The organism is Salinivibrio proteolyticus (assembly GCF_001996165.1).
Lineage (GTDB): Bacteria > Pseudomonadota > Gammaproteobacteria > Enterobacterales > Vibrionaceae > Salinivibrio > Salinivibrio proteolyticus.
Genome location: NZ_MUFP01000012.1, coordinates 1 through 57,671 on the forward strand (window position 1 = coordinate 1; position 57,671 = coordinate 57,671).

Sequence of the window (57,671 nt, forward strand, 5' to 3'; positions counted from 1 at the left end):
GCTTTGGACCCACCTGATTCCATGCCGAACTCAGTAGTGAAACGAAGCAGCGCCGATGGTAGTGTGGGGTCTCCCCATGTGAGAGTAGGACATCGCCAGGCTCTCATTGCTTATCTTGTTGATAGCTCGATGCTGTTGATATCTGCGATGCTCATGTATTGGCATACACTGCGCGTCTCGATTCAACATCCTCATCGCATCAAACAAGATAATCTAATTAGAGCTTAATCTTGGGCTTTAGTTAGCAAAAATTTAAGCATCAAAGCGGATACATGTAAGACTTTGATGAGACAGAATTGGTGCGGAGTGGTAGTTCAGTTGGTTAGAATACCGGCCTGTCACGCCGGGGGTCGCGGGTTCGAGTCCCGTCCACTCCGCCACTATTTATAGGGGTGTAGCTCCAATTGGCAGAGCAGCGGATTCCAAATCCGCGTGTTGGGGGTTCGAATCCCTCCACCCCTGCCATCTAAAAAGCACCGACAAATGTCGGTGCTTTTTTTTGATCTCAATACTACTGATAGACTAACTGATGGATAGTTTTGGGTGTGTCATCGAAACCGCGTGTTGGGCGCTGGAACGCCAGCCCGGTCGAATCCCTCTACCCCTGCCACTCGAAAAGCACTGACATCCGTCAGTGCTTTTTTTATTTCAATCTTATCGGCCAACTCCCTCTATCCCTATCTCTGCTACTCAAAAAGCACTGACGCTTGTCGGTGCTTTTGACTGTCTGACAGCGCTAATAGTTTTTAGCGACAAATTGGCTTGGGCCCGCTTCTTCTGGCTGATGGCTGAAGCAGAGCTCATAGGTGAAGGCGGTCGTGGTCTGTACCATGTCCATATTCGGTTGATAACGAATCTCTACAATAACGCGTTGATAGCCCGCCCCTTCGAATTCATCTAATTGGGGGATGGTCGCCGTAAGGTCTTTCGCTTTTAGCAACCAACCGTGCACGATATCGTCGGGATTGTCACTGAGTTCAATTCCTGGATAGCCTTTTGCCGATCCCCATCCACGATCCGTGCGTACTGCTTGCAATGTAGCGGGATACCAGTCTCCTTGAATATCAGCAAGTAAATAATGATTCCGTTCCCCCGGACACAGGGTGCCATACACAAATAGGTTATTGAGCATGTGGCGTCGCTCCTTGAATGTATATTGTTATTATTGCTTTCTCATCCTATCTCTGGGGCTCGATTATCGGCAAGTCATAAAGTGAGATCTTTGCTTGTATTTTAACCGCAAGACGCGCAAAATCGGCGCCCGAACTGATGGCAGGTTATACTCACAGAGGCTGAGTAATCAAAAGTGGTAGACGTGATGAAACGGCGAATTGGTAAAGCGATGGCGTGGGGCACAGCGATTCTAGTGCCGGCCGCTGTGATGGGTGTAAATGGCTATTTTACCGTACCAGATAGTACCCAGTTGCATACCGTCTCAGGTATTCATCGGCAATGTATTGATTATATTCATGCTTCTCCATTGGATGAAGACGGGCATTTTTCATTACTGGTGTGGAATATTTATAAACAGCAACGTCCTCATTGGGAGACGGCGCTGAGTCAATACCGTGACCCTCACCGGTTAATGTTATTGCAAGAAGCCAGTTTTGGTCCTCAGCTTGCTCGCTGGATCAATCAAGCGTCACTTCACTACGATCAGGCTTATGCGTTTGCTATGCAAGATGTCGTGGCTGGGGTGATGAATTTGTCGCAGGTTAATCCAAAGCATAGCTGTGCATATACCGCCATCGAACCTTATCTAAGACTGCCGAAAAGTGCTTTGTACAGTGAATATCAACTGTCTAATGGTCAGCGACTGGCGGTGGTGAATATTCATAGCATTAACTTTACGTACGCCATGTCAGCGTATAAGAAACAGCTGGCGGCGTTGGAAAAAGTGCTCGCACAGGTTGAAGGGCCGATTATTCTCGCTGGAGACTTCAATACTTGGTCCCAGCGTCGTTTAGAGGCGGTAAGGGCAATGGTTTCTAGATTATCGCTTCAGGAAATGGCGTTTAGCCCTGATGAGCGCATCACGAAATTTGGCTTGCCTTTGGATCATGTTTTTTATCGAGGGTTGGTGGTGGAAGGCGCGAAAGCGTTGGATAACGGCGCCTCCGATCATACTCCGATGGAGGCTCAGTTGAAGGTGATTAGCTAACGGCAATCATCAGGGCCCATCCCCCAAAGACGGCAAACCAAGGAAGGGTGGCAACCACAATTACTTTGCCTTGTTCAAGTGGCGTCCAGAGAGCCAAGACGGTAATGCTGAGCACCCAATACCAAGGAAGAAGAATAGGTAGGCTCGCCGCCCAAGCACTCCAATCTGACGTCATCGGCAATTTTAACAACCCGTTAAGGCTGTTGAGATCTGCGTGGGCGGGCAGAATGAAACTCTGTGACAACATCATATAAGTGTAGCTAGCCAGATCACCCACTACAGCCGGCAGTAGGATAAAGCTGGTTGCTGCAAGCCAATGTCGGTAGCCAAAAGTCGGCGCTTCTTGTTTGGTGGCAAGACGGAACCAAAGTGCCAGCGCGAAGATGACCGCTGCGCGTCCAAACCAGTCTCCTAGCACTTCTGACGCCAATAGGGTCTCACGCTCCAACCACTGCTGGGCATCGCCTTCGGACATAGAGAGTGTTTGAGTTAACACGCGCTGAAGGGTAGCCAGATCAGTGTGGTCGAAGTAGGCGTTCCAAAACGCCATTGAGCTAAAGCACAGTAATAAGTACGCCAGCCATGCCCATGCCGGACGCTGGCTCAATGCGGCAAAGCAGGCACTCGGCCGGATTACAATATCACGCAAGGCGAACAAAGGGTTGGAGGACGCTACCATCATGAGCCGCTACTCCGAGAGATATCAATATGCAGGGTAAGACGCTGACCCGGCTGAATATAGGCGTTCTTGCGCAGCTGGTTCCATTTGACCAGATCAGACACGGACACATTGTAACGCTGCGCAATGCTGCTTAGAGAGTCGCCTTGGCGAATCTGATAAGTGATGGTACGAACACGTTTTGCGTTATTGTTTTTATCCCAAACGACCAGCTTTTGCCCAATACTTAAGGTATCTCTGGGGCTCATGCCATTCCACTTTGCCAGTTGCTGGTAGTCAACGTCATAACGGCGAGCAATTGTCCAGAAGCTATCCCCTTTGCGCACAGTATGGGTACGCTTGTAACCGTCGCGTTCAGCGGCTTGTAACGCGGCAAGGCGCTGTGGGGCGCTTAAGGTGTACTGAGATTCGTCTTTCAATGAGACTGGGATCATCAGAGGCTGACCGACGCGGATACGCGTGGTATTCAGTTGGTTAGCGCGCTGTAGTACCTTGACCGTCGTATTGTAGTGGGCGGCAATTTCACTCAGGCTATCGCCCGATTGGACGTAATAACGCTCCACACGTAGCCCTTGGTTATTATTCTTCGCCAGTTCGGTGTTGAAACGATCGACCTTATTGATGGGAAGTAGCAAATGGGTAGGACCGGAAGGCGCGGTTGCCCAGTGGTTGTAAGCCGGGTTAAGGCTTTGTAACTCTGACACGCTCAGGCCAGCATAGTTGGCTGCCAGAGCTAAATCCATTTGGATGTTGGGTTCAACTAATGCCAATGCGGGTTTGTTCGCGATGGCGGGAACCTCAAGGCCATATTTGTCTTTGTGACGAATGACGTCGCCCAGTGCAATCAGTTTGGGGACGTAGCTGCTGGTTTCTTTGGGTAAATCGAGATGCCAAAAGTCGGTTGGCTTGCCCCGTTTTTCATTATTACGAATCGCACGAGCAACGCGGCCTTCACCGGAATTGTAGGCGGCAATAGCATGAAGCCAATTACCTTCAAACATACCGTTGAGGTATTCCAAGTAGTCCAAGGCAGCATCGGTGGCTTTTGCCACATCACGACGACCGTCATACCACCAATTTTGCTCCAGTCCGAAGCGTTCACCGGTTGCTGGTACAAACTGCCATAAGCCAGCGGCACGACCGTGAGAGTAAGCAAATTGATCAAACGAGCTTTCGACGATAGGTAGCAATGCGATCTCAAGCGGCATATTGCGCGCTTCCACTTTCTCAACAATTAAGTGCAAGAAAGGAGTGGCGCGTTCCGCGACGGTGGCAATGTGGTTTGGATATTTCAGGTACCAATTGCGGTACTGGCGGATAGCGCTGTTATTAGGGACAGGCAGTGACAGCTGCATGCTGATTCGTTGCCACACATCCTCCTGCATTTGCGGGGAAAGTACCGTTGGTGTCGCTGGGGTCGGTTGTTTCTTGGTCGCGGAAACGGTCGGTGTTGCTTTAACCGGGGTAGCCGCGACTGGGGTCTTTTTTGTTGCGATATCCGTATTCTGAGCATCACCTGTCAGCTGACAGCCACTCAGCAACAGGGTGCTCAAGATAACAAAACGGTACTTCATTGCATAAAACCTTCGTCCAAAATAGCCGATGATAATAGGGGCTGGCTCTATTGATGACAAGAGACTCAGCTCAAAATTCGTCCTTCCACTGCCGCAGAGCCCTGAATACTTCTAGTTCACTGTCATCAGTGGCACGGCCACTCACCGCTTGAATTACAGTCGGTTCGCTCGTTCGTAAAAATGGGTTTATGCGCCGTTCGCGCTCAATGGTACTCGGTAGAGTCTGTTTTTGCTGCGCGCGCAACCTATTTACTTCTTCTCTATACAAATGTAGCGCATCATTTTCTGGTTCAACGGTTAATGCAAAAGCGACGTTAGCCGCGGTGTATTCATGCGCACAGAAAACCTGAGTTTCGATGGGTAAGGATGCAAGCTTTTTCAATGAGTTAACAGCCTGTTCTGCGGTGCCACCGAGTAAGCGGCCGCACCCTGCTGAAAATAAAGCATCGCCGCAGAATAGCTTACCATCACCGACAAACGCGATATGATCCTCGGTATGGCCTTCTACGCCCACCACCAGAAAACGGTGATCAAACACATCAATCTGGTCACCGTCTTTCACTGCCATCGTAAGTCGAGGGATAGGCTTTACATCGGGACCGATCACCGCAGCACTTGGCGCAAAGCGTACTAAATCTTCAATGCCATTGGTGTGATCCCAGTGATGGTGTGTGATTAAAATGCAGGATAAGGTCAACTCATGTGCCTGAATGTAGTCGATAACTTGATGTGCTTCACCCGGATCGACCACCGCACAACGGTTATCTTCACTAATAATGAGCCATATGTAATTATCGTTAAATGCAGGTATGCTTTTGACACTGAGCATTGGGTTCTCCAGCAATAGAGTGAGCCTTGACCATGAAACCAGCGCGCATCGATTATCACTATGATTACCCCTATACGTGGGACCAAGTTGCGTATGGGGATTGGACACGAGCGCAGTTACAAACGCGTTTAGATGAATGCTTGCCTAACCTGTTTGGCTACCATTTACTGAAGCTCGGCGGGCTAAGCTGCGAACTGGTCAGCCAACAGTGTAACATTCAACACCAAGTCTGTGTGGATAAACGTAATCCAATGCGCAACTTAACCGCAGAGCATTATGCGCTTCCTTTCATCGAAAAATCGTTTGATGCGTGCTTACTGGCTCATCAACTCGACTATAGCGATGACCCTCACCGGTTGCTGCGTGAAGTGGATCGCGTGATGATTGACGATGGGTATCTTATTTTATCCGGCGTCAACCCGACCAGCGTGATGGGAATCAAGCGTGTATTGCGGGGACGCGGACAGCGACTACCATGGAGTGGACGTATGTTTTCTCCACTGAGGATCCGCGATTGGCTAAGTGTGATGAACTATGAGGYGACCACTGCAACGCACTTTGGTTTGTGGCCAACGAAACAGCCCAAAGCGAGACACGCTTGGGTAGAAAGCAGCTTTGCTGAATTCACGCCCTTGGTCGGCTGCGTCTACTTTATTATCGCTCGTAAACGCAGCTACCCGTTAAAACCCATCAAACCACGCTGGAAACTGAAAAAAGCCGTTGCGCCTTTAGGTGGGGTGGTGCCAAACGGTGGATAAAAACCTGCTTATTGAGGCTGATACCCTTCATCAACCAGAGTAGGGTGATTGGCCGCCTCTCGGGCTAATTCATCACAGCGTTCGTTTTCTGGGTGGCCAGCGTGGCCTTTTACCCAGTTCCACGTCACCGTATGCTTGGCAGCCGCTACATCGAGTTGCTGCCATAAATCAGCGTTTTTCACAGGCTTTTTATCCGCCGTTTTCCACTGACGTTTTTTCCAGTTATGGATCCATTGTGTGATCCCTTGGCGTACGTATTGGCTGTCTGTGGTAAGCACGACCTCGCATGACGAGGTAAGAGCGTTCAGTCCGACGATAGCCGCCATGAGCTCCATACGATTATTCGTTGTGAGGGTATAACCGGCGCTCAAGGTTTTTTCGTGCTGTTTATAACGCATCACCACACCGTAACCACCGGGACCTGGGTTACCGAGGCATGAACCGTCTGTGAAAATTTCTACCTGCTTGGTCATCTTTGGTACTATCGGGAATTAGAATCTGCCAAGTTTGACATAAGTATTGCCATGAAAGCGAATTACGATCGCCTTGTTGTTCTTGATACCGAAACCACAGGTATGAACCGCGAAGGTGGCCCTCATTACCAGGGACACAACATTATAGAAATCGGCGCGGTTGAAATTATCAATCGTAAGCTAACCGGTCGGCACTTTCATGCCTACATTAAACCGACACGTGCGATTGATCCTGAAGCTATTGAAGTACACGGTATCACGGATGCTTTTCTCGCCGACAAACCGACATACGCCGATGTGCATGAGGCATTTGTATCCTTTGTAGAAGGGGCAGAGCTAATTGCCCACAATGCACCCTTTGACGTCGGTTTCATGGACTACGAGTTTAAAAACCTGGGGGTGGCGTTAAAGACGAGCGAGATCTGTTCGATTACCGATACCCTTGCCATGGCGAAGAAAATCTTCCCGGGTAAGCGCAATAACTTGGATATTTTATGTGAGCGCTATGGTATTGATAATTCTCGCCGCACGTTGCACGGGGCATTACTTGATGCCGAGATCTTAGCCGACGTTTACTTACTGATGACGGGCGGGCAAACCAGCTTGTCTTTTAACGCAGGAACTGACACGGACAATGCGAGCCCGATGGCGCCGCGTTCGGTCAAACGTCAGAAACCGCTAAAGATTATCCCCGCGTCCGCCGATGAACTAAGTGCACACGAAGCGCGTTTAGATTTTATTGAGCAAAATGGTAGCTGTCTTTGGCGACAGTAGGAGAGCACATGAAAAAGCGGTGGTGGACTGCCTGTCTTTGTATCCCATTATTGGCGCAAGCCAATGAGCAAGAAATACGTCTGCTGGAAAACCGCTTTCGGGTTGATCCTACCATCGAGCGTGCCGCGTTCGTGATTTACCGAGAAGACCCCAGTGTCCCTGTGGTGCTTGTGCGCCCCGACGGCACTAAGTACTACGCTTGGCGACATCCGGATAAAGTTTCTTGGCACCAAGAATCGGACATGGACATCGTTTCCATTACTGATCCCATGCCCGGTCCGTGGCAAGCGATTGGCCGAGTTAGCCCTGATAACAAAGTAAAAGTGCTGAGCGATCTGCGTATGCAGGTTGATGATCTTCCTCCGCGTTTGTATCAGGGGGAAACGGTGAAATTCACGGCGCGATTAAAACTTGGCGATAAGCCACTCATCCTGCGCGATTTCATCGAGCGCGTTGATTTGAATGTCACCTTTACCGAATACGTCGAAGATCCTGAATCGCTCAACCCTGATCAGCGCCCTCAGCCGCGCTCACTCGGGCATTTTAGTGACGATGGGACGGGCTTAGACGAAAAGCCCAACGATGGTATTTTCACCGTCGCGCTGCCGGTGAATGTGATGCCCGGTAAATACCGAGCGCGTGTGACGTCAGGCAATGGCATTTTTTTCCGCACCTTAGAGCAAGAAGTGCTGGTGTACCCGACGCCATTGATGGCGACGTTTAAACAAAGCCAAATTGATGATGAGCCACACAAGCTGGTTATTCAGGCCGAGGAAGCCAGTATTGAGCCGGGTAGCATATCGGTGCATGCCAAATTTATCGACACGGAAGGGAAGACTACGGTTTACCAAACATCGAACGATGATAAATCCATGACGATGACATTGGACATCCCGTATGCATCCACGCCGGGCCAGTACAAATGGAGCAGTATGCTTTATGCGACGGATATACTGTCAGGTCGGCCGCTGGTTTTTAGTTTACCTGAGCAGACGTTTGCGGTGACCGATTATGAAGCGCTTGAACAAGCAGAAGCCGAGCGGTTGGCGCGTGAGCGTGAATTGCAAGCGGCAGCAGAAGAGCGGCGCCGTGAGCGAGAGAAAGAAAAGGCTCGCACGACATCTTTGCTGATTATCGGTGTAGGGAATCTATTGATTGTTCTGCTCGTGGCGGCGGTTTGGTTTGTGCTGAAAAAGCGCAAAGCCCGTAAGCTCGCTGAAGCAGCTCAAGAATTGGAAGCGCCGCCACCCGATGAAGACACGCGCGAAGAAATGGGCGATGAGTTGGACATGGATAAACCGGATAAAGAATAAAAAAGGGAAGTAAAGAATAAAAAAAGAGAAGGCAATTGCCCTCTCTTTTTATTTGGGCAGCTTAACGAGAATCATTAAGCTGCATCATGCATCTTTCCCACTTTGGTCGATGCAGCAGGAAGCTCTGCAGGGTCAAAGTCGTCAACATTGATGGTTTCTAGTCGACCCACTTCGGCGTCACGGAGCAGCTGTGCTTCTTGTTCGCTGATCACGCCCGCATCCAGACCTTTCTGTGCCACTTGGTCTAAGAACATAAATGGCAGTTTCTCGCCAATACCGTCACAAACTTTTTTGTGGATCGGCTCTGCAGTGAGAATGTCGTGAAGCGCTTTTTCGATATTCCCAATGGCGTTACCAGGCTCGAAGAATTGTCCACGGCCAATGCGATCACGCGTTGCACTTGGCGATTGCAAAATTACCGCAAGCTTACCGTCTAAGCGATCACTTGGTTTGCGGCGACCTTTACCCAATGGGAACACCAGAGTACGTACCAATCCTGCAATCATACGATTTGGGAAGTTGGCAAGGAACTCATCCAGCGCTTGCTCAGTTTGGTACATGGCATCTTGCATGCCCCAATGAACCAATGGAAGATCGTCTTTCTGATAGCCCTCATCGGCGTAACGTTTCATGGTTGCAGAGGCAAGATAAAGCTGGCTAAGCACATCACCCAGACGCGCTGACAAACGCTCTTTACGCTTCAAATTACCCCCGAGAACCGCCATTGAAACGTCAGCTAGCAGTGCTAATGCTGCACTGTAGCGGTTCATTTGCTGGTAGTAACGGCGAGTTTCGTCTTTACGTGGTGTTTTCGAGAAGCGGCCATCGGTCAGACCTAGCCACAATGTGCGAGCAAGGTTACTCATCACAAAGCCGACATGACCAAACAGTGCGCGATCAAAGGCACTTAATGCACGTTGTGAATCGGTATCTTCGCTGGCACGAATTTCATCCAAGACAAACGGATGACAGCGGATCGCCCCCTGACCGAAGATGATCATCGAACGCGTCAAAATGTTCGCACCTTCAACGGTTATTGCGATGGGTGAGCCCTGATAGTTGCGTCCCAAGAAGTTTTTAGGACCAAGGCAGATACCTTTACCGCCCACAACATCCATCGCATCAATCACACCTTGTTGACTTCGATGCGTACAGTGATATTTGACGATGGCGGAGATCACCGACGGTTTTTCTCCCAAGTCAATCCCGGTCACGGTCAGGGCACTGGCGGCATCCATCACGTAAGCATTGCCTGCGATACGCGCTAGAGGCTCTTCAATCCCTTCCATTTTACCGATCGGTAATTTGAACTGACGACGAATACGCGCATAAGCACCGGTTGCCAAGGCTGCTGACTTCAGGCCGCCTGTGGTGTTCGATGGCAGGGTGATGCCGCGACCAATCGACAGACATTCCATCAGCATACGCCAACCTTGGCCCGCCATTTTCTGCCCACCAATGATAAAGTCCATTGGAACGAAGACGTCATTACCCTGTGTCGGTCCATTTTGGAATGGAACGTTCAGAGGGAAGTGACGACGGCCGATATCGACACCTTCTAAATCGGTCGGGATCAGTGCACAGGTAATACCGAGCTCATCTTGATCACCAAGTAGATGGTCAGGATCGCGAAGTTTAAACGCGAGACCGAGTACGGTAGCGACAGGGGCTAGGGTGATGTAGCGTTTGTTCCAGGTGATTTTCATCCCCAGCACTTCTTTGCCTTCCCACATCCCTTTTGTGACTACTCCGTAGTCAGGGATCGAGCCCGCATCGGAGCCTGCCTCTGGGCTGGTTAAGGCAAAGCATGGAATTTCTTTACCCTCAGCAAGGCGCGGTAAGTAGTGGTCTTTTTGCTCTTCGGTACCATAGTGCTGCAATAGCTCACCCGGACCGAGGGAGTTAGGGACCCCGACCGTAGATGACAGTACGCCTGACACGCCAGACAGTTTTTGTAACACCAAAGACTGGGCGTAAGCGGAGAACTCGAGGCCACCATATTGTTTTTTGATGATCATGGAGAAGAACTTGTTGTCCTTCAGGTATTGCCATACCTCAGGTGGTAAATCTGCCAGCTCGTGGGTGACTTGATAGTCATCAACCATACGGCAGACTTCATTCACAGGGCCATCTAGGAACGCCTGCTCCTCGGCACTTAAACGTGGTGCTGGGATATCATGCAATTTGTTCCAGTCAGGCGTGCCACGGAAAAGATCGGCTTCCCACCATACTGTGCCTGCGTCGATAGCTTCTTTTTCTGTGGCTGACATTTCTGGCATCACAGACTTAAACGCTTTAAACGCTGGCTTACTGATCCAGTTGCGACGGAATGTCGCGATATTAAGTGGCAGTGCGATTACGGCAAAGATCAGCCAAGTGATCTGTCCGACACTACCCAGTAAAGTCCCTACTACTAGTCCCGCAGCCAATACAGCTGTTGAAACCAGCAAATTGGCACGATGGTATGCGAGTACGCCTGCCACAATTAGCATGGCAGCGATAAATAACCCTGTCGCCATCACGTCATCTCCTTCGGTTTAGTTAGCCTCCCCTCAAGTGAGGTAAGAGGTCGTACCACTTAATGTAAGCAAAAATTTAAATATTTGTAAATTGATACGGTGTGATGTGGCTTGCAAGGTGAGAAAATCATCAATCATTCTTCGCCAAAGTTGGAAAGATAGGTTGCCATTTGAACAAACGTGACCTAGCTCGAGACCAACACGCAAGCGGCAGTCGACAGGCACAAAACGATACGGTTACACTGACCTTAAATCCGCTCTCACCCCCCCGGTGCACAGAGTGAGAGCCTGGCCTTTTTCAACGATGGGAACATGCCATGTACCAAGATATTATTCGCGGTGAGCTGTCGGAAGCCGCTACTGTTCTGAATGCCTTTTTAAGTGACGACAAAAACATTCAACAAATTGAAGAAGCTGCCAAGCTATTGGCCGATAGCTTCAAAGCGGGTGGCAAGGTGCTTTCGTGTGGGAACGGTGGCTCGCACTGTGATGCCATGCATTTTGCCGAGGAGTTAACGGGCCGTTATCGTGAAAACCGTCCGGGATATCCTGCGATTGCGATTTCTGATCCAAGCCACCTTTCTTGTGTTTCCAACGACTTTGGCTATGAGTTTGTTTTTTCACGCTATGTTGAAGCCGTCGGCATGAAAGGCGACGTCCTCTTTGGTCTGTCTACCTCTGGAAACTCAGGCAACATTCTTAACGCGATCGATGCGGCGAAAGCGAAAGGCATGAAGTCCATCATGCTGACTGGGAAAGACGGCGGCAAAATGGCTGGTCTTGCGGATATCGAAATTCGTGTCCCTCATTTTGGCTATGCGGATCGTATCCAAGAAGTCCATATTAAGATTATCCATATCCTTATCCAGCTGGTGGAAAAGGAAATGGCGGCATAATGCTCGGAGGTAGATGAAAGAATGTGTGAACTGCTTGGCATGAGTGCCAATGTGCCGACGGATATCTGTTTTAGCTTTACTGGGCTTATTCAGCGCGGCGGAAAAACAGGACCGCATCGAGATGGCTGGGGCATTACCTTTTACGAAGGGAAAGGTTTTCGCACTTTTAAAGATCCCGCCCCAAGCTGCCAATCTAAAGTGGCTGAGCTGGTAACCAGTTATCCGATCAAAAGCTGTGCGGTAGTCAGTCATATTCGTCAGGCTAATCGAGGTGGCGTCAGCCTTGAAAACACGCATCCTTTTACTCGCGAAATTTGGGGACGTTATTGGACGTTTGCCCATAATGGTCAGCTATCTGGGTTTGAAAGCTTAGAAACGGGCCACTTTAAGCCTGTGGGAGAAACCGACAGCGAAAAAGCCTTCTGTTGGCTGCTTAATGAGCTGTACAAGCACTACCCACAGCAACCCGATAACATGTGTGAGGTGTTCGACTTTATCGCCTCGCGTTGCGATCGGTTACGTGCACTTGGAGTGTACAACATGCTGTTTAGCGATGGTGACTATGTGATGGCGTATTGCAGTAATAATTTGCACTGGATTACGCGGCGGGCCCCGTTTGGTAAGGCGAGCTTGATCGATCAGGAAATGACGGTTGATTTTCACGAGGAGACCACACCCAATGACGTCGTCACTGTGATCGCGACCCAGCCGCTAACCAATAATGAAAACTGGCACAAAATGGCAGAAGGGGAGTACTGCGTCTTCCATTTTGGTGAAGTGTATTGCACCAATCAAGATCAGTATGCAACGACCTGATTGCGGTCTTGCCAGCATAGAAAAGGCGCCATCAGGCGCCTTTTTTGATCAGGGCGAATCACACTAGGCTTTTAGGTCGTCATCGTCATCAGCTGCATAGCCAGCAGGGCCCAACGGCGCGCCGTCTAGCCAAGCTTGGCCAGCTTCCATGCGTAAGCGCTCTTCGACAAACCAGCGAACAACCAAAGGATAAATCTGGTGCTCTTGTTGTTGCACTCGGGCGGCAACGGTATTGGCGTCGTCTTCTGCAAAGATGGGGACACGTGCTTGTAAAATCACCGGGCCACCATCCAGTTCTTCTGTGACAAAATGCACTGAGGTGCCATGCTCGGTATCACCCGCCTCAATCGCGCGCTGGTGGGTATGTAACCCCGTGTATTTAGGGAGCAACGACGGATGAATATTCAGCATTCGTCCTTGGTAGTGCTCGACAAAGGCTGGGGTGAGTATACGCATAAAGCCGGCGAGAACGACCAAGTCAGGAGCGAACGCGTCAATGGCGGTTGCCAACGCATGATCGTAAGCGTCGCGAGTGTCATAGCGCGAGTTTTCGAGCACGCGAGTCTCGATCCCAGCATTATCCGCGCGGGTTAGGCCGTAGGCATCTGGCTTGTTTGCAATCACGCCAACAATTTTTGCGTTTTGCGGGCACTTATCGATTAAGGCCTGAAGATTACTGCCACTTCCCGAGATCAACACCACGATACGTTTTGTCATTACACCAACTCCACTTGCGCTTCGCCGTCAGCACTTGTTGCAATATGGCCCAACTGCCAAGCGGTTTCCCCAGACTCATTAAGCAGTGCAATCGCTTGCTCGGCATGTGCTTGCGGTAGCACGATGACTAAGCCGACGCCACAGTTAAAGGTGCGCAGCATTTCATAGTCACTGACATTGCCTTGTGCCTGCAACCAGTTAAAAATGGCTGGCCATTGCCAGCTATTTCCATCAATAACGGCTTTTGTACCTTGAGGCAATACGCGGGGAATGTTTTCCCAGAAGCCGCCACCGGTAATATGAGAAATGGCGTGGGCAGGGTATTGCTCAAGTAAAGTGAGTACTGACTTCACGTAGATGCGGGTCGGTGCCAGCAAGTGTTCAACCAAAGGTTTGTCTTCAAGTGGCATGGTTAAATCAGCCTCGCTAACTTCCAAGATCTTACGGATCAGAGAGTAGCCGTTTGAGTGAGGCCCGCTAGAAGCCAGACCAATCAGAGCATCGCCTTCACCGACCTTGCTGCCATCAATTAATGCGGACTTTTCCGCCACCCCGACACAAAACCCAGCGACATCATAATCATCTCCTGAGTACATGCCCGGCATTTCAGCGGTTTCGCCACCGATCAGGGCACAACCGGCTTGTTGGCATCCATGCGCAATCCCTGTGACCACATCGGCCGCTGTCTCAACATCTAATTTTCCGGTCGCGTAGTAGTCGAGGAAAAAGAGTGGTTCAGCTCCTTGAACAATCAGATCGTTCACACACATAGCGACCAAATCAATGCCGATCGTATTGTGCTTATTGGCGTCAAGCGCTAAACGTAATTTGGTTCCTACCCCATCAGTGCCGGAAACCAGCACGGGTTCTTTATACTTGGTCGGTAACTGACACAGGGCACCAAACCCGCCCAAGCCGCCCATTACTTCAGGACGGTGAGTTTGTTTGACGACGCCTTTGATACGGTCGACTAGGGCGTTACCCGCATCAATATCGACACCTGCATCCTTGTAGCTAAGAGATGATTGTTTACCGCTCACTGCAATTCCTCGCCGGAGTTGGAAGTCAAAAGTCGGCGCTATTCTATCAGTAGATAATTAGAAAGGAAAACGTTTGCGTAAGCTGTTTGATGAGGAAATAAGCGAGATGTCAAGCCTTTGATCTACGCTAGCAAAACCCTTTCGTGTATACTACCGAGAATTTGTTTTTTGTAAGGAGTCTAAGATGAAGGTCGTGGAAGTCGGGCACCCGTTAGTGAAGCATAAAATTGGATTGATGCGTGAGCGGGATATTAGCACTAAGCGATTTCGTGAGCTTGCCACTGAAGTGGGTAGCCTACTGACATACGAAGCCACTTCAGACTTCGAAACAGAAAAAGTGACCATCGAAGGTTGGGACGGCCCAGTCAGCGTTGATCAAATCAAAGGTAAAAAAGTCACCGTGGTGCCTATTTTGCGTGCAGGGCTTGGTATGATGGACGGTGTGCTAGAGCATGTACCAAGTGCCCGTATCAGTGTGGTCGGCATTTACCGTGATGAAGAAACGCTAGAGCCTGTACCGTATTTCCACAAGTTGGCGAGTAATATCGACGAGCGCATGGCGCTGGTGGTCGATCCTATGCTGGCAACTGGCGGTTCGATGATTGCCACTATCGATTTGCTCAAAGAGCAAGGTTGTCAGCACATCAAAGTGTTGGTGTTAGTGTCTGCTCCTGAGGGTATTGAAGCTTTGAAAAAAGCGCATCCGGATGTCGAGCTCTATACTGCTGCTATCGATGAAAAGCTGAATGACAAAGGCTACATCGTCCCTGGCCTAGGTGATGCCGGCGATAAAATCTTCGGTACCAAGTAATCGTCTTCATCGCCAGATTATGGCGTAATAACGGATCAAAAAGCCCGCTTAGTATCGCGGGCTTTTTTAGTCTAAATGTTCCGTCTTATAAAGACAGGCCTATTTTATCGAGGTAAGCACGTACTTGCGCTTCGATCCCCTCACCATCTAATTGCAGCTCAGCATGCAATTCTTGTTGAGTGCCTTGTGGAATAAAGCGATCGGGCAAGCCAATTTGCAATACCGGCTTGATGACACCTTGCGTCATTAAGCTTTCAATCACACCGGTTCCCGCTCCGCCAGCGGTGGCGTTTTCTTCAATAGTGACGAGGCAATCATGCGTTTTCGCCATTTCTGCCACTAAATCGGTATCCAGAGGTTTGGCAAAGCGCATATCTACCACGGTTGCATCAAGCGCTTCTGCTGCCGCGAGGGCGCCGGGCAGCAGAGTACCAAAGTTAAGTAGCGCAACGCGCTTACCTTGGCGTTTTTGCACGCCTTTACCGATAGGGAGTGCATGCATATCGCGTTCAATATCAACGCCCATGCCTCCCCCGCGCGGGTAGCGAACCGCGGCCGGGCCCTGATGAATATGACCGGTATAGAGCATTTGCCGGCATTCGTTCTCGTCGCTTGGCGTCATCACCAATAGATTCGGGATGCATCTTAGGTAGCTTAAATCAAATGCCCCTTGGTGCGTTTGGCCGTCGGCGCCCACGATGCCACCGCGGTCGATCGCGAATAATACCGGCAAGTTCATAATGGCGACATCATGGATCAGCTGATCGTACGCACGCTGTAAGAAGGTGGAGTAGATAGCCACCACAGGGTTGTACTCACCAATTGCCATACCTGCCGCTAGAGTGACGGCATGTTGTTCGGCTATCGCAACATCGAAGTATTTGTCAGGATGCGCCTTGGAAAAGCGCACCATACCAGAGCCTTCGCGCATCGCCGGGGTAATGGCTAGCAGTTTGTCGTCTTGCTCGGCCATATCACACAACCAGTCACCAAAGACATTGGAAAATGTCGGGCTGGCCGGTTTTGATTTCGGTAGGGTATGTACGCTTGGATCGAATTTAGGAACGGCGTGATAACCAATCGGATCTTTCTCCGCAGGCGCGTAGCCTTTGCCTTTTTTTGTCATCACGTGCAAGAACTGCGGCCCTTTCAGATTACGCATGTTCTTTAGCGTTTTAACCAGCTCTTCCACGTCATGACCATCGATTGGGCCTATATAGTTAAAGCCGAGCTCCTCAAACATGGTCCCCGGAACAACCATCCCCTTGAGGTGCTCTTCAGCGCGACGGACCAGCTCTTTAATTGGCGGTGCGCCCGACAGAACTTTTTTGCCCCCTTCTCGGATGGTGGTATACAAATTACCAGAAAGAAGCTGCGCCAGATGATTGTTGAGGGCACCAACATTCTCTGAAATCGACATTTCGTTGTCGTTGAGGATCACCAGCATGTCGGGTTTCACGTCCCCAGCATGGTTCATCGCCTCAAATGCCATCCCCGCGGTGATGGCTCCGTCTCCAATCACACTAACGACTTTGCGGTTTTTCCCTTCTTTTTCGGCACAAATAGCCATTCCCAATGCGGCGCTAATTGATGTGGAGGAGTGGCCTACCGACAACACATCGTAGGGGCTTTCATCGCGCCACGGGAAGGGATGCAATCCGCCCTTTTTGCGAATCGTCGGCATTTTTTCGCGCCGACCCGTCAAAATTTTATGTGGGTAGGCTTGGTGACCGACATCCCAAACAAGGTGATCAAAAGGGGTGTTATAGACATAGTGGAGTGCGACAGTCAGCTCGACAGTGCCAAGTCCAGACGCAAAATGACCACTTGAGTGGCTGACCGTATTAAGTAAGTAGGTACGCAGCTCATCACACAGTTCAGGAAGGTGATCACGCGGAATGGTGCGTAACTCTTCCGGCGTATCAGCCAACGCGAGTGTAGGGTACTTTGATATATCCAGTGTCATAGTGGTTCGGCGCTTTTATTGGTAATGCTAGTTGTTGCGCTCGATGATATATCGGGCAAAAACTTCCAGTTGTTCGGTATTGTAGGGGATCGCATGCAGCGCGTGTAGCGCTTCTTGGTAAAGTTGCTGTGCTTTTTCTTGCGCGCCCTGTAAACCGAGTAGCGCAGGGTAGGTACTTTTATCCGCGCTCATGTCCGATCCCTGCGGTTTCCCCAATGTTTGGGTATCGCTTGTGATATCTAAAATGTCATCTTGCACTTGAAACGCGAGGCCAATGGCGTTGGCAAAGGTATCTAGCTCGTCAAGGTGCATTACTCCTTTCTCGCCGGCGGCATAAGCCCCCAGTCTTACCGCGCCTCGAATTAATGCCCCTGTTTTGTTACGGTGGATTTGTTTTAACGCCTCTAACCCGACGTGTTGGCCTTCAGCAGCGAGATCGAGCGCTTGACCCAGACACATTCCACTGGCGCCACTGGCGTTTGCAAGCGTTCTGATCATGTCGATACGGTAAGACTCAGCGTTTGGATTGAGTGACCCTTCGGATAACACCGTAAACGCCAAAGTTTGCAAGGCATCCCCGGCGAGAATGGCGGTCGCTTCATCAAACTCGATATGGCAGGTAGGTTGACCTCGTCGCAGACTATCATCATCCATGGCGGGCAAATCATCGTGGATCAGAGAGTACGCGTGAATGCACTCTACCGCCACAGCGGGCGTGTCCAAGTCAGTGATAGGTACGCCAAACAATTGTCCGGTAGCATAGGTCAAGAAAGGACGAACGCGTTTGCCACCGAGTAGTAAGCCGTGGCGCATTGCTTTAATAAGCGGTAAATCTTGGTGAGAGAGTGTGTCTAGCCAACGCGATAGCTGTTGGTTGCTGCGGTGTTGAGTCTCCCGCAGCGCGAGCTGTACAACGGAATCAGTCATTGTCGTCGTGCGAAAATTCAGTCAGTGGCGCGTCATCATCTTGAGAAAGCAGAATCTCAACGCGCTGTTCGGCATCTGCTAAGGTTTTTTGTCCTTGGCGCGCAAGCGCAATACCACGCTCAAAGCGCTTCATTGCCGTATCAAGGGCGAGATCGCCAGTCTCTAAAGCACCGACGATCGCATCCAACTCTTTGAGGGTGTCCTCAAAGGTCATATTTTCTGGTTTCTTCACAGCCATGATGCAATAAAATTAGAGAAGGAGGGGCAGACGTTAACCCAGCGCTGACAGGGGGTCAAATTCATCAGACGATTTTTGTGTCCCAAACGCCGCTTTGCAAATCACGCATTCTGCTTGTTGGTATTTGCGGATTTGCGCTAAACCTATAGGATTGGTTGCCGATACAACCAAAGACAACAAAAACAAATAATAACGAACCGATGTAATCTAAGGGAGACTGACGTGGATATAGCGACGCTCATCGGCATTATAGGCTCGTTCGCATTCGTCATTATGGCCATGCTGTTGGGCGGCACCATGAACATGTATTTCGACGTGCCGTCCGTACTGATTGTTATCGGGGGCAGTCTTTTCGTGGTGTTGACCAAATACACCATGGGGCAGTTTTTTGCTTGCTTTAAGATTGCAGGCAAGGCGTTCATGTTTAAGTCGGATGACCCGGAAGACTTGATTGCAAAGATTATTGAAATGGCAGATGCCGCCCGTAAAGGCGGCTTTTTGGCGTTGGAAGAGATGGAAGTCAGTAACTCGTTTATGCAAAAAGGGGTTGATTTGCTGGTGGATGGGCATGATGCGGATGTGGTGCGGGCCACTTTGCAAAAAGACATCAACCTAACCGAAGAGCGGCACGACCACGGGATCAGTTTTTACGCGGCGTTAGCCGATGTTGCTCCGGCAATGGGGATGATCGGGACCTTGATTGGTCTGGTGGCGATGCTCTCTAATATGGATGACCCGAAAGCCATAGGTCCCGCGATGGCCGTGGCCTTGTTGACCACTATGTACGGCGCCATGCTCGCCAACATGGTCGCAACACCTATCGCTAACAAGCTCGCGTTGCGTAAAGGGCAAGAAAAACTGAATCGGCGCTTAATTATGGATGGCTTATTGGCCATTCAGGATGGGCAAAACCCACGTGTTATCGACGGATTTTTGAAAAACTACCTCAACGAGAGCAAACGTGAAGTGGATGTTGATAATTAAGCATTGGCCGCTCACGCCAGTGATCCGTGGGTAAGGAGTCTAGATGGCACAACAAGAAGAAGAGGAATGCAAATGTCCACCGCCTGGCTTGCCGCCGTGGATGGGGACGTTCGCTGACCTGATGTCACTGCTGATGTGCTTTTTCGTACTTTTGCTGTCCTTTTCTGAGATGGACGTTTTGAAGTTTAAGCAGATAGCAGGGTCGATGAAGTTTGCCTTCGGGGTACAAAATGTTTTGGAAGTCAAAGACATTCCGAAAGGCACCAGTGTGATTGCGCAAGAGTTCCGTCCGGGGCGACCAGAGCCGACCCCTATTGAAGTGATCATGCAGCAAACCATCGACATGACCCAACGAACACTCAATTTCCAAGAAGGGGAGTCGGACCGCTCAGGAGGCTCACAACGCACTGCGTCGGATATGGAGGGAGGCACCAGTGCACAGGTTGCTTCTCAACTGGAGCAGCAACAAAGTCAGCAGCAAATGGAACAGTTGCAAAAAATGATTGTGCAGGCGTTAGAACGTGAAATCGAAGAAGGGGCCGTTGAAGTTGAAAACTTGGGTCAACAACTGGTGATCCGTATTCGTGAGAAAGGCGCGTTTCCGCAGAATTCAGCCTTTTTGCAACCTAAATTCCGCCCCATGGTACGTCAAATTGCGGAACTGGTGAAAGATGTGCCCGGTGAAATCAAAGTGTCAGGCCACACGGACAGCACACCTTTGGAATCGGAGCTATACCGCTCCAACTGGGATTTATCCGCGCAGCGTGCGGTATCGGTGGCACAAGAAATGGAAGAGGTGCCCGGCTTCAACCACTTGCGTATGAAAGTGGAAGGGCTGGCGGATACTCAGCCGCGAGCGCCGAATAACTCGCCAGATAACCGTGCTGCCAATCGCCGTGTGGAAATTGCTGTGATCCAAGGAAAACCCAGTTTTTCGGATGAAATATMGGCCGACAACGCGGCTGCACCTACCCCATAAGCTAGATTCAGCTAGATTCTGACCGTAATGGACTGATTAAAAACGTTTATTACGGTCAGATTTTTCACTTTTGCTCAGACACAACAATGCCCGGTTTCAGCTAGGGCGTGGTTATTGTATAATCCGCGACCTTGTTTCCAGCTGTATCGAACCGGTTATGAAGTTTATCGTTAAAATTCACCCTGAGGTGATCATAAAAAGTGAGTCTGTCAGAAAGCGTTTTACTAAAATCCTCGAATGCAATATTCGTAATATTTTAAAGCGTCGGACAGATAATACGGCAGTATATAACCGTAGGGATCACATTGAGGTGACGTTAAAACAACCAAACGAACGTCAGCTTGTACTGGATGTGTTAACCAACACACCTGGCGTGCAGACGGTGCTTGAGGTTGAGCAAACATTATTTAACGATTTACACCATATCTATGAGCTCACCCTTGCGGGCGTTCGTCATCAAATCGAAGGCAAAACCTTTTGCGTACGCGCTAAACGCCGTGGAAAGCATGACTTTACCTCGATTGATGTGGAACGCTACGTGGGGGGAGGATTAAACCAAGCCGTTCCTACCGCCAGCGTACAGCYGAAAAAGCCTGATGTCACCGTAATGATGGAAGTGGACCACGATAAGCTGAACTTGGTGAAGCACCGTCACACCGGCTTGGGTGGCTTCCCACTCGGCACGCAAGAAGATGTGCTGAGCCTGATCTCCGGAGGATTCGACTCAGGGGTGTCTAGCTACCTGCATATTAAGCGCGGTAGCAAGGTTCATTATTGCTTCTTCAACTTAGGCGGCAAAACCCATGAAACGGGTGTGCAGCAGGTATCGCACTTCTTGTGGAACAAGTTTGGCTCGTCGGCGAAAGTGAAATTTATTTCTATCGACTTTGAGCCGGTTGTCGCTAGTATCCTCGAAAACATCGATGATGGTCAGATGGGAGTCGTGCTAAAGCGGATGTTTATGCGTGCGGCGAGCATGGTTGCCGAGCGTTTCGGTATTCAAGCTCTGGTCACCGGCGAAGCATTGGGACAAGTCTCGAGCCAAACCCTGACCAATTTACGTATGATTGATAACGTGACGGACACGTTAATCTTGCGTCCGCTGATCAACTGGGATAAAGAAGACATAATCCAGACAGCCCGTAAAATCGGCACTGAAGACTTCGCTAAAACCATGCCTGAATTCTGTGGTGTGATTTCGAAAAGCCCGACGATCAAAGCCGAGAAAGCCAAACTTGAGTCCGAGGAAGCGAAATTTGACTTTGCGTTACTGGAGCAAGTGGTTAACAATGCCTCGGTGATGGATATTCGCGATATCGAGAAACTCAGCCAGGAAAAGGCCCCCGAGGTTGAACTGGTTAACGAGGCCGAGCAAGGCGCGATTGTCATTGATATTCGCAGCAGTGATGAAGAAGAGGAAAAGCCACTGAACATCGACGGCACTGACGTTGTTCATATTCCTTTCTTTAAATTAGCGACCCGCTTTGGCGACCTAGACCAAAGCAAAACCTACTTGCTGTACTGTGAGCGTGGTGTGATGAGCCGCCTTCAAGCGCTGTATCTAAAAGACATGGGCTTTGAAAATGTCAAAGTCTATCGCGGCTAATCGCGATAAAACACGATTTAAGCAAAGAAAAACAGGCAGCCTTGCTGCCTGTTTTTTATTCGGCGAATTTTTTCTCGTACTGCAAGTTTGGGAGGGGAACCATAGGCTCGGCAACCTGCCAAGCCAGTGCTTTCCCTGCCAAGACGTGAACAATCTCAATGGCAAATTCGAGCGCAGAGCCCGGGCCTTGGCTGGTGATCAACTTGTGATCATAATCAGTCATCACACGGCGACGACTGCGCCATTGCTCTGGGATCTGATCGCTAACACTGGGGTGGCAACTGATATGAGAGGTGGGGTAAAGCTGGTGGCGCTGCAAGACAAGCGCGGGAGCCGCGCAGATAGCCGCGACCCATGCATGGTCACTTTGCTGTTGTTTGATAATTTCTGTCACGATCGCGCTATCGCCTAAACACTGCGCCCCGTCAATGCCCCCGGGTAAAATGACGCAATCAAACGGCTGGTCGGCCACACTCGCCAAAGGTGCATCGCACACTAATTGTACGCCACGAGAACAGGTCAAAGTGAGTGAACCTTCAGGGTCGGCGCTGGCAACGGTGACACAAAAACCAGCCCGCTTCATCACATCAATGGCGGTGACGGTTTCCATTTCCTCGCTGCCGGGTGCCACGCATACTAAGACGTTAATCGGTTTCATGATTATCCTTTTTGTACCTCACGTTGCTTCACGGCGTCATACAGCGCCTGATGAGTAGGCACCTTAATCTGATGATGTGCCGCTCGAGCCAGTAAATAGCCTGTGATCTGTTCAAGCTCTGTCTTTCTGCCATGATAGCAGTCGCGATTCATTGATGAGTAGTTATTTGCGGTGGCGCGTGCCACTGTCAGTGCTTGTGTTTTTAGCTGTTCGGCATGGGTAGCGATTCCGTCAGCCTGCATTACACTGGCAAGTTCTTGGCAAAGTAACTGGATGGTGTCTTGGTAATTTGCAGATAACAATGCTCCGTTATTCACTTGATGAATCGCCGTGAGTGGATTGATCACACAATTAACCGCCAATTTATGCCATAGCTGATGGGTAATTGCTTCGTGCCAGTGCACTGGCGATAAGGCATGCTCCAACACCTCGGCGACAAAGGCACACTGTTGACCTGCCTGATTTGCCGCGCCGATGTAAGTCTCTCCGTGGCCGGTATGCTGATAGCTCCCTTGAGAGGGGCTAAAGACGCCGTGTGACGTGGTGGCGAGCAATAAAGGTTGCGACGGGCTCACTAGCGTGTTGATATGCGCATGCGGTCCCATCCCATTGTGCATTAAGACGATAATTGTATCGGGATGAAGCTGCTCGATGAGAGGTTGCAAGGCATGCATGACGTCATAAGCCTTGGTACACACCATTAATAGATCGCAATCGGTAATGGCTTGTGGCTGGTTAGCGGGGACCGTCACGGTATGGCTGTCGAGTACCAATTGCCGACACACTTCCGTGCCTTTGCGGGTGATCAGCTGCACGCGATGACCGGCTTGCACTAATTGGGTTGCCCACAAAGTACCAATTGCGCCTGCACCGATAAAAGTTATGTTCATGACAAGCTCAGAGCGGTTAAAAGTGCATAGTTTATCACGAGGCAGGAGCAAGACAGAGAAACAAGTTGGGGAGAAAAAAAAGCGCCGACCGAGAGGCCGGTGCAGTCAGTTAGAACTTGTAGGTGGCGCTTAGGTAGTGGGAAATACCTGAGCTTTCCGTTGTGCCACCATCTTCAATCAAGTAGACATCGTTATAGGCTTTAAGGCCATAACCGAGGGCGTAGTTGTCTGAGTGCCAATATAGGCCGTTAAACATCGCGCCGCCGTGGGTCGCTTGGCTGTTGCCTTTGAAAGTGTCATCGGCACCGAACTGGTAATCGATATAGCCTTGATAAGATAGGAAGCTACCATTGTCAAAGAAGTGGAAAGGCTTAAACCAGTTGGTCGAGAATTGGTAACCGTTCCAGTCTTTTTTGTTGATGTCATACAAACCGTAAAGGTTCATGCCTACTTTGCCAAACCAAGGCAGTTCAACATCTGCACCGACACCCCAGAACGAGTTGTTAGTGTCACTATCGCCACCACCCCAGTTAAACAGAGTTGAAAAGTAGACTTCTTGTACAGGGCCAAACGACAAGTCTTGTCCGGTGATGCCGTCAATTGAGAAGCGTGGTGCTAGCTTCATAAAGGCTTTAGGCGCGCCTTTTTTATTGTTGTTATCGCTATCGCTTTCGGCAAGGTCGAAGATGTCCACATAGCCATAGAGATCAACCACGCCCTTACGGCCGCCAAATTCCATCTCGAGGTAATTATGATCCTTATCGGTGTCAGTACCGAACTGAGGTTTCTCGTTGATGGCATACATGGCGTTAAACTGAAGCCATTTATGATCGTTTTTATAGATATCGTCTGAGTAATCAGCCGCGTTGGCGATAGGTGCGGCGCTAGCTGCCATGACGGCAAGTGCGAGTAGGGACTTTTTCATGGTGACTGCCTCTGCTTAAGTGTGTAACCGTTGAGTTCAATGGAGGCAGTATATTGATTAAGTTCACCATAAAGAATGTAACAAATGTAGACATGAATTTTAGATGTGACTGAAGATGACATGTATCCGATTACATGTCATTTTTATGTGATCTTAATTACAAATTAATGGGTTGCGGAGCGCAATTTTTTGCACTCCGCTGTGATGGGGAAGCGCTAGTCCTGCCGGGTTTTTAGGCATTGTCCAGAAGGTGCGTCATGGTGCGATGATTCTTTTCTAAAATGTCTGCCAATATAGATCAGCATGACTAGACCTGGGATCACCATTAATGAGGTTATTACGAAAAATGTTGACCAGCTGTCCAGCCAGTCCACCATCATACCGCTGAACGATGCAAGAGAGGTGCGGCCAAGGTTACCCAACGATGCAAGCAGTGCATACTGGGTGGCGGAAAAAGCTCGACCAGTTAAGAAGGTCAGGAAAGAGACAAAGGCAATGGTGGCGAAAGCCGAGGTAAAATTATCCACCAGGATCGCGCCTAGCAGCAGGTGCTCGTCTGGCCCCACCACGGCAAGCCAAGCAAACATCAAATTACTGGAGGCCATAGCTATACCGCCAATAAACAGGCCTTTTATCACCCCAAAGCGCAAGTTAATGTAGCTACCGATTAAGGTGTACACCACCGTCAGCCCCCAACCAATGAGTTTGGAATAGTAGCCAATTTGCTCATTGCTAAAGCCAACGTCTTTATAAAAGACAATCGACATGCGGCCCAAAAAGGCTTCGCCAATCTTAAAGAGGAAAACAAACAGCAGAATGGCTAACGCAACTTGTACACCATTGCGGCGGAAAAACTCGGCAAAAGGTTCAAACACAGTGACTGCTAACCAAGTACGTGCACTGCTGTATCCTTTTCCCAGATAATAACGGGTCGCCGCATCTTGGCGTTGGTCGCGGTCACTGGCAGGCTCCTTTACGTACAAGGTAGCCAGCAACATTAAGCCTACGAAACCTGCCATAATCACATACACCTGATTCCAACCGATGGCGTCAGCGTTGATAAAACCGATGTAACCGGGCACGGAATACCCCGTCCACCATCCTATGACCGACATGGCTGAAGCAAGTGGGAATTTATCGGTTTCATGCTCAGCAAAATTATCAATGCGAAAGGCATCAATGGCGACATCTTGGGTGGCAGAAGCTAGTGCAATCGCAAAAATGAGCGATGAAAGCACCACAGTAGTCACCCAAGGATCGATGGCCGTCAAGCCGTGTAAATTAAGTTGAGATAAGGCTAAGGTTGCGATCAGAATCAGCGCTTGGGTGAGCAATATCCAACTGCGGCGCTGTCCGAAGCGCTCATTAAGCATGGGAACTTTGAGTCTATCGATTAAAGGCGCCCAGAGAAAGTTCATCGCATATAGCACAAACACCGAGCCGAATAGACCAATCGCCGTGCGAGAGAGCCCTTCATCCGCGAGCCAGCCGTTTAAGTTGGAGCCGATTAACACCCAAGGAAAGCCGCTACAACAGCCCATCAAGAACACGTAAAGGAGTCGGCGGTCGGCATAGGGCGCAAGCGCCCCTTTAAGATTAGATAACATGATCGCAAGCCTGCCTGTCAGCTACTGAGAAGATATTCGAGAGATGCTATTTATCACAATGGGTTGTTGTGGTACGTCTTGCATCCGCTTGCTTGGGATCGTCACGGTTGATCGAGATGAAATGTTTTGCACCGTGACAAAGCCTTCAACTACACGACCAAAAACGGTGTAGCCAAGCTTGTTGGGCGTGGCGTCTAGAAAGCCGTTATCATTGATATTAATGTAAAATTGACGCGTGGCCGAATCGGGGTCATTGGTTCTGGCCATCGAAATTGTGGCGCGCCGGTTACTTAAGCCATTGGTGGATTCGTTATCAACCGTGTCATATACCGGCAGGCGTTCAAGGTCTTTATCAAACCCGCCACCTTGTACTACGAACCCCGGGATCACGCGATGAAATATAGAGCCAACATAGCTGCCATCATCAACATAACGGAGAAAATTAGCCACGGTTTTGGGCGCTTTTTGCTCATCAAGACYGAGCGTAAATGCGCCGAGCGTTGTATCCACCTTCACCAACACTTCCGCTTGCGCTGGCAATGCAGCCAACGCAAGCATGCACATCATGCAGAAGGTACGCATGATTAAAAGTGCTCTTTCATGTGCTTAAGCAACTGCTCGTCGTTGGCAATATCTTGCAGCACCGCCTCAAGCAAGTTGTTTAGGGCCATTTCGATATCATCAGGCGATGCGCTGCTGATCCCTTCTTGGGTTGATTTGCCAGTGTAACGCTTCACGAAGCGACCATCAGGAGATTCAGCGACCAGCTGAAGCTGGACCGATGCTTCCATATTGTGCTTAAACACTGTGTGTTTTACACGCACGAGGGCATCAAGAATATCGAGGCGCAGTGTTCCCGGACCATTCGCTACCACACGGAAGCCTTGCGAAGAAAGTTGGCGAGAAAGGGTATCTTCTAAGACAACGCGCAGATTCTGGCTAGCATGCAGTGGCTTTACGTTAGAGCGACCACTGTCAATGACAGCTACAAACTGGGCGGTACGCAGATCACGGCTTTTCACGACCACGGGCAAGTTATTCACTTGCTGTTGGTTTGAGGTGGCGGGTTTGGGCGCGATAGTTAGTTGCGGATCACGCGGCGATGAACAGCCTGCTATGATAAGCACGGCAGCGGCAACGAGCAGTTTTTTCATTGTGTTCAGCATCCTTTACTTAATGTTGGGCGTGTACTGCCTGAAGAATAACGAATTTTTTATTCGACGCAATGACGGAGACATTACCAAAAAGGCGTTTTAACTTAGCATGATAGCCGAGATGTCGGTTTCCGATGACTAAAAGGCGGCCATGATTGGTCAGAACACGTTTTGCGTCACAAAACATTTGCCAAGCAATATGATCGGTAATGGCTTGTTGTTGATGGAATGGCGGATTACACATCACCAAGTCCACATCATGGTGTGCAAACTCGCTGAGACAATCCCGCGCTTCACACTGAAAGCGCGTGGGCGCAATGTGATGCGCTAAAAGGTTACGTTGCGCCGATGCGACCGCCATATGGCTTTCGTCAACCGCATGAATAAAGGCATTTGGATTGTTTCGAGCCGCTTGCAAGGCAAGCACACCATTACCACACCCTAAATCGACAATCCTTTTTAATTCGGGTTCACTCGGAATGTGCGGTAACATCAAATACGCCGCAATATCCAGTTTTTGTGCAGAGAATACATTGGGGAAATTCGCCAGTGTCATGGCGTAATCAGGCACATCAAACGTATGTAACTGGTCGATTAACTCGGGTTTGTCGTCACGCGGCGTACAAAATACTAAGCGTGCTTTTTTCTTCGCCAGTGAGGTCACTGTGTTGCCGAGCTGGCGCTCAAATTGGGTTAACGTCGAGGTGTGAATCTCTTTGGCCTTCGCCGCGGCGATGACGGGGATGGATGAATCGGTGATCGCGGCAAGTTGCTGTAATTGCCATGACAACATACGTGTGCTTTTCGGGATCCGTAATAGCACCACATCGACGCGCTCTGGCAGCGGCTCTAGGCTGGCTAATTGGACGACGCTAGGCAGAGCATTTGCGGCTAAATTCTGGACAGTCGCTCGTTGTGCCACCACAGAATCACTGACTTGAATCGTGTCATAGCCTTGTTGTGACGCCCAGCAGCTTAGCGCGCCAAAGTGATCATTGATGATCAACACACGCGCACCGGCCGGTAATGACAACTCAGCCACGTGCTCAATCAAGTATTCGTCGGCTGCATCGAACGCTTGCAGCGTTTCGTTTTTACGTCGGGGGTAACGGTGGAGTATTAATGGCTGGCCCGCAGGCGTCGTCATTTCAGTCTTCATCGGAGTTTTTGCGTCGCGCTAGATAAAGTGGGTATATTGTCGCACTCAGCCAGAGACTGCAATTTAAAACGTGGCGTCATCTCTGGTGTTGAAAGCTCACGCCACCGCGAAAGTCGCAAAATCATCAATAGCATCTACACTGAGAGCACCAGTGCTCCCCGTGTAAAATGTGGGAAGCAAAATGAAAATACAAACACAGATCACCGAGAAGCTCGAACAGGCCTTTTCGCCTAGCTTTCTGGATGTGCGTAATGAAAGCTTTATGCATAACGTGCCAGAAGGGTCAGAGAGCCACTTTAAAGTCGTGGTGGTATCAGATGCATTTGACGGTCAGCGTTTGATTCAACGTCACCGTGCAGTGAACGCCACCTTATCTGATGAACTGGCCCATCATATTCATGCATTGGCGATCCACACTTACACGCCGCAAGAGTGGGCGTCACAAGCGCAAGCGCCAGACTCACCTGCTTGTCGCGGTGGGGGAAAATAACGTCAGCGCTGATGTTGAGTTTTCACGTTGTGGCAACAAATTCTTACATAAATATGAGCGGCTCGGTGAGTGGTAATTGCGTAGGGCTTTAGTTTCATCAGCACAGGCGCCCATTCACATTGCCTGCTAAGGTGAACAAAAAAACAGCAGTGAAACTGTGACCTTACAGCGAGTATTGTTTGTACAGGTATGGATAATTGCCACGCTCCAGTGACAATACCCATAGAATCAACGCTGGGGTTAGTGATAGAATACGGCGCTTAAAGACTAACCTAGGCTACCTTTGTGTAACGATTTGGTTAGCAGGATGTTGCGACGGTGGGCCGTCATGGCCGCCAAACAGTCGAAAGTCGTGTCTTTAACTGCGCAATAACAGAATTCTTTTTCCCGTTAATGTAGTGCAAGTGCGTATGATTACAATAAAAAAGGGTTTGGATATCCCTATTGCCGGGACTCCTACTCAGGTGATAAATGACGGCCCAGCCGTCAAGAAAGTCGCCTTGCTTGGCGAAGAGTACGTTGGAATGCGCCCCACCATGCACGCGCGTGTGGGTGATGTAGTGAAAAAAGGTCAGATTCTTTTTGAAGATAAGAAGAATCCGGGCGTTAAATTCACTGCACCAGCAGCTGGTAAAGTGGTTGAAGTTAACCGCGGTGCCAAGCGTGTTCTTCAGTCTGTCGTCATTGAAGTCGATGGAAACGAGCAAGTCACGTTTAATAAATATGAAGCCTCACAGTTGGCATCGCTAGATCGCCAAGCCATTGTTGACCAACTGGTCGAGTCTGGCATGTGGACAGCGCTTCGTACTCGTCCTTTTAGCAAGTCGCCTGCGGTTGATGCCGTACCGGAAGCTATCTTTGTCAATGCCATGGACACCAATCCGCTTGCTGCGGATCCGAAAGTGATCATTGATGAGCAAAAAGAGGCTTTCGTTGCTGGCCTAGATGTGGTTTCTCGCCTTACCGAAAAAACGGTATTCGTTTGTAAAGCAGACGTAGAGTTACCGACTAGCAAGCAATCAAACGTTGAGCAGCATGTCTTTGCTGGTCCTCACCCAGCTGGTCTTGTCGGTACCCATATCCACCACTTGCGCTCAGCAAGTATGGAAAAAATGGTATGGCACCTGAACTATCAAGACGTCATTGCATTTGGCCATTTCTTCCTGACCGGTGAAATCAACACCGATCGCGTGGTTGCCTTAGCAGGCCCTATGGTCAATAAGCCACGTTTGGTGCGCACTCAACTGGGCGCTAACCTTGATGAGTTGACGGACGGTGAGCTGATGGCTGGCGAGAGCCGCATTATCTCAGGCTCTGTACTCTCGGGCACCAAAGCGACTGGTCCTCATGCGTATCTTGGCCGTTTCCATCTGCAAGTGTCTGTATTACGCGAAGGTAATGAGAAAGAGCTGTTCGGTTGGTTATCACCGGGCAAAAACCGCTTCTCTGTAACTCGTGCGTACCTTGGCCACCTGTTTAAAGGCCAACTTTTCAATATGACCACCTCGACCAACGGTAGTGATCGTTCCATGGTGCCAATCGGTAACTATGAGCGAGTAATGCCGCTGGATATCGAGCCGACTATGCTGCTGCGTGATATCTGTGCCGGTGATACAGATAGTATGCAACAGTTAGGCGCGCTGGAGTTAGATCCTGAGGATTTGGCACTTTGTACATTTGTCTGCCCTGGCAAGTACGAATTTGGCCCAATGCTCCGCGAGAGCCTGGAAAAAATTGAGAAGGAAGGGTAACAGATGAGCCTGAAAAACTTTTTAGAGCAAATCGAGCCACACTTTGAGCCAGGCGGTAAACACGAGAAGTGGTTTGCCCTGTATGAAGCGGTCGCGACCATTTTGTACACGCCAGGCATGGTGACCAAAGCTGGCGCTCACGTGCGTGACAGCATCGATTTGAAACGCATCATGATCATGGTGTGGTTTGCTGTGTTCCCCGCAATGTTCTGGGGTATGTACAACACAGGTAACCAAGCCATTATGGGCCTGAACCATTTATATGAAGGCGCGCAGCTTGCGCAAATCATTGAAGGGAACTGGCACTATTGGCTGACTGAGGCGATTGCGGGGCCGCTTGCGAGTGCAGGTTGGGGTACCAAAATGGTCTTGGGTGCCACCTACTTCCTGCCTATTTATGCCACCGTGTTCATCGTGGGTGGTGTCTGGGAAGTACTGTTCTGTATTATCCGTAAGCACGAAGTGAACGAAGGTTTCTTCGTGACCTCGATTCTTTTTGCACTAATCGTTCCGCCAACGCTGCCATTGTGGCAAGCCGCTTTGGGTATCACCTTTGGTGTGGTGGTTGCAAAAGAAATCTTTGGTGGTACAGGCCGTAACTTCTTGAACCCTGCGTTGGCTGGCCGTGCATTCTTGTTCTTCGCCTATCCTGCTCAAATCTCTGGTGATTTGGTATGGACTGCTGCGGATGGCTTCTCGGGTGCGACTGCACTGAGTCAATGGTCAACCGGCGGTGAAATGGCGCTGATGCACAACGTGACCGGTCAAACCATGACATGGATGGATGCCTTTATTGGTAACATCCCAGGCTCAATGGGTGAAGTATCGACGCTTGCCATCTTGATTGGTGGTGCGGCGCTGGTTTACATGCGCATCGCTTCATGGCGAATCATCTTGGGAACCTTCCTCGGTATGGTAGCCGCGGCAACCTTGTTCAATGTGATTGGCTCTGATTCCAATCCAATGTTTAGCATGCCTGCTCATTGGCACCTTGTACTGGGTGGTTTTGCGTTCGGTATGATGTTCATGGCGACGGATCCAGTCTCTGCTGCGTTCACCAATAAAGCAAAATGGTGGTACGGCATTTTGATTGGTGCGATGGCCGTGATTATTCGCGTGGTTAACCCGGCATACCCAGAAGGAATGATGCTGGCGATCTTGTTCGCGAACCTGTTTGCACCACTGTTCGATAACCTGGTGATTCAGGGCAACATCAAACGGAGACTGGCTCGTAATGGCAAGTAGTAACGATAGTATTAAAAAGACGCTGCTCGTTGTTATCGCATTGAGCTTGGTGTGCTCGATTGTGGTGTCTGGTGCAGCAGTAGCGCTACGTCCTTTGCAACAAATTAATGCAAAGCTAGACGTACAGAAAAACATCCTTTCGGTGGCTGGTATTGATGTCACGGGTGGCAAAAGTGCGATCAATGATGCTTACAACAAGTACATTGAAACCCGCTTGGTCAGCCTAGACGACGGTGAATTTGTTAGCCCTGAGACGGTCAACGTTGAATCCGCAGCGGATTATGATCAGCGTGCAGCGGCCAATGACCCGGCCTTGTCGAAAAAGCTGAGTGGCGATGAAAACATTGCCGATATCGGTCGTCGTCCTGACGTCGCTAAGGTGTACTTAGTCAAAGACGAGGCAGGTCAAACTCAGCGTTTGATTTTGCCCGTCAATGGCTCCGGTCTTTGGAGCATGATGTACGCATTCGTAGCGGTAGAACCCGACGGTAATACAGTTGCTGACATCGTTTACTACGAGCAAGGTGAAACACCAGGGCTAGGTGGTGAAGTTGAAAACCCGAAATGGCGCGCGCAGTGGGATGGCAAAAAGCTATTCAACGAGCAGGGCGAGCCAGCGATTCGCATCGTTAAAGGCGGCGCTCCTCAAGGTAGTGAGCACGGTATCGATGCATTGTCGGGTGCGACCCTAACCAGTAATGGTGTTCAGAACCAGTTTAACTTCTGGCTAAGTGACATGGGCTTTGGTCCATTCCTAGCAAAAGTTCGCGAGGGAGGCCTGATCGATGGCTGAAGCTAAAGAACTGAAGAAAAACCTTCTGTCACCGGTACTGGACAATAACCCGATTGCCTTACAGGTCCTCGGTGTTTGTTCGGCCTTGGCGGTGACCACACAGATGCAAACGGCATTTGTAATGACGTTGGCGGTGATGTTCGTAACGGCGATGTCAAACCTGTGTGTTTCTTTGATCCGTAACCACATTCCTAACAGCGTACGTATCATCGTTCAGATGGCGATCATCGCGTCGTTGGTAATCGTGGTTGACCAAACATTGAAAGCGTTCGTGTACGACATTTCTAAGCAGCTGTCCGTATTCGTTGGTCTTATCATTACCAACTGTATCGTGATGGGTCGTGCTGAGGCGTATGCGATGAAGTCGTCGCCATTGCCATCATTTATTGACGGTATTGGTAACTCACTGGGCTACGGTTTTGTGCTGATGACAGTCGCATTTTTCCGCGAGCTACTGGGCTCTGGCTCAGTGTTTGGTGTGTCTATTCTACCTGTGGTTAATGAAGGGGGTTGGTATCAGCCAAACGGTTTGATGCTTCTGGCCCCATCAGCATTCTTCCTCATCGGCTTTTTGATTTGGATTGTGCGTACCTTCAAACCTGAACAAGTTGAAGCGAAGGAGTAATAGCACATGGAACATTATTTGAGCCTGCTAGTGCGCTCTATCTTCATCGAGAACATGGCGCTGGCATTCTTCCTTGGTATGTGTACCTTTTTGGCCGTATCCAAGAAAGTAAAAACCGCATTTGGTCTGGGTGTGGCCGTGGTTGTGGTACTGACCATCTCAGTGCCGGTTAACAACTTGGTTTACAACTTGGTTCTGCGTGAAGACGCGCTGGTGAAAGGCGTCGATTTGAGTTTCTTGAACTTTGTTACCTTCATCGGCGTTATCGCGGCGTTGGTACAGATTCTTGAGATGGTACTCGACCGCTTCTTCCCGCCGCTTTACAACGCGCTGGGTATCTTTCTGCCGCTTATTACGGTGAACTGTGCCATCTTCGGTGGCGTATCATTCATGGTTCAGCGTGATTACAACTTCGCAGAGTCAGTGGTTTACGGCTTCGGTTCTGGGGTGGGCTGGATGCTAGCCATCGTCGCCCTAGCGGGTATCCGTGAGAAAATGAAATATTCAGACGTGCCGCCAGCACTGCGTGGTTTGGGGATCACCTTTATCACAGTTGGTTTGATGGCATTGGGCTTTATGTCTTTCTCTGGTGTGCAACTGTAAGCCGGGTAAACTGCGAGAAAAGGAATAGTCAATGGACATTATTCTTGGTGTAGTGATGTTTACTCTGATTGTACTGGCGCTGGTATTGGTGATTTTGTTCGCCAAGTCCAAGCTGGTACCAACCGGTGACGTCACAATTGATATCAATAACGATCCTGAAAAGGCGATCGTTACTCAGCCAGGCGGTAAACTGCTTGGTGCACTGGCCGGTGCTGGTGTGTTTGTTTCTTCTGCCTGTGGTGGTGGAGGTTCATGTGGCCAGTGCCGAGTAAAAATCAAAGAAGGTGGCGGTGATATTCTGCCAACCGAGCTTGATCACATCACCAAAGGTGAAGCACGTGAAGGTGAACGTCTGTCATGTCAGGTTGCTGTAAAGCAAGACATGAAGATCGAATTGCCAGAAGAAATTTTTGGCGTGAAGAAGTGGGATTGTGAAGTTATTTCTAACGACAACAAAGCCACGTTCATCAAAGAGCTGAAGCTGCGTATACCTGACGGTGAGTCTGTACCTTTCCGTGCAGGTGGTTATATTCAAATTGAAGCGCCACCGCACCACATTAAGTACTCAGACTTTGATATTCCTGAGGAATACCGTGAAGACTGGGAGAAGTTCAACTTGTTCCGCTATGAGTCAAAAGTGGATGAAGAAATCATCCGTGCTTACTCAATGGCGAACTACCCTGAAGAAGAAGGCATCATCATGCTGAACGTGCGTGTGGCAACGCCACCACCACGTAACCCTGATGTGCCACCAGGCCAAATGTCGTCTTACATTTGGTCACTGAAGCCGGGTGATAAGTGTACGATCTCAGGGCCGTTCGGTGAGTTCTTCGCGAAAGATACCGACGCTGAAATGGTCTTTATCGGCGGTGGTGCCGGTATGGCACCAATGCGCTCGCATATCTTTGACCAACTTAAACGTCTGAACTCAGATCGTAAGATCACCTTCTGGTACGGTGCACGTTCTAAGCGTGAAATGTTCTACGTTGAAGATTTCGATATGCTTCAAGAGCAGAACGATAACTTCAAGTGGTACTGCGCACTGTCAGACCCACTACCAGAAGATAACTGGGATGGTTACACAGGCTTTATCCATAACGTGCTTTATGAGAACTACCTCAAAGATCATGAAGCGCCAGAAGACTGTGAATACTACATGTGTGGTCCACCAATGATGAACGCAGCCGTTATCGGTATGCTGAAAGACTTAGGTGTTGAAGACGAAAACATCCTTCTGGATGACTTCGGCGGCTAAGATCACAACGTGTGACTTACCTTTTAATGGCTGGCCTTTGGGTCAGCCATTTTACGTATCAACCTCGCGTCGAAGGACACCCATATGAAGAAGTTTTGGTTAGGCTGTGTGGCAACGCTGACACTGCTCGTGGCTTTGGTCGGTTGTGAGCGTTCACCTGAGCTGGTCCATCTTAATGGCAGTACAATGGGCACGTATTACTCCATTAAGTACATTGCAACGGAAAACACGCCCGAGAAGGCTGTTATCCAAAAAGAAATCGATAAGCGTTTGGAGCTGGTGAATGACCAGATGTCGACGTATCGAGACGATTCGGAGCTGAGCCGTTTCAATCAACACCGAGCTGACTCTCCTGTTGAAGTGTCTGATGCGACGGCGAAAGTGGTGAAAGAAGCGATGCGTCTTAACGCGTTCACCGACGGCGCGTTAGATGTCACGGTTGGACCGTTAGTGAACCTTTGGAGCTTTGGCCCTGAAAAACGCCCAGAGAACATTCCGACCGACGAAGAAATCGCCCAGCGTATGGCGATGACGGGGTTAGAGAGCCTGTCTTTATCGGGCAATCAGTTGACCAAAACTAATCCTGACCTTTATGTTGACTTGTCAACGATCGCTAAAGGGTATGGAGTGGATGTGGTCGCTGAGTATCTGGCGTCACTTGGTCTCGATAACTATTTGGTTGAGATTGGTGGTGAGTTACAATTAAAGGGTGTGAACCAAGATGGCATACCTTGGCGCATTGCAATTGAAAAGCCCAGTGCCGGCACACAGTCGGTGCAAGAGATTATTGAGCCTGGGGATATGGCGGTTGCTACCTCAGGGGATTATCGCAATTACTTTGAGCATGATGGGGTACGCTATTCGCACATTATTGATCCAGCAACAGGACGACCGATTCATCATCGCTTAGTGTCTGTTACTGTGTTGGACCCGTCTTGTATGACGGCGGATGGTTTGGCGACAGGCTTTATGGTACTTGGACCAGAGAAAGCCGTTGCATTGGCAAATCAAGCCAATATTCCTGCCTTTATGGTAGTGAAAACGGATGACGGTTTTAAAGAAATCGCATCCGAGGCGTTTAAGCCTTATTTAAAGCGTTAAATACGCAATAACGATAGTAGGTGAGCAATTATGTCAGTATTTCTTATCACCTTTGCTGTTTTTGTACTTGTGATTGCAGGGATGGCGATCGGCTACATCGTACAGCAAAAAACCATCAGTGGGAGCTGTGGTGGCCTAGGCGCAATCGGTATTGAAAAAGAATGCGACTGCCCAGAGCCGTGTGATGCACGTAAAAAGCGAGAAGCGCGTGCAGAGAAAACCCGTGAGTGGAAGAAAAACCAAATCATCTAGCCGATGCCTGACGTTATCAGGTGGACAGTAGATAGCCACCAGTGAGTCAATCTGTCTCATCTGGTGGCCATGCAGGATTGTCATGAAGAAAATCATCCATATCGACATGGATTGTTTCTATGCGGCAGTGGAGATGCGTGATAACCCTGCCTTACAACAGGTGCCTCTTGCGATTGGCGGGTCACCCGATGGGCGAGGGGTGATTGCAACCTGCAATTATCCCGCGCGTCGCTTTGGGATCCGCTCCGCAATGGCGACGGCTCAAGCGCTTAAACTATGTCCCGGTCTGACGGTTATGCGTGGCAATATGGCCAAGTACCGCGCCGTTTCTCAGCAGCTTCATGCTATTTTTCATCGTTATACCGATATTATTGAGCCCCTCTCTCTTGATGAGGCTTACTTAGATGTTACAGATTGCGACAGTCATCAAGGCTCGGCAACCCGCATTGCAGAAGCGATTCGTCACACCATTCGCGCCGAGCTATCATTAACCGCGTCGGCAGGCGTGGCGCCAATCAAGTTTCTCGCCAAAGTTGCCTCAGATATCAACAAACCGGATGGCTTATGCGTGATCACCCCTGACGAGGTCGATACCTTTGTCGCTGAGCTCCCTTTGCAATGCATTCCGGGAGTAGGACGTGTCACCTTAACCAAGCTTCATGAACTGAATTTGTTTACCTGCGGCGATGTGCAGCGTAGCGATCATGGTGAACTGATCCAGCGGTTTGGTAAATTTGGACAGGTGCTATGGCAGCGAGCACATGGTATTGATCGACGCCTAGTGCAAGTGGAGCGGATACGTAAATCCGTTGGTGTGGAGCGCACTCTATCGCAGGATCTCGCTGCGCTGAATGATTGTTTACAGTGGTTAGACACATTATACGAAGAGCTCCAGCGGCGACTCGAAAAAGCCGATGCGAATGGGCGGATTTGTCGCCAAGGTGTCAAACTCAAATTCAACGACTTTCAAACCACAACGGTTGCACACCGCTGTGAGCGGTTAGATCGAGGACTATTTGATACCTTGTTGCATGAAGCGTTTTATCGAGGCGAGGGTAGAGCGGTGAGGCTAATTGGTTTGTCGGTAGGGCTGGGGGACGACAATGACCCCCAGCTAAGTTTACTCGCTTAAGCGCGCTTTTCAGGAATCGCTTTTAAGATAGCGCGCATTTGTTGCCAATAGTGACCCACACTTTCAATGTTCACTTTCTCATCGGGTGAGTGAGGGAACTTAATCGTTGGACCAAACGAGATCATATCCATATCCGGGTAAGGTTTTTTAAATAGACCGCATTCTAATCCCGCGTGGATCACCATGATATCAGGCTTACGCTGATAGATAGCTTCATAGGTATCACGGAAAATATGCATGATTTCAGAGTCTGGATCAGGCTTCCATCCCGGGTAAGCGCCGGAAAACTCGACGGTCACGTTCGCTAAACCGGCCAGTGAGCGCAGCATGCCTTGCACCATTTCGCGTCCAGAATCGATCAATGAGCGGATCAAAAACAATCCCGTAATAGTATGCTCATCGGTTTGGATAACGCCTAAGTTTAGTGAGGTTTCTACCACACCCGGAACATCATCGCTCATCCGTATGACACCGTTTGGCGCCGCGTTTAAGGCCGCGAGTAGTCGAGATTGTACGGCTCGGGTCAGTGGGTCGGCTTGATTGTCAGACGCATCGAGTACGACAGTGACGTTCTCCTCCAAGCGTCCCAATTCATCGTGAAGCAACTGCGCGTAGTTATCTATCGCCGCGGCTAATGCGTCTTTTTGCTCGACTGGCACGGCAATATCTGCAAAGGCTTCACGCGGGATGGCGTTACGCAATGTACCGCCTCGCAATGCAATCAGGCTGACATCAATCTCACTGAGGTGATGGCTGAGCATGCGTGCAAGTAGCTTATTGGCATTGGCGCGACCCGTGTGAATATCCACCCCAGAGTGGCCGCCTTTTAGGCCTTTTATACCGACAGTAAAACGCGCCACACTGTCGCCGATGGGGTGACGCTCGACTGGAAAGTGCATGCTAGCATCGACGCCGCCCGCACAGCCCATGTAGATTTCCCCTTCTTGTTCGGAGTCTGTGTTCAGTAACACTTCCCCTTCAAGCCAGCCTGCTTCTAGGCCAAATGCACCGTCCATCCCAGCTTCTTCATTGGTGGTAAGCAACACTTCGAGTGGACCATGTTCAATGTCATCAGCCGCTAAGACGGCAAGGCAGGAGGCCATCCCAATACCGTTATCGGCGCCTAATGTCGTGCCATCCGCCGTGACCCACTCGCCATCGATATAAGGGCGAATCGGATCGGTGGTAAAGTCGTGCTCGGTGTGCTCGTTTTTCTGCGGCACCATATCAAGGTGGGCTTGTAGTACTACACCCTTGCGGTTTTCCATTCCCGGCGTCGCCGGTTTGCGGATAAAAATATTGCCAGTGGGATCTTGGCGAACCTCTAAACCTCGGTCTTTCGCCCAATCGACAATGAATGCTGCCAATTGTGCTTCGTGATAAGAGGGATGTGGAATAGCACAAATCTGGTCAAAAAAAGCCCAAACAGGCTGGGGTGATAATTGGCTGATCTCAGACACGGTAGACTCCATTTTATTTTATTGTTGGCCTTTTAAACAGTAGGCCTTACTGAAATAGATGGACTTTACCAAGCATACCACTGTCGACTAGGTGGTGACAGTCGCAGGATCAAGGGAAGGAAAATCAGAGTGCATGCCGGATATCTAGGCGTGGTGGGCGTAATAAAACTACCAAATATGAACTTTTTGTGACTCCAGTCACCCTATAGCTTGTAATATAATTACGCGTGGGTTATTATCTAGACACTGATAACACAGGTTATCGATTGTTCATGGAGTGAACCCGAGTATTCGCCTCCAAGGAACCGAGACAAAATGTTAACGACATTAGGTTTAAACTTGAGAGAGGTAAAAACGATGGAAGGTATGGTATCTAACTACTACTGGAACCAACAGTCAGTGTATACCAAAGGATTCACGTATCCGGCGCCGTTCGGGTACCGCAAGTAAGTTTTACGATTCCCCCGCTCTTACAGAGACATTTCTGATCCAGAAGCAAACGCTTTAGTTCTGGCGCCACACAAAGTTGTGGCGTTTTTTTTATGGGTAGTATGTCAGATGCCTGACAAGCCAGCCATGATGGATAATCTTGTTGGCAACCATCACGAGAGTCATGACATTTCGATCAATTCATGCGGTTTCGTGCTGGAAATTTCCTTCATCGATCGGTAAGATTTGCGCCAATTTTTGACACGCAAACGTTTTCCTTTTGCATCTTATGATGCGCCACCTTTTATTCGGGATACCAACGATGTTAGAGCGTTTATTTAAACTCAGCGAGCATGGCACGGATCTTCGCACCGAAGTTATTGCTGGTGTGACCACCTTCCTCACCATGGCCTACATCATTTTCGTGAACCCATCTATTTTGGCTGAAGCGGGAATGGACAAGGGCGCGGTATTTGTTGCCACCTGTTTGGCTGCTGCCGTCGGCTGTTTTGTGATGGGAATTGTCGCCAACTATCCGGTCGCTCAAGCGCCAGGTATGGGCCTCAACGCTTTCTTCACCTACACAGTGGTGTTGCAAATGGGCCATTCGTGGCAGGTTGCGCTGGCTGCGGTGTTTATTTCGGGCTTGTGCTTTATTCTACTCAGTGTGTTGAAAATTCGTGAGTGGATTATCAACTCGATTCCTATGTCACTACGCACCGGTATCTCGGCGGGTATCGGCTTGTTCTTAGCGCTCATCGCACTGCAAAATGCGGGGATCGTCGTGGATCACCCGGCAACCCTTGTCGCACTGGGTGATGTGACGGCATTTGCGCCGGCGATGGCAGCACTCGGCTTTTTCCTCACTATTGGTTTGGTGCATCGTGGCCTAAAAGGGGCGGTCATGATTGCGATTTTAGTGGTCACTGTGATTGGTATTGTCGCGGGTGATGTCCCTTATCACGGTGTGATGTCTGCGCCACCAAGCCTCGCGCCGACCTTTATGCAGCTTGATTTTTCCGGAGCCCTTGAAGTTGGTCTGGTTTCTATCGTGTTCGCATTTTTGTTTGTTGACCTCTTTGATACCGCAGGAACCTTAGTGGGTGTGGCACAGCGCGCGGAACTTTTGGACAAAGATGGTAAACTGCCGCGTTTAAATCGTGCATTACTGGCAGACAGTACCGCGACATCGGTCGGGGCGCTTTTAGGCACGTCGAATACAACCTCATATATTGAAAGTGTGTCAGGGGTAGCAGCGGGTGGTCGTACAGGACTCACTGCTGTCGTTGTGGGGATCTTATTCTTGCTTGCGCTATTTTTTGCACCGCTCGCAGGCATGGTCCCAGCGTATGCAACAGCTGGCGCTCTCTTTTATGTTGCGATTTTGATGATGTCAGGTCTTGTGGGGATTAACTGGCGAGATTTGACCGAAGCCGCACCTGTGGTCGTGGTGTGTTTGCTGATGCCGCTCACTTACTCGATTGCGAGCGGGATTGGCCTTGGCTTTATTGCGTTTTGTGCCGTAAAAACCTTTGCGGGCAAAGGGCGTGAGGTCCCTGTCAGTATCTGGATCTTGGCTGGATTGTTCTTACTCAAGTTCGTTTTCTTGGTGTAAAACAGCCGCCCACATTGACGTTATAACAAGGCGAGAAACGCCACGAGGTTTTCATCATGAGTAACAAGTTCATCATCACCTGGGACAACATGCAGATGTACACACGCCAATTGGCGGAGAGGCTGCTGCCCGCTGACCAGTGGCAGGGAATTATTGCTGTGAGTCGCGGCGGCTTGGTGCCTGCCGCCATTCTTGCCCGTGAGCTAGGCATTCGCTATGTCGATACGGTGTGTATCTCGAGCTACGATCATGATCATCAGCGCGATATGCGTGTCGTGAAACAAGCACCGGGGGATGGTGAAGGCTTTATTGTGGTGGACGACTTGGTTGATACAGGCGGAACCGCAGAAATGGTACGCCAACTCTATCCTAAAGCACGCTTTGTTACTGTGAGCGCCAAACCTGCGGGTAAGCATCTTGTCGATGATTATATCGTCGATATTGCGCAAGACACATGGATTGAGCAGCCATGGGATATGGCGGTGAGTTATGTGGATCCGATTGCTAAATAATAGCCAGCAAGGTTATTGATAATCTGCTGTCAACAAAACGTCGCACACAGTTGCGGCGTTTTTTCGTTTCTAGAGACGCGATGGGCTGAAAATCATGGCCTTGCTGTGAGTATGGTTTACACTAGGAGCGTCATAAACTGAACGCTCGGGAGTGAACGTGTCGGAAAGCGAATCTCAAAATTTGTCGGTCAAGCTGTTTGCCAAACACAGACATGCCAAAGAAACGTCGACATTGTTTGGCGCTATCCAGCAAATCGATCAAGCGAGTTATTCGGCGTTTGATGGAGACAGCGAGCGCAGCTGGTATCGAATGCGACGTCGTGGACAATGGACGTGGCAAGGGGTGGATCCGGTAGAGATGGAAGCGATTTTTGCCCGTATTGCCCATTCGGACAACTCACGCTCCGTCGACAGTCTGCTGGATACGGTAGAAGGCTACCGCTCGGGAAATTGGAACTACGAGTGGACAGCGGTGGGCATGCAGCATCAAAAGCGCGCCCAAGCGCTAGCAGACAAAGGGGAGCATCAAGCGGCGAGTCAGCAATGGCTGCAAGCCTGTACCTATTTCGGTATCGCGGCGTATCCTCATCTCAAAGGCGATACGCTCGCTTTGCAATCAGAAACGCTGGCCTATAAAGCCTTCGAGCATGCGATGGATAAGCTTCCCTTCACGGTTAAAACCGTGGAAACAACACTCGATGGAAAATCGCTGAAAGGTTACCTGTATCTGCCGCGAACCGATGCGACCCTGCCGGTGGTCATTCTCAGTGGCAGCTTAGACAGTTTGCAAACTGATTTATGGCGGGTATTCGTCGATTACTTTGCCCCCGCAGATATCGCGGTATTGACCTTAGATATGCCATCAGTGGGCCACAGCAGTCATTGGCATCTCAACGAGGATGCCAGCCGCTTACATCGCGCCATGTTAGATAAATTGGCGGAGGTGCCTTGGGTGGATCACCACCGTGTGGGCACCATGGGGATCCGGTTTGGCGCGAATCCGGCGGTACGGTTAGCCTTTCTTGAACCACACAGAGTCAAAGCCAGTGCAGCGCTGGGAGGCATCGTGCATTCGCTATTAACCAATGCACAAATGATGAAAAAAATGCCACCCATGTACCTCGACACATTAGGGTCACGGCTCGGTCGCCATATTCCTATCGACACGCTTCGGACACGGCTACAGGCGTGGTCACTCAAAAACCAAGGCTTACTCACCGGACGGCGAACCGAAGTGCCCATTTTAGCCTTGAGTTTGAAAGATGATCCGGTTTGTCCGGAATCCGACAACAAACTGATTGCAACCTATAGTCGTGGCGGTAAAGCGGTGACATTGCCGAATACGCCTTTGCATGACGGCTACCATCGTGCGCTGAGCGAGACCGTCTCGTGGTTTGCCAATATTTTGTAACCAAGGTGGCGAAGGTGTGATCAAGTGCGGAAAGCGGGGGATTGGCGTTCACCTGACCGATAACGTCATGATATACCTTGAGCTTAGGTAGATAGAGTGCCACTGGAGGACACCATGACCCAAACGCTCCCGCTTTCTCATGGACGGTTGAAAACACGTTTTACTGCGCTTGGCCCGTATTTTCGTGATGGGCAATCTGATGAACAAAGCTACTTTTTCGATAGCTTGTCTGTCTGCGTCGATGCGAAAAAAGAGCCCGATGCACGCGAATTCTGGGGATGGTGGTTAGTGTTGACCCCAGAAGACGATGGGTTCCGTTATCACTACGGGTATGGCCTCTATGACGAGCATGGGGAATGGTTAGCAAAAGCCGTCCCTGCCAAACAGCGCGCGGAGGTTGAGAAAACCCTTGATAGTTTCTACACCAAATTATGCCAATTAGTGGTCGATGAACTATCGCTTTCCCTTTCCCCAAGTCAAAAACTGACCGAGCCAGAACTCGCCCTTTCTAACTAAAACGTGATTTGCCTGATTTCAGTCCTTGTTAAATGGACATGGGATTGATAAAAGAGACATCTATCTTTTAGTCAATCAGGCAATCATGACAGTTCAAGACGCGCTTCGAGACGGTGACATTGCAGCCACCGTCTCTTCTCAAACCATCGTTGTAAAATTAGGCACCAGTGTGCTGACTGGCGGTTCGCAACACCTTGACCAAGCCCACATGGTTGAGTTGGTTCGTCAGTGCGCGCGCCTGCGCCAACAAGGCCATCAAGTGATCATTGTCTCATCGGGAGCGATTGCTGCTGGGCGAGAGCACCTTGATTATCCGGTGTTGGCTGACACGGTCGCTAACAAGCAGATGCTCGCAGCCGTCGGGCAGTGCCGTTTAATTCAAACCTGGGAGCATCTTTTCAGTCTTTATGGCTTTCAAGTCGGACAGATGCTGCTGACCCGCGCTGATTTGGATCACCGCGAGCGTTTTCTCAATGCGCGAGACATGCTCCATGCGTTACTCGATAACGGCATCATTCCCATTGTGAATGAAAATGATGCGGTGGCGACATCTGAGATCAAAGTCGGTGATAACGACAACCTCTCAGCGCTGGTGGCGATTTTAGCCAACGCAGACAAATTATTGCTGCTTACCGATCAACCCGGACTCTTTACGGCGGATCCGAGAACGCAACCCGATGCCGAGCTTATTCGGGAAGTCCATACGATTGATGAAACCTTACGCAAATTAGCGGGAGGCAGTGTCACAGGTCTTGGCACCGGTGGCATGGCAACGAAACTGCAGGCTGCAGATATTGGGCGACGAGCGGGCATAGAAGTCACGATTGCTGCTGGTAGCAAGCCTGAAGTGATCCAAAACGTGGTCGCCGGTAACAGCGCGGGCACTCGATTCTTGCCGCTAGAGAGCCCACTAGAAAGCCGTAAACGCTGGATTTTAGCCGGGCCACCTCCTGCGGGGGATATTACCATTGATACCGGCGCAGTGACGGCAGTGACGCAAAAAGGTAGCAGCCTGCTAAGTAAAGGCATCGTAAGCGTTAAAGGTGACTTTGCGCGTGGCGAAGTCGCGCGCATTTACTCTGTAGAGGGGCAATGCCTTGCGCGCGGTATTTGCCGTTATTCAGCAGCCGATCTTCGCCGTATTGCAGGCGCACATAGCCAACAAATCGCAGATATTTTAGGCTATGAGTATGGACCGGTAGCCATACACCGAGACGACCTTGTCGTTATTGGCGATTAATAAAAGAGATGCACACAACATGAGTTTACAAATGATGGGGAAAGCCGCCAAAGAGGCGGCTTACCAACTCGCGACAACTTCCACCACGAAAAAAAATCGCGCGCTGACCTTCATTGCGGATGAATTAGAGGCGCAACAAGCGAGTATTTTAGCGGCTAACCAAACGGACTTAGAGGCGGCACGCGCAGCGGGCATGAGTGAGGCGTTGATCGACCGCTTAGCACTCACGCCTGCACGTTTATCGGCGATTGCTGCAGATGTGCGCAATGTGGTGTCGTTGCCCGATCCGGTTGGGCAAGAATTTGATCATAAGGTGCTCGAAAATGGCCTTTCTTTATCGAAGCGCCGTGAGCCACTGGGTGTTGTCGGTGTGATTTATGAAGCGCGCCCTAACGTCACCATTGATATTGCGGCACTGTGCCTAAAAACGGGCAATGCCAGTATCTTACGCGGTGGTAAAGAAACCTTTTCGACCAACCAAGTGTTGGTCACTGTGATTCAATCTGCACTGAGCAAGGCTGAACTACCGCAATCAGCGGTGCAATACATCGACAAGCCTGACCGAGAGTTGGTCGCTGAGCTACTGACCATGGACGAGTACGTGGATATGATTATTCCGCGCGGCGGTGCCAGTTTGCATAAAATGTGTAAACAAAACAGCACGATTCCGGTGATTATTGGTGGTTTTGGGATTAGCCATTTGTATGTGGATCAAAGTGCCGACCTTGAACGTGCGCCGGATGTGATCATTAATGCGAAGACGCATCGTCCATCCGCCTGTAACTCCTTGGATACGTTATTGGTGCACAAGCACGTCGCCGCGCAGCTGTTTACACGTCTTATCCCAGCGCTTAACGCACAGCAACTGAAGGTTGTCGCAGCAAACAGTGCCTTGCCCTACCTTGACGGTGTCGCACAGCTTCGTGAAGCCGCTGAGGGAGACTTTGATACTGAATGGTTGGGTCCAACGCTCGGTGTTGCTGTGGTTGACGATGTGCACGACGCGCTCGGTCATATGCGCGATCACAATGCGAGCCATTCAGATACGATTCTGACCAATGATATTGATGCTGCCGAAGCCTTTATCAATGGTGCGGGCTCGGCTGCTGTCTATGTCAATGCTTCAACCCGTTTTACCGACGGTGCCCAGTTTGGTTTAGGCGCGGAAGTGGCCGTTTCAACGCAAAAGCTGCATGCGCGTGGCCCGATGGGACTCGAAGAGCTGACCACGTATAAGTGGGTCGGCAAAGCAGATTACCTGACGCGTCAATAACCCAAGCATACGAACGCAAGTCATATGCAAAATGTAAAAAAGCCGCGCGAGCGCGGCTTTTTTGTATCGTCAGCATAGAGACTTATTTAATCTCGACACCTTTGGCTTGCAAATCAGCATGGTATGAAGAGCGGACAAAGGGACCACATGCAGCATGGGTAAAGCCAAGATCCAGCGCGATAGCTTTTAGCTCATCAAACTCTTCGGGCGGCACATAACGTTCAACCGGAAGGTGATGGCGGCTCGGCGCAAGGTATTGACCCAACGTCAGCATGGTGACACCGTGAGCGCGTAGGTCTTTCAGAACCTCAATGATCTCTTCCTTGGTTTCACCCAAGCCCATCATGAGTCCAGACTTAGTAGGAACATCTGGATGCATGTCTTTGAACTTTTTCAGCAGATCCAGTGACCACTGATAGTTCGCACCGGGACGCGCTTTACGGTACAAGCGAGGTGCCGTTTCTAGGTTGTGGTTAAACACATCCGGTGGACTGTCGCGCAGGATATCTAGGGCGCGATCCATTCGGCCTCGGAAGTCAGGTACCAAGGTTTCGATTTTGATCTCAGGGTTGAGCGTACGGATCTCACGGGTACAGTCGGCAAAATGCTGTGCCCCGCCATCGCGAAGGTCGTCGCGGTCAACTGAGGTGATCACGACATAACGAAGCTTCATATCTTTGATGGTTTGCGCCAGATGCTTAGGTTCGTCCGCATCAGGGGTCACCGGACGGCCATGGGCGACGTCGCAGAATGGGCAACGACGGGTACAGATCGCACCTAAAATCATGAAAGTGGCGGTGCCGTGGCTAAAGCACTCTGCCAAGTTTGGACAGGAGGCCTCTTCACACACAGAGTGGAGATTGTTTTTGCGCATCGCATCTTTAATTTCTTTGATGCGAGAGGTCTCGGCAGGGAGCTTGATTTTCATCCAATCAGGCTTGCGCAGCACTTCTTTTTGCTCGGTCGGCATATTTTTGACCGGGATAAGCGCCATCTTTTCGGCATCGCGGTACTTAACGCCGCGTTCCATCTGAATCGGTTTGCTCATAAATCGCTGCTTTCCGTTGTAACCTCAACCTGAGTATATCCCAGTTGTTGAGTTAAAGTGTCTACTAGCACAGGTTGGACGTCTGTTAGGGTTGCGCCTTCAACCTGATCACTTAGTTGCGTCATCGCCATCCCCGCATACCCACAGGGGTTAATGCGCTGAAATGGAGATAAATCCATATTGATGTTGAGTGCCAGTCCATGGAATGAGCACCCGCGACGAATACGGAGCCCAAGGGAACAGATTTTTGCGCTATCCACATATACACCGGGCGCATCGGGACGCGCGTAAGCGGTTACGCCATAATGGGCGAGGGTAGCGACAACGAGATTTTCAATATGGCTAACCAGTTCTCGAACGCCGACTTTTTTACGTTTTAAATCAATTAAAAAGTAAACGACTAACTGACCGGGACCGTGATAGGTCACTTGTCCCCCTCGATCTGATTGTACGACGGGGATGTCTCCAGGGACCAAAACGTGTTCCGGTTTACCCGCTTGACCTTGGGTGAAGACGGGATCATGTTCGACCAACCAGACTTCGTCACAAGTATGTGCATCACGGCTATCCGTGAAGTCACGCATCTGCTGCCAGGTTTGCGGATAAGGTCGGCGGCCCAGATATCTAACAACTAGTTGGTGCTGCAAACCGATTACCCATATTGTTATCTGTGGGGGTATTATAGAGGTTGGCGGCGTGATTAAAAGCCGCCAGCCGTGTGGGTATTCTGATTAAAGAACCATACGAACGATTTCGATCTCGCCAAGTTCTTTATACAAGGTTTCTACTTGCTCGATAGAGGTGGCAGTAATGGTCACAGATACCGAGTGATAGTTACCTTTTGCGCTAGGCTTCACCTTTGGGCTGTAGTCGCCTGGCGCATGTTGCTGGATCACACCTAGAACAAGGTCCGGCAGTTCAGGCTTAGCATGGCCCATAACCTTGTAAGTGAACTGACAAGGAAACTCCAGCAAGTCTTTTAGTTTTGGTTGCTCTTGCATGTTAACTCCCAATGGGCAGGCCGAGAACGGCATACCTATGTGCGATGGATCACGATTAACGCGAAATACTAATCTGCTCTGGGACAGAAAACAAGCCGCCCACCAAGTTGGTGGGCGGGAATGGGACTAAATGGTAAGCAGCTTAGCCCAGTAAGTTTTGAAACATCATAACAATGTAATCAATTAACCGGCTGAATAATCCACCTTTTTCGACGTCGTTCAACGCAACCAGTGGGTATTCGGCTACATCTTCGCCATCCACTTGATAGAACAGCTTGCCTACCACATCCCCTTTACTGATCGGTGCTTCAAGGGTTTTTTCCAGTACGAAGCTCGCTTTTAGATCTTGTGCTTTGCCGCGAGGAAGTGTGACGTAGGTATCTTCGGTCACCCCGAGTGACACTTCATCGGTATCACCCATCCACACTTTTTCAGTCACAAAGGTTTCATTTGCTTTGTGAGGGGCGACGGTTTCGAAGAAACGGAAGCCATAGTTCAATAGCTTTTTACTTTCTGCTTTACGCGCGTTTGCACTTTTGGTGCCCATCACGACAGCAATCAAACGCATCTCGCCTTCGGTGGCTGAGCTCACCAAGTTATAGCCGGCACCATCGGTATGGCCCGTTTTGATACCGTCAACGTTGAGGCTCTTGTCCCACAACAGGCCATTGCGGTTGTATTGGGTAATCCCGTTGTAGGTAAACGCTTTCTCTTTGTAAATGCGGTATTCCGCTGGCACATCACGGATCAGCGCCTGCGCCAGTAACGCCATGTCATAAGGGGTAGTGTAAAGATCTTTAGAGTCGAGGCCATGCACATTCGAGAAGTGCGTGCTGTCCATGCCCAGTGTTTCACCCCAACGGTTCATCAGATCCACAAACGCATCTTCAGAGCCCGCGACATGCTCGGCCATCGCGACACAGGCATCGTTGCCTGATTGAATGATAATGCCTCGGTTAAGGTCGGCTGCTTTCACCGTGGTCCCGACTTCGATGAACATCTTGGATGAACCCGGGAAGTTTTTCGCCCACGCATTTTCGCTGATCACCACGTCATCATCCATGGAGATGTTACCGCGCTCAACCTCTTGGCCAATCACATAACTGGTCATCATCTTGGTGAGGCTTGCCGGGTTAAGGCGTTTGTAAGCATTATTCTCGGCAAGGACTTCACCGGAGTGGTAGTCCATAAGCACGTAGCCCTTGGCGGCAATTTGTGGAGCATCGGGTACAACAGCGGGCGCAGCTTGGGCCGTCACTGATACGAAAAGCGCAGCAGATAGCAATGTACGCATGCGGGAAACGGATTTTTTCATCATTTTTAGTACTTTTGTCGGTTATCGATGTCGATACTGTAGGCTCACTATACCAAATTGGGCACAGAGAGACAGGCTCGATTCCTTTAACTCACTGATTGTTTGTTTTAGCACTTGTGACAGATGTGTCGTCATTAACAAGTGCTTCGGTGACGATAAAAGCGCCCGGCAGTTGATGCTGTTTAGCGACTTGCATCGCTTGCTGAGCTTGGCCACGGTCGTAAAACGGACCAAAACGCACACGATAAACTTGGTCGCGGCGAGCAATGTGGGTAGGTAGACCATGTGCTTTCGCTAATTGTTCCGCACTTTGGCTGGCTTTTAAGCCATCGGACAATGCAAGCAACTGGACATAGTACGCATGGTGGCGGGCCGAATGCCACTCATCTTGTGCGGGTTTCTCTGGAGAGATTAAACGAAGTGCGACTGGTGCGGTGCCCGTTTGCAAAACACCGAGCTTTTTTGCAGCCGCATAGCTGAGATCAATCAGGCGTTCGTTATGGAAAGGGCCACGATCGTTGACGCGTACAATCGCTTTTTTACCGTTATTTTGATTGGTGACCTCGACGTAGCTTGGCAAAGGCAAGGTTTTATGCGCCGCAGACATGGAGTACATGTCATATACTTCGCCGTTGGAGGTTTTATGGCCGTGGAATTTTTGGCCGTACCAAGAGGCAATGCCTGCCTCTTGGTAACCGCGAGGCTCACGGAGTATTTCGTAGCGTTGACCATTTAAGGTGTAGTCTTTGTTGCCAGCTAAGCTATAAGGCTCATACCTTGGCTGGGCATCATCAGTGTGCACCTGCTCAGGAAGGCGCTCAGGTGCTTGGTCGTCAGCCATTTGATATCGGCCCTGTTGCGTACTACACGCGCTCAGGAGCATGGCGAAAAGAATTACAATCGCTCGCATGTTTATTAAGCCCTAGATAGCATTTTTCGATGAGTATGAATGGACATGAGAATGCCAAAACCAGCCATCAAGGTCACCATAGAGGTACCGCCATAGCTGATCAGAGGTAAGGGTACCCCAACCACAGGCAAAATGCCGCTGACCATACCAATATTGACAAAAACATAAACAAAAAAGCTGAGCACGATACTCCCGGCCATCATACGGCCGAATGCAGTTTGGGCTCGGCTGGCTAACATCAGTCCACGCCCAATCAAAAACAGGTACAAGGCGAGCAGGGCACATACACCAATTAAACCCCATTCTTCGGCAATGACCGCAAAGATAAAGTCGGTATGGCGCTCAGGGAGAAACTCGAGCTGCGATTGTGTGCCATGCAACCAACCTTTTCCGGCGAGTCCACCAGAACCAATCGCAATTTTAGATTGAATAATATGATAGCCCGCTCCCAGTGGGTCGGACTCTGGATTAAAGAGCGTGAGCACGCGAGTGCGCTGATAGTCGTGCATTAAGAAAAACCACAGCACAGGAATAAACCCCGCGATTGCAACGACAGCGGCGGTAATCAGCTTCCAACTTATCCCTGCGAGAAAGAGTACGAAGACGCCTGACGCGGCAATAAGAATAGAGGTACCTAAGTCGGGTTGCTTCGCGATCATAATGGTGGGCATAAACAACAAAAAGAGCGCGATCAGCAAGGTCGTAAACTTCGGCGGGAGCGGATCCTTACCGATAAAACGAGCCAGCATTAAAGGCACAGCAAGTTTGATTATTTCGGAAGGCTGGAAAGTAACCACACCAAGATCGAGCCAACGCTGAGCGCCTTTTGCCGTTTCACCCACCAGTAAGACCGCCGCCAGTAGGACCACACCAATCACATATAAATACGGCGACCAAAACTCGTAATGGCGTGGCGGCACCTGTGCCAGCGCAAACATTACCGACAGGGCTAGCAGCATCCGAACCGCTTGGCGTTCCATCATTGCCATACTTTGGCCACTGGCACTGTACATAACCACAAGACCAAAGCCCATCAGTAATAAAATGCCAATGAGCAAGGGCAAGTCGAGGTGCAAGCGATCGAATAACGAGCGCTTACTGCTTACTTGGGCTAAGGAACTCATTGTTTTGCCTCTTTATTCTCTTCGGCGTCTTTTTCAATCAAGATGTGATCAAAAATACGACGGGCAATGGGCGCACCGTTACTTGACCCGCCTCCGGCGTTTTCTAATACCATGGAGACCGCCACCTTGGGATGTTCAAAGGGAGCGAACCCGATAAATAGCGCATGGTCGCGTAAGTGCTCTGCAATCTCGTCGGCGTTGTATTCTTCATCCTCGCCCAAGCCAAACACCTGTGCGGTACCGGACTTCCCGCCAGAGACATATTTTGCGGTGCGGAACGAGCGTCTAGCGGTACCTTTACGACCATGATTAACCAATCGCATCCCTTCAAGGGCGACGTCCCAATACTTATCGCTTACTCCTTTTATCGGTGGATAAGGTTCAGGCGTGGGTTTATGCATGCCTTGTTCATCGCGCGATAGCATCAGTAACTTAGGCGCTCTGACTTCGCCGCGATTTAATACCACAGTCAGTGCTTTAACCATCTGCATCGGGGTCGCTGTCCAATAGCCTTGACCAATGCCAACGGGAATGGTGTCACCTTTGTACCAAGGTTGGCGGTGACGGCTCATTTTCCACTCTCGGTTGGGCATATTGGCGCTGCTCTCTTCTTGGATATCTATACCTGTGTATTGACCAAAACCAAATTTCTCCATCCAAGACGAAAGTTTATCAATCCCCATATCATAGGCGATTTGGTAAAAGAAGGTATCCACCGACTCTTCAATCGATTGGACAATATTTACACGGCCATGCCCCCATGGACGCCAGTCACGGAAAGGGCGAGTGTTAGAGTTGGGGATCCGCCAATAACCGGGGTCGTTGCGGGTAGTCTTGGTGGTAATAATCCCTTCTTCCAGTGCAGCGACAGCAATAAAGGGCTTCACCGTTGACGCCGGCGGATAGATGCCCAATGTCGCACGGTTTACCAATGGTCTGTCTCTATCATTAAGCAGGGCACTGTATTGGGTGCTGGAAATGCCGTGAACAAAAAGGTTCGGGTCATAGCTGGGGGTCGATACCATGGCTAAAACGCCAGATGTTTTCGGATCGAGCACAACCACAGCGCCACGGCGATCGCCTAAGATGCCACGAATATAAAGCTGTAAATCAATATCGAGATTGAGGATCAAATCCTTACCCGGCACGGGTGGCACATATTTTAAGGTGCGGATGATTCGGCCTCGGCTATTCACCTCGACTTCTTGATAGCCCGCTTTACCATGCAACACGGGCTCGTAATATTTTTCTATGCCGAGTTTGCCGATGTCACGCGTCGCGCGGTAGTTATTGAGCACATCTTTTTGACGCAGTTTGGCGATATCACGGTCGTTGATTTTTGCAACGTAACCCAGCACATGGGTCAGCGCATCGCCGTAAGGGTAGTGGCGTTTTAGATATGCCTTGATTTCCACCCCGGAAAATTGGTGCTGGTGGGCAGAAAAGATGGCGACCTCTTTATCGGTTAACTGGGTCTTTAGCGGCACCGCATTAAAGCGACGCGAACGTCTACGTTCTTTTTGGAAGTTGTCGATATCACTGTCAGACAGCGACAGTAATGACTGTAAGCGCGCCAAGGTGGCGGGCATATCATCGACTTGTTCAGGGGTGATTTCGAGATGATATACCGGCCGGTTTTCTGCGAGCAATTTGCCGTTGCGATCATAGATAAGACCGCGGTTGGGCGCGACAGGAACCACTTTAATCCGGTTATCATTTGAGCGCGTCTGATAATCTTGGTGTTCAACGACCTGAATGTGATAGAGGTTGGTAAGCAAGATCCCGACTAAGGCAATAATCCCGATGAAGCAGACAATCGCTCGGCGGACAAACAGCGCCGCTTCGGCGCTATGGTCGCGAATTTGACTTCGTTGGCGCTTCATCCGTGATTATTCTCGATGGTAAGGATGGTTAGTCGTTAAGCTCCACGCGCGATATAGGCTCTCAGCCATGACAATACGTACCAGCGGATGTGGCAGTGTCAGTGGCGATAAAGACCAACTTTGTTCCGCAGCGGCCTTACATTCTGATGCCAATCCTTCTGGCCCGCCAATTAAGATCGCCACGTCACGAGCGTCAAGCTTCCATTTCTCTAACTGTTCAGCCAATTGCGGGGTATCCCAAGGTTTACCGGGAATGTCGAGTGTCACGATACGGCTACCGCGGTTGACCGCGGCTAACATAGCTTCGCCTTCTTTTTGCAGAATGCGGGCAATGTCGGCGTTTTTGCCCCGTTTTCCCGCGGGGATCTCAATCAGCTCTAAAGGCATATCTTTGGGAAAACGACGCTGGTACTCGGCGAAGCCTTGCTCAACCCATTTCGGCATTTTATTGCCGACGGCAATCAACTGAATTTTCATCAATTAGTTCCAGAGCTTTTCCAGTTGATAGAGCTGGCGCTGTTCTTCTTGCATCACATGCACCATCACATCACCCAAATCGACCACGACCCACTCGCTGTCGTCTTGGCCTTCCATACCCATCGCGCCGATATTGATAGCTTGGGCTTCGTCACGCACATGCTCTGCAATGGAAGCAACATGGCGACGAGAGTTACCGGTGCACAGCACCATAAAATCGGTAATGGAAGATTTGTCACGGACATCCAGTGTCACAATGTCACTGGCTTTCATATCATCGACCTTATCGGCCACAAACTGTTGTAACTCGGTAGCTTGCAAAAGAGACCTCTATGGTTACCGTTTGGATTACTGGCAAGCGAGTATATCACTCACTTGCCTTTTGGACACATTAGCGCGGCTGAGGTTCAGGCATTTGGCACATGAGTGCGCAAAAATAGTGCAATTCAGGCCAAGGATCGCGGCTGTAATCGGTTTTTAGACCGATTTCGAGCTGAGCAAGTTGCCGCAGAAGTTGAGTCAGACGCGGTCGCGTTAAGCGATTCAGCGCTGCAATCATCATGGGTCGGCGTGTTTGCCAGATCCGCAATTGGTCGAATATTTTGTTCAATGGCCGCCCTTGTTGGCCTTGCTCATGGATCACATACAGCTGCTTGAGCTCTTTTTGGATCAATCGTAGCAACAAGGTGGGCTCGTTTCCTTCTGCATAGAGTTGCTCCAAAATACGCTGCGCGCGCTGCGCTTTTCCTTCTAATAACGCATCGGTAAGTTGGAAAGGCGTAAAATGATGATGGCGCGACAGGGCGCTTTCAATGCGAGGAAGCGTTAAGGCGCCGTCAGGATAGAGCAACTGCAGAATGTGCAGGCTTTGTACCAAAGCCAGTAAGTTACCTTCATGCCATTGTGCTAACAGTTGCAATGCTGGTTGATCCGGTTTAAGCCCCAGCCCTTGACAGCGCTGCTCGATAAAACGCGGTAACTGGCGGGCATCGGGCGTATTACACACCACATAGAGCCCGTGCTGAGACAAGGCGGTGAACCACTTGGCAGACTCTTGCTTCTTATTTAAACGCTCGCCTTGCACCAGCAATAAAATATCAGGGTTAAGCCATTGTACAATGTCAGCCAATTGCTTGGCTTGTGTGGTGTTAAGGCCATTTTCTGGGCAAGTGATTTCGATAATCTGGCGTGAAGAAAACAAACTCAGCGCTTGGCAGCAATCAATCACCTCCTGCCAATTGAGCTGTGCATCAATGATAAAGCGATGATGCTCTTCAAACCCTTGCTCTCGAGCGGAGCGACAAATTGCATCGCGTGATTCAAGTTTCAGCAAAGGATCAGAGCCAAACACGAGATAGGTTTGGCGCAGTGGCTGCTTGAGCTGCTGCGCCAATTGTTCTGGATACGTTCTCATCATTGCGCGGTATCAGTCTCAGTCTGACGCGTTTCAATAATGATTTCAGGCTTGGTTGGGCTCTCTCCTTGCTCAAGCTGCTCCATCGCCGCTTGTTCGGCCTGACGCCGCTCAAATTCGGCAATATCACCTTTAAGCTGAGAGAGTTGACGCATAATCTGGCGTGTCGCTTCGGTCCGCATCTCCGCAACCAGCTTGTCTTGCTCGACCGATTTAGCCAAGGCTGTTAGCGGGTTATCGAGGAAGTTACGACTTAGCGTGGTTGAAAAAGTATAACTGCCTTTTTGCGGCACAGTCACCCGGTAGCGAGCCACATAGCGGAACTCTTTCTCTGCCACACGGCTGTTTTGGTAAAGCGATAGGGTTTGTTCGCTATTGCTTTCGCCAAGCAGGTGAATATTGGTCACTGTATTGGCGGGCGCAACCAGTTCAACCTTATGTTGATTGAGTTGATTGCGCAGTTGGCGTGTGAGCTCACCGTAAGGGTCGACGCTGGTTAACGACACTTGCGTGACCTCGTCCGGTAAGTTGTAGCTGTCACGTAAGGCAAACCCGCAAGAGGCGGTGGTCAAAGCGACCACCGCAACAAGCAGGAAGCGAAACACAGGTTTAAACAGGGTCACGCTACTGCTCCTTGTTTAGTTAGCAACAATGTTAACCAGTTTACCTGGTACATAGATGACTTTGCGCACGGTTTTCCCGTCAGTAAATTTAACCACATTTTCATCAGTCATCGCTTGTGCTTCGACCGCTTCTTTTTCGGCGTCAGCAGCAACGGTGATTTTGGCACGCAGTTTTCCGTTGACTTGGACGATGATGAGCTTTTCATCTTCAACCATGGCGTCTTGGTCAGCTTGTGGCCATTGGGCGTCATCAATGTGCTGTTCACCCAGCGCTTCCCACAGTGTAAAGCTGATGTGTGGGGTGATTGGGTAGAGCATCACAACAATCGCCTTCAGCGCTTCATCCAGCACCGCTCGGTCTTGCTCGCTCTCTTGTGGTGCTTTCACCAAACGGTTCATCAGCTCCATAATCGCAGCAATCGCAGTGTTGAACGTTTGACGACGACCCATGTCGTCACTCACTTTGGCAATGGCTTTGTGAACGTCACGGCGCAGTGCTTTCTGCTCATTGTTCAGAGCGCTAGCATCGAGTGCTGCGACTGCACCTTTTGCGCTGTGCTCGTAAACCAATTTCCACACGCGACGCAAGAAGCGGTGAGAGCCTTCGACGCCTGACTCTTGCCACTCAAGGGTCATTTCTGCTGGCGCGGCAAACATCATGAACAAGCGTACGGTGTCGGCACCATATTTTTCGACCATCAATTGCGGGTCGATACCATTGTTCTTCGACTTTGACATCTTGGTCATGCCAGTATGCACGACTTCGCGTCCTTCATTGTCGATAGCTTTGATGATCTTGCCTTTGCTGTCGCGTTCGACGGTCACATCGGTTGGCGAGACCCAAACTCGCACGCCTTTCTCGTCGTTGTAGTAGAAGGCGTCGGCAAGCACCATGCCTTGGCAAAGTAGCTGCTTAAAAGGCTCGTCACTGTCGACCATGTTGTCGTCACGGAGCAGTTTATGGAAGAAGCGTGAGTAAAGCAGGTGCATACACGCATGTTCGATCCCGCCTATGTACTGGTCAACAGGCAGCCAGTAGTTCGCGGCGGCTGGGTCGAGCATTTGGTCTGCTTGTGGCGAACAATAGCGCGCGTAGTACCAAGATGACTCCATGAAGGTATCAAAGGTGTCGGTTTCACGCAGCGCAGGCTTGCCTTGATACTGGGTTTGCGCCCATTGCTTATCGGCTTTGATCGGGCTTTGCACGCCGTCCATAACCACGTCTTCTGGCAAGATGACAGGCAGTTCCTCGCTAGGAACAGGCACCACCTCACCGTCTTCCGTGTTCAGCATTGGGATAGGTGCACCCCAGTAGCGTTGACGAGAAACGCCCCAATCACGCAGACGGAAGTTAACGGTTTTCTTGCCTTTACCCAGCGATTCAAGCTTGGCGGCAATCGCATCAAACGCGGCATCAAAGTCTAGGCCGTCAAATTCGCCAGAGTTAAACAGTTTGCCTTTCTCAGTATGCGCTTGCTCGGACAGATCTGGCGCTTGGCCATTTTCGTCAAGGATCACCGGTTCAATATCGAGACCGTATTTGCTGGCGAACTCAAAGTCGCGTTGATCGTGCGCTGGCACGGCCATAACTGCGCCTGTGCCGTAGTCCATCAAGACAAAGTTGGCGACAAAGATAGGCACACGACGACCGTTCAAAGGGTGTGTTGCGTACAAGCCGGTTGCCATGCCTTTTTTCTCCATGGTTGCAAGTTCTGCTTCA

General features: G+C 50.1%; 57 protein-coding genes, 2 tRNA genes and 1 rRNA gene (1 of these 60 running past the window's edge). 29 read left to right on the forward strand and 31 right to left on the reverse strand.

What is annotated here, in order from left to right:
* From rrf to BZJ19_RS10235, 3 genes are all read left to right on the forward strand, one after another.
* Positions 1-101 (forward strand): 5S ribosomal RNA (gene rrf / locus BZJ19_RS10225); the annotation flags it as partial.
* 202 nt (positions 102-303) lie between these two features.
* Positions 304-380 (forward strand) — tRNA-Asp (locus BZJ19_RS10230).
* Between the two features lie 8 nt (positions 381-388).
* Positions 389-465 (forward strand) — tRNA-Trp (locus tag BZJ19_RS10235).
* Between the two features lie 271 nt (positions 466-736).
* Here BZJ19_RS10235 and BZJ19_RS10240 read toward each other — a convergent pair.
* On the reverse strand, positions 737-1,132 hold the full coding sequence (locus BZJ19_RS10240) for a gamma-glutamylcyclotransferase family protein (protein WP_077675571.1): 396 nt from the start codon (positions 1,130-1,132) through the stop codon (positions 737-739).
* A gap of 186 nt (positions 1,133-1,318) precedes the next feature.
* Here BZJ19_RS10240 and BZJ19_RS10245 point away from each other — a divergent pair, with 186 nt between their 5' ends.
* Positions 1,319-2,161 (forward strand): endonuclease/exonuclease/phosphatase family protein, encoded by an 843-nt coding sequence (locus BZJ19_RS10245; RefSeq protein ID WP_102136129.1) that lies wholly within the window; start codon positions 1,319-1,321, stop codon positions 2,159-2,161.
* Here the strand turns inward: BZJ19_RS10245 and BZJ19_RS10250 are convergent.
* From BZJ19_RS10250 to gloB, 3 genes are all read right to left on the reverse strand, one after another.
* Positions 2,154-2,843: a YIP1 family protein gene (locus tag BZJ19_RS10250; protein WP_077675572.1), complete on the reverse strand. Its 690-nt coding sequence runs from the start codon at positions 2,841-2,843 to the stop codon at positions 2,154-2,156. The two genes, BZJ19_RS10245 and BZJ19_RS10250, sit on opposite strands and share 8 nt — an antisense overlap.
* A complete protein-coding gene (locus BZJ19_RS10255; RefSeq protein ID WP_077675573.1) occupies positions 2,840-4,414 on the reverse strand; it encodes a lytic transglycosylase in 1,575 nt (524 codons plus the stop codon). The genes BZJ19_RS10250 and BZJ19_RS10255 overlap by 4 nt, the downstream gene beginning before the upstream one ends.
* Positions 4,415-4,484: 70 nt before the next feature.
* A complete protein-coding gene (gloB, locus tag BZJ19_RS10260; RefSeq protein ID WP_069587468.1) occupies positions 4,485-5,243 on the reverse strand; it encodes a hydroxyacylglutathione hydrolase in 759 nt (252 codons plus the stop codon).
* A gap of 32 nt (positions 5,244-5,275) precedes the next feature.
* Between gloB and BZJ19_RS10265 the strand changes: the two genes are divergently transcribed.
* Positions 5,276-6,001: a methyltransferase domain-containing protein gene (locus BZJ19_RS10265; protein WP_077675574.1), complete on the forward strand. Its 726-nt coding sequence runs from the start codon at positions 5,276-5,278 to the stop codon at positions 5,999-6,001.
* Between the two features lie 8 nt (positions 6,002-6,009).
* Here the strand turns inward: BZJ19_RS10265 and rnhA are convergent, their stop codons facing one another.
* Entirely contained in the window at positions 6,010-6,474 is a 465-nt protein-coding gene (gene rnhA / locus BZJ19_RS10270; RefSeq protein WP_077661873.1) for a ribonuclease HI, read from the reverse strand.
* Between the two features lie 51 nt (positions 6,475-6,525).
* On the opposite strand from rnhA, the gene dnaQ reads away from it, so the two are divergent.
* Positions 6,526-7,248 carry a DNA polymerase III subunit epsilon gene (dnaQ, locus tag BZJ19_RS10275; RefSeq protein ID WP_162274220.1) on the forward strand — a complete coding sequence of 241 codons (723 nt, stop codon included), beginning with the start codon at positions 6,526-6,528 and terminating at the stop codon, positions 7,246-7,248.
* Between the two features lie 8 nt (positions 7,249-7,256).
* Positions 7,257-8,561: a TIGR03503 family protein gene (locus BZJ19_RS10280; RefSeq protein ID WP_077675575.1), complete on the forward strand. Its 1,305-nt coding sequence runs from the start codon at positions 7,257-7,259 to the stop codon at positions 8,559-8,561.
* Between the two features lie 74 nt (positions 8,562-8,635).
* Here the strand turns inward: BZJ19_RS10280 and fadE are convergent, their stop codons facing one another.
* Positions 8,636-11,080 (reverse strand): acyl-CoA dehydrogenase FadE, encoded by a 2,445-nt coding sequence (gene fadE, locus BZJ19_RS10285; RefSeq protein WP_077675576.1) that lies wholly within the window; start codon positions 11,078-11,080, stop codon positions 8,636-8,638.
* Between the two features lie 317 nt (positions 11,081-11,397).
* On the opposite strand from fadE, the gene lpcA reads away from it, so the two are divergent.
* Positions 11,398-11,976, forward strand: coding sequence for a D-sedoheptulose 7-phosphate isomerase (lpcA, locus tag BZJ19_RS10290; protein ID WP_069587462.1), 579 nt, complete (start codon positions 11,398-11,400; stop codon positions 11,974-11,976).
* A 21-nt stretch (positions 11,977-11,997) separates the two neighbouring features.
* Positions 11,998-12,792 (forward strand): class II glutamine amidotransferase, encoded by a 795-nt coding sequence (locus BZJ19_RS10295; protein WP_077455557.1) that lies wholly within the window; start codon positions 11,998-12,000, stop codon positions 12,790-12,792.
* 63 nt (positions 12,793-12,855) lie between these two features.
* Here the strand turns inward: BZJ19_RS10295 and purN are convergent, their stop codons facing one another.
* Both purN and purM read right to left on the reverse strand, forming a co-directional pair.
* Positions 12,856-13,509: a phosphoribosylglycinamide formyltransferase gene (purN, locus tag BZJ19_RS10300; protein WP_077661870.1), complete on the reverse strand. Its 654-nt coding sequence runs from the start codon at positions 13,507-13,509 to the stop codon at positions 12,856-12,858.
* Positions 13,509-14,549 carry a phosphoribosylformylglycinamidine cyclo-ligase gene (gene purM, locus BZJ19_RS10305; protein WP_077675577.1) on the reverse strand — a complete coding sequence of 347 codons (1,041 nt, stop codon included), beginning with the start codon at positions 14,547-14,549 and terminating at the stop codon, positions 13,509-13,511. Before purM ends, purN begins: the two co-directional genes overlap by 1 nt.
* A 184-nt stretch (positions 14,550-14,733) precedes the next feature.
* Between purM and upp the strand changes: the two genes are divergently transcribed.
* Positions 14,734-15,360: a uracil phosphoribosyltransferase gene (upp, locus tag BZJ19_RS10310; protein ID WP_069587458.1), complete on the forward strand. Its 627-nt coding sequence runs from the start codon at positions 14,734-14,736 to the stop codon at positions 15,358-15,360.
* An 85-nt stretch (positions 15,361-15,445) separates the two neighbouring features.
* On the opposite strand, the gene dxs is transcribed toward upp, so the two are convergent.
* The 3 genes from dxs to xseB are packed head-to-tail and all read right to left on the reverse strand — an operon-like array spanning position 15,446 to position 18,491.
* Positions 15,446-17,326, reverse strand: coding sequence for a 1-deoxy-D-xylulose-5-phosphate synthase (gene dxs, locus BZJ19_RS10315; RefSeq protein WP_077661868.1), 1,881 nt, complete (start codon positions 17,324-17,326; stop codon positions 15,446-15,448).
* 27 nt (positions 17,327-17,353) lie between these two features.
* A complete protein-coding gene (gene ispA, locus BZJ19_RS10320) occupies positions 17,354-18,253 on the reverse strand; it encodes a (2E,6E)-farnesyl diphosphate synthase (RefSeq protein WP_077675578.1) in 900 nt (299 codons plus the stop codon).
* Positions 18,246-18,491 (reverse strand): exodeoxyribonuclease VII small subunit, encoded by a 246-nt coding sequence (xseB, locus tag BZJ19_RS10325; protein WP_069587455.1) that lies wholly within the window; start codon positions 18,489-18,491, stop codon positions 18,246-18,248. Before xseB ends, ispA begins: the two co-directional genes overlap by 8 nt.
* 222 nt (positions 18,492-18,713) lie before the next feature.
* Here xseB and pomA point away from each other — a divergent pair, with 222 nt between their 5' ends.
* From pomA to thiI, 3 genes are all read left to right on the forward strand, one after another.
* Positions 18,714-19,475 carry a flagellar motor protein PomA gene (gene pomA, locus BZJ19_RS10330; protein ID WP_077479427.1) on the forward strand — a complete coding sequence of 254 codons (762 nt, stop codon included), beginning with the start codon at positions 18,714-18,716 and terminating at the stop codon, positions 19,473-19,475.
* 43 nt (positions 19,476-19,518) lie between these two features.
* The gene (locus BZJ19_RS10335; protein WP_077675579.1) at positions 19,519-20,454 is read left to right on the forward strand and encodes a flagellar motor protein MotB; all 936 of its coding nucleotides are present in this window, start codon (positions 19,519-19,521) and stop codon (positions 20,452-20,454) included.
* A 157-nt stretch (positions 20,455-20,611) separates the two neighbouring features.
* A complete protein-coding gene (gene thiI / locus BZJ19_RS10340; RefSeq protein WP_077675580.1) occupies positions 20,612-22,060 on the forward strand; it encodes a tRNA uracil 4-sulfurtransferase ThiI in 1,449 nt (482 codons plus the stop codon).
* A gap of 55 nt (positions 22,061-22,115) precedes the next feature.
* On the opposite strand, the gene BZJ19_RS10345 is transcribed toward thiI, so the two are convergent.
* From BZJ19_RS10345 to BZJ19_RS10375, 7 genes are all read right to left on the reverse strand, one after another.
* Complete coding sequence (locus tag BZJ19_RS10345) at positions 22,116-22,718, reverse strand: DJ-1 family glyoxalase III (RefSeq protein WP_077479424.1); 603 nt, start codon at positions 22,716-22,718, stop codon at positions 22,116-22,118.
* A 2-nt stretch (positions 22,719-22,720) separates the two neighbouring features.
* Complete coding sequence (locus tag BZJ19_RS10350; RefSeq protein ID WP_077675581.1) at positions 22,721-23,608, reverse strand: 2-dehydropantoate 2-reductase; 888 nt, start codon at positions 23,606-23,608, stop codon at positions 22,721-22,723.
* A gap of 109 nt (positions 23,609-23,717) precedes the next feature.
* Positions 23,718-24,533, reverse strand: coding sequence for a nucleoside-specific channel-forming Tsx family protein (locus tag BZJ19_RS10355; RefSeq protein WP_077479422.1), 816 nt, complete (start codon positions 24,531-24,533; stop codon positions 23,718-23,720).
* 215 nt (positions 24,534-24,748) lie between these two features.
* Positions 24,749-26,140 (reverse strand): AmpG family muropeptide MFS transporter, encoded by a 1,392-nt coding sequence (locus BZJ19_RS10360; RefSeq protein WP_077675582.1) that lies wholly within the window; start codon positions 26,138-26,140, stop codon positions 24,749-24,751.
* A 21-nt stretch (positions 26,141-26,161) separates the two neighbouring features.
* The gene (locus BZJ19_RS10365) at positions 26,162-26,722 is read right to left on the reverse strand and encodes a peptidylprolyl isomerase (RefSeq protein ID WP_077675583.1); all 561 of its coding nucleotides are present in this window, start codon (positions 26,720-26,722) and stop codon (positions 26,162-26,164) included.
* Between the two features lie 2 nt (positions 26,723-26,724).
* Positions 26,725-27,294, reverse strand: a complete 570-nt coding sequence (locus BZJ19_RS10370) for a YajG family lipoprotein (RefSeq protein ID WP_077675584.1) — start codon at positions 27,292-27,294, stop codon at positions 26,725-26,727.
* 19 nt (positions 27,295-27,313) lie between these two features.
* Complete coding sequence (locus BZJ19_RS10375) at positions 27,314-28,453, reverse strand: methyltransferase (RefSeq protein WP_077675585.1); 1,140 nt, start codon at positions 28,451-28,453, stop codon at positions 27,314-27,316.
* A 181-nt stretch (positions 28,454-28,634) separates the two neighbouring features.
* On the opposite strand from BZJ19_RS10375, the gene bolA reads away from it, so the two are divergent.
* The 10 genes from bolA (at position 28,635) to dinB (ending at position 37,700) form a co-directional block, all read left to right on the forward strand.
* Positions 28,635-28,943, forward strand: coding sequence for a transcriptional regulator BolA (gene bolA, locus BZJ19_RS10380; protein ID WP_077675586.1), 309 nt, complete (start codon positions 28,635-28,637; stop codon positions 28,941-28,943).
* A 410-nt stretch (positions 28,944-29,353) separates the two neighbouring features.
* Complete coding sequence (locus tag BZJ19_RS10385) at positions 29,354-30,694, forward strand: Na(+)-translocating NADH-quinone reductase subunit A (protein WP_077455571.1); 1,341 nt, start codon at positions 29,354-29,356, stop codon at positions 30,692-30,694.
* A gap of 3 nt (positions 30,695-30,697) precedes the next feature.
* Positions 30,698-31,939 (forward strand): NADH:ubiquinone reductase (Na(+)-transporting) subunit B, encoded by a 1,242-nt coding sequence (locus BZJ19_RS10390; RefSeq protein WP_077675587.1) that lies wholly within the window; start codon positions 30,698-30,700, stop codon positions 31,937-31,939.
* On the forward strand, positions 31,929-32,732 hold the full coding sequence (locus BZJ19_RS10395) for a Na(+)-translocating NADH-quinone reductase subunit C (RefSeq protein ID WP_077455572.1): 804 nt from the start codon (positions 31,929-31,931) through the stop codon (positions 32,730-32,732). Before BZJ19_RS10390 ends, BZJ19_RS10395 begins: the two co-directional genes overlap by 11 nt.
* On the forward strand, positions 32,725-33,357 hold the full coding sequence (locus tag BZJ19_RS10400) for an NADH:ubiquinone reductase (Na(+)-transporting) subunit D (RefSeq protein WP_069587440.1): 633 nt from the start codon (positions 32,725-32,727) through the stop codon (positions 33,355-33,357). The genes BZJ19_RS10395 and BZJ19_RS10400 overlap by 8 nt, the downstream gene beginning before the upstream one ends.
* Before the next feature lie 6 nt (positions 33,358-33,363).
* Positions 33,364-33,960, forward strand: a complete 597-nt coding sequence (nqrE, locus tag BZJ19_RS10405; RefSeq protein WP_069587439.1) for an NADH:ubiquinone reductase (Na(+)-transporting) subunit E — start codon at positions 33,364-33,366, stop codon at positions 33,958-33,960.
* Between the two features lie 31 nt (positions 33,961-33,991).
* Positions 33,992-35,215 (forward strand): NADH:ubiquinone reductase (Na(+)-transporting) subunit F, encoded by a 1,224-nt coding sequence (gene nqrF, locus BZJ19_RS10410; protein WP_077675588.1) that lies wholly within the window; start codon positions 33,992-33,994, stop codon positions 35,213-35,215.
* Positions 35,216-35,299: 84 nt separating this feature from the next.
* Positions 35,300-36,316 carry an FAD:protein FMN transferase gene (locus tag BZJ19_RS10415; protein WP_077675589.1) on the forward strand — a complete coding sequence of 339 codons (1,017 nt, stop codon included), beginning with the start codon at positions 35,300-35,302 and terminating at the stop codon, positions 36,314-36,316.
* Positions 36,317-36,346: 30 nt separating this feature from the next.
* Positions 36,347-36,568 (forward strand): (Na+)-NQR maturation NqrM, encoded by a 222-nt coding sequence (gene nqrM / locus BZJ19_RS10420; RefSeq protein ID WP_069587436.1) that lies wholly within the window; start codon positions 36,347-36,349, stop codon positions 36,566-36,568.
* Positions 36,569-36,650: 82 nt separating this feature from the next.
* Entirely contained in the window at positions 36,651-37,700 is a 1,050-nt protein-coding gene (dinB, locus tag BZJ19_RS10425; RefSeq protein ID WP_077675590.1) for a DNA polymerase IV, read from the forward strand.
* Here dinB and BZJ19_RS10430 read toward each other — a convergent pair.
* A complete protein-coding gene (locus tag BZJ19_RS10430) occupies positions 37,697-39,160 on the reverse strand; it encodes an aminoacyl-histidine dipeptidase (RefSeq protein WP_102136130.1) in 1,464 nt (487 codons plus the stop codon). The genes dinB and BZJ19_RS10430 overlap by 4 nt on opposite strands.
* Positions 39,161-39,911: 751 nt before the next feature.
* Between BZJ19_RS10430 and BZJ19_RS10435 the strand changes: the two genes are divergently transcribed.
* From BZJ19_RS10435 to BZJ19_RS10460, 6 genes are all read left to right on the forward strand, one after another.
* A complete protein-coding gene (locus BZJ19_RS10435; protein ID WP_077675592.1) occupies positions 39,912-41,204 on the forward strand; it encodes an NCS2 family permease in 1,293 nt (430 codons plus the stop codon).
* A 56-nt stretch (positions 41,205-41,260) separates the two neighbouring features.
* Positions 41,261-41,716, forward strand: a complete 456-nt coding sequence (gene gpt, locus BZJ19_RS10440; protein ID WP_069587432.1) for a xanthine phosphoribosyltransferase — start codon at positions 41,261-41,263, stop codon at positions 41,714-41,716.
* A 157-nt stretch (positions 41,717-41,873) separates the two neighbouring features.
* Positions 41,874-43,127 (forward strand): esterase FrsA, encoded by a 1,254-nt coding sequence (gene frsA / locus BZJ19_RS10445; protein WP_077675626.1) that lies wholly within the window; start codon positions 41,874-41,876, stop codon positions 43,125-43,127.
* A 114-nt stretch (positions 43,128-43,241) separates the two neighbouring features.
* A complete protein-coding gene (gene crl / locus BZJ19_RS10450; protein ID WP_069587431.1) occupies positions 43,242-43,643 on the forward strand; it encodes a sigma factor-binding protein Crl in 402 nt (133 codons plus the stop codon).
* An 85-nt stretch (positions 43,644-43,728) separates the two neighbouring features.
* The gene (gene proB / locus BZJ19_RS10455) at positions 43,729-44,883 is read left to right on the forward strand and encodes a glutamate 5-kinase (RefSeq protein ID WP_077675593.1); all 1,155 of its coding nucleotides are present in this window, start codon (positions 43,729-43,731) and stop codon (positions 44,881-44,883) included.
* 19 nt (positions 44,884-44,902) lie between these two features.
* The gene (locus tag BZJ19_RS10460; protein WP_077675594.1) at positions 44,903-46,156 is read left to right on the forward strand and encodes a glutamate-5-semialdehyde dehydrogenase; all 1,254 of its coding nucleotides are present in this window, start codon (positions 44,903-44,905) and stop codon (positions 46,154-46,156) included.
* 82 nt (positions 46,157-46,238) lie between these two features.
* Here the strand turns inward: BZJ19_RS10460 and lipA are convergent, their stop codons facing one another.
* From lipA to leuS, 12 genes are all read right to left on the reverse strand, one after another.
* Complete coding sequence (gene lipA / locus BZJ19_RS10465; RefSeq protein WP_077675595.1) at positions 46,239-47,204, reverse strand: lipoyl synthase; 966 nt, start codon at positions 47,202-47,204, stop codon at positions 46,239-46,241.
* On the reverse strand, positions 47,201-47,851 hold the full coding sequence (gene lipB / locus BZJ19_RS10470) for a lipoyl(octanoyl) transferase LipB (protein WP_069587427.1): 651 nt from the start codon (positions 47,849-47,851) through the stop codon (positions 47,201-47,203). Before lipB ends, lipA begins: the two co-directional genes overlap by 4 nt.
* An 84-nt stretch (positions 47,852-47,935) precedes the next feature.
* Positions 47,936-48,205, reverse strand: coding sequence for a DUF493 family protein YbeD (gene ybeD, locus BZJ19_RS10475; RefSeq protein WP_069587426.1), 270 nt, complete (start codon positions 48,203-48,205; stop codon positions 47,936-47,938).
* A gap of 142 nt (positions 48,206-48,347) precedes the next feature.
* Positions 48,348-49,520 (reverse strand): serine hydrolase, encoded by a 1,173-nt coding sequence (locus BZJ19_RS10480; RefSeq protein ID WP_077675627.1) that lies wholly within the window; start codon positions 49,518-49,520, stop codon positions 48,348-48,350.
* Positions 49,521-49,611: 91 nt separating this feature from the next.
* The gene (locus BZJ19_RS10485) at positions 49,612-50,430 is read right to left on the reverse strand and encodes a septal ring lytic transglycosylase RlpA family protein (RefSeq protein WP_069587425.1); all 819 of its coding nucleotides are present in this window, start codon (positions 50,428-50,430) and stop codon (positions 49,612-49,614) included.
* 5 nt (positions 50,431-50,435) lie between these two features.
* Complete coding sequence (gene mrdB / locus BZJ19_RS10490) at positions 50,436-51,554, reverse strand: peptidoglycan glycosyltransferase MrdB (RefSeq protein WP_077675596.1); 1,119 nt, start codon at positions 51,552-51,554, stop codon at positions 50,436-50,438.
* The gene (mrdA, locus tag BZJ19_RS10495; protein ID WP_077675597.1) at positions 51,551-53,437 is read right to left on the reverse strand and encodes a penicillin-binding protein 2; all 1,887 of its coding nucleotides are present in this window, start codon (positions 53,435-53,437) and stop codon (positions 51,551-51,553) included. The genes mrdB and mrdA overlap by 4 nt, the downstream gene beginning before the upstream one ends.
* A 6-nt stretch (positions 53,438-53,443) precedes the next feature.
* On the reverse strand, positions 53,444-53,914 hold the full coding sequence (gene rlmH / locus BZJ19_RS10500) for a 23S rRNA (pseudouridine(1915)-N(3))-methyltransferase RlmH (protein WP_077675598.1): 471 nt from the start codon (positions 53,912-53,914) through the stop codon (positions 53,444-53,446).
* Between the two features lie 3 nt (positions 53,915-53,917).
* A complete protein-coding gene (gene rsfS, locus BZJ19_RS10505) occupies positions 53,918-54,235 on the reverse strand; it encodes a ribosome silencing factor (RefSeq protein WP_069587421.1) in 318 nt (105 codons plus the stop codon).
* A gap of 70 nt (positions 54,236-54,305) precedes the next feature.
* Complete coding sequence (gene holA, locus BZJ19_RS10510; RefSeq protein ID WP_077675628.1) at positions 54,306-55,328, reverse strand: DNA polymerase III subunit delta; 1,023 nt, start codon at positions 55,326-55,328, stop codon at positions 54,306-54,308.
* Positions 55,328-55,951 carry an LPS-assembly lipoprotein LptE gene (locus BZJ19_RS10515; protein WP_235608206.1) on the reverse strand — a complete coding sequence of 208 codons (624 nt, stop codon included), beginning with the start codon at positions 55,949-55,951 and terminating at the stop codon, positions 55,328-55,330. The genes holA and BZJ19_RS10515 overlap by 1 nt, the downstream gene beginning before the upstream one ends.
* Before the next feature lie 15 nt (positions 55,952-55,966).
* Positions 55,967-57,671: the 3' portion of a leucine--tRNA ligase gene (gene leuS, locus BZJ19_RS10520; protein ID WP_077675599.1), read on the reverse strand. The gene runs 872 nt beyond the window's last position; only the last 1,705 of its 2,577 coding nucleotides appear in the window; its start codon lies off the right edge, out of view — the gene reads right to left on this strand; the stop codon is at positions 55,967-55,969.

Excerpts from the sequence above, each read along its gene's own strand:
- BZJ19_RS10395 (WP_077455572.1), top strand. The coding sequence starts at position 31,929 with ATGGCAAGTAGTAACGATAGTATTAAAAAGACGCTGCTCGTTGTTATC.
- BZJ19_RS10345 (WP_077479424.1), bottom strand. The coding sequence starts at position 22,718 with ATGAAACCGATTAACGTCTTAGTATGCGTGGCACCCGGCAGCGAGGAA.
- BZJ19_RS10460 (WP_077675594.1), top strand. The coding sequence starts at position 44,903 with ATGAGTTTACAAATGATGGGGAAAGCCGCCAAAGAGGCGGCTTACCAA.
- nqrM (WP_069587436.1), top strand. The coding sequence starts at position 36,347 with ATGTCAGTATTTCTTATCACCTTTGCTGTTTTTGTACTTGTGATTGCA.
- ybeD (WP_069587426.1), bottom strand. The coding sequence starts at position 48,205 with ATGCAAGAGCAACCAAAACTAAAAGACTTGCTGGAGTTTCCTTGTCAG.
- BZJ19_RS10480 (WP_077675627.1), bottom strand. The coding sequence starts at position 49,520 with ATGAAAAAATCCGTTTCCCGCATGCGTACATTGCTATCTGCTGCGCTT.
- upp (WP_069587458.1), top strand. The coding sequence starts at position 14,734 with ATGAAGGTCGTGGAAGTCGGGCACCCGTTAGTGAAGCATAAAATTGGA.
- BZJ19_RS10250 (WP_077675572.1), bottom strand. The coding sequence starts at position 2,843 with ATGATGGTAGCGTCCTCCAACCCTTTGTTCGCCTTGCGTGATATTGTA.
- dxs (WP_077661868.1), bottom strand. The coding sequence starts at position 17,326 with ATGACACTGGATATATCAAAGTACCCTACACTCGCGTTGGCTGATACG.
- BZJ19_RS10245 (WP_102136129.1), top strand. The coding sequence starts at position 1,319 with ATGAAACGGCGAATTGGTAAAGCGATGGCGTGGGGCACAGCGATTCTA.
- rnhA (WP_077661873.1), bottom strand. The coding sequence starts at position 6,474 with ATGACCAAGCAGGTAGAAATTTTCACAGACGGTTCATGCCTCGGTAAC.
- BZJ19_RS10355 (WP_077479422.1), bottom strand. The coding sequence starts at position 24,533 with ATGAAAAAGTCCCTACTCGCACTTGCCGTCATGGCAGCTAGCGCCGCA.
- dnaQ (WP_162274220.1), top strand. The coding sequence starts at position 6,526 with ATGAAAGCGAATTACGATCGCCTTGTTGTTCTTGATACCGAAACCACA.
- rlmH (WP_077675598.1), bottom strand. The coding sequence starts at position 53,914 with ATGAAAATTCAGTTGATTGCCGTCGGCAATAAAATGCCGAAATGGGTT.
- crl (WP_069587431.1), top strand. The coding sequence starts at position 43,242 with ATGACCCAAACGCTCCCGCTTTCTCATGGACGGTTGAAAACACGTTTT.
- fadE (WP_077675576.1), bottom strand. The coding sequence starts at position 11,080 with ATGGCGACAGGGTTATTTATCGCTGCCATGCTAATTGTGGCAGGCGTA.
- gpt (WP_069587432.1), top strand. The coding sequence starts at position 41,261 with ATGAGTAACAAGTTCATCATCACCTGGGACAACATGCAGATGTACACA.
- BZJ19_RS10360 (WP_077675582.1), bottom strand. The coding sequence starts at position 26,140 with ATGTTATCTAATCTTAAAGGGGCGCTTGCGCCCTATGCCGACCGCCGA.
- BZJ19_RS10485 (WP_069587425.1), bottom strand. The coding sequence starts at position 50,430 with ATGCGAGCGATTGTAATTCTTTTCGCCATGCTCCTGAGCGCGTGTAGT.
- mrdB (WP_077675596.1), bottom strand. The coding sequence starts at position 51,554 with ATGAGTTCCTTAGCCCAAGTAAGCAGTAAGCGCTCGTTATTCGATCGC.
- lpcA (WP_069587462.1), top strand. The coding sequence starts at position 11,398 with ATGTACCAAGATATTATTCGCGGTGAGCTGTCGGAAGCCGCTACTGTT.
- ispA (WP_077675578.1), bottom strand. The coding sequence starts at position 18,253 with ATGACTGATTCCGTTGTACAGCTCGCGCTGCGGGAGACTCAACACCGC.
- dinB (WP_077675590.1), top strand. The coding sequence starts at position 36,651 with ATGAAGAAAATCATCCATATCGACATGGATTGTTTCTATGCGGCAGTG.
- BZJ19_RS10240 (WP_077675571.1), bottom strand. The coding sequence starts at position 1,132 with ATGCTCAATAACCTATTTGTGTATGGCACCCTGTGTCCGGGGGAACGG.
- nqrE (WP_069587439.1), top strand. The coding sequence starts at position 33,364 with ATGGAACATTATTTGAGCCTGCTAGTGCGCTCTATCTTCATCGAGAAC.
- xseB (WP_069587455.1), bottom strand. The coding sequence starts at position 18,491 with ATGGCTGTGAAGAAACCAGAAAATATGACCTTTGAGGACACCCTCAAA.
- bolA (WP_077675586.1), top strand. The coding sequence starts at position 28,635 with ATGAAAATACAAACACAGATCACCGAGAAGCTCGAACAGGCCTTTTCG.
- BZJ19_RS10435 (WP_077675592.1), top strand. The coding sequence starts at position 39,912 with ATGTTAGAGCGTTTATTTAAACTCAGCGAGCATGGCACGGATCTTCGC.
- BZJ19_RS10350 (WP_077675581.1), bottom strand. The coding sequence starts at position 23,608 with ATGAACATAACTTTTATCGGTGCAGGCGCAATTGGTACTTTGTGGGCA.
- BZJ19_RS10385 (WP_077455571.1), top strand. The coding sequence starts at position 29,354 with ATGATTACAATAAAAAAGGGTTTGGATATCCCTATTGCCGGGACTCCT.
- nqrF (WP_077675588.1), top strand. The coding sequence starts at position 33,992 with ATGGACATTATTCTTGGTGTAGTGATGTTTACTCTGATTGTACTGGCG.
- mrdA (WP_077675597.1), bottom strand. The coding sequence starts at position 53,437 with ATGAAGCGCCAACGAAGTCAAATTCGCGACCATAGCGCCGAAGCGGCG.
- BZJ19_RS10400 (WP_069587440.1), top strand. The coding sequence starts at position 32,725 with ATGGCTGAAGCTAAAGAACTGAAGAAAAACCTTCTGTCACCGGTACTG.
- BZJ19_RS10295 (WP_077455557.1), top strand. The coding sequence starts at position 11,998 with ATGTGTGAACTGCTTGGCATGAGTGCCAATGTGCCGACGGATATCTGT.
- proB (WP_077675593.1), top strand. The coding sequence starts at position 43,729 with ATGACAGTTCAAGACGCGCTTCGAGACGGTGACATTGCAGCCACCGTC.
- holA (WP_077675628.1), bottom strand. The coding sequence starts at position 55,328 with ATGAGAACGTATCCAGAACAATTGGCGCAGCAGCTCAAGCAGCCACTG.
- gloB (WP_069587468.1), bottom strand. The coding sequence starts at position 5,243 with ATGCTCAGTGTCAAAAGCATACCTGCATTTAACGATAATTACATATGG.
- BZJ19_RS10390 (WP_077675587.1), top strand. The coding sequence starts at position 30,698 with ATGAGCCTGAAAAACTTTTTAGAGCAAATCGAGCCACACTTTGAGCCA.
- BZJ19_RS10415 (WP_077675589.1), top strand. The coding sequence starts at position 35,300 with ATGAAGAAGTTTTGGTTAGGCTGTGTGGCAACGCTGACACTGCTCGTG.
- purN (WP_077661870.1), bottom strand. The coding sequence starts at position 13,509 with ATGACAAAACGTATCGTGGTGTTGATCTCGGGAAGTGGCAGTAATCTT.
- BZJ19_RS10370 (WP_077675584.1), bottom strand. The coding sequence starts at position 27,294 with ATGAAAAAACTGCTCGTTGCCGCTGCCGTGCTTATCATAGCAGGCTGT.
- lipA (WP_077675595.1), bottom strand. The coding sequence starts at position 47,204 with ATGAGCAAACCGATTCAGATGGAACGCGGCGTTAAGTACCGCGATGCC.
- BZJ19_RS10375 (WP_077675585.1), bottom strand. The coding sequence starts at position 28,453 with ATGAAGACTGAAATGACGACGCCTGCGGGCCAGCCATTAATACTCCAC.
- BZJ19_RS10280 (WP_077675575.1), top strand. The coding sequence starts at position 7,257 with ATGAAAAAGCGGTGGTGGACTGCCTGTCTTTGTATCCCATTATTGGCG.
- BZJ19_RS10255 (WP_077675573.1), bottom strand. The coding sequence starts at position 4,414 with ATGAAGTACCGTTTTGTTATCTTGAGCACCCTGTTGCTGAGTGGCTGT.